General features: G+C 67.1%; 57 protein-coding genes (1 of these 57 cut by a window edge). 30 read left to right on the forward strand and 27 right to left on the reverse strand.

The features are described 5' to 3' along the window. A partial coding sequence (locus NV401_RS13375) for an FtsZ/tubulin family protein (RefSeq protein ID WP_261294940.1) occupies positions 1-1064 on the reverse strand: 1064 nt, incomplete at its 3' end. Positions 1065-1301: 237 nt separating this feature from the next. On the opposite strand from NV401_RS13375, the gene NV401_RS13380 reads away from it, so the two are divergent. The 3 genes from NV401_RS13380 (at position 1302) to NV401_RS13390 (ending at position 2888) form a co-directional block, all read left to right on the forward strand. Next, positions 1302-1934, forward strand: a complete 633-nt coding sequence (locus NV401_RS13380) for a division/cell wall cluster transcriptional repressor MraZ (RefSeq protein ID WP_261294941.1) — start codon at positions 1302-1304, stop codon at positions 1932-1934. After that, positions 1924-2097, forward strand: coding sequence for a hypothetical protein (locus NV401_RS13385; protein WP_261294942.1), 174 nt, complete (start codon positions 1924-1926; stop codon positions 2095-2097). Before NV401_RS13380 ends, NV401_RS13385 begins: the two co-directional genes overlap by 11 nt. 113 nt (positions 2098-2210) lie before the next feature. Beyond that, positions 2211-2888 (forward strand): response regulator transcription factor, encoded by a 678-nt coding sequence (locus tag NV401_RS13390; RefSeq protein ID WP_261294943.1) that lies wholly within the window; start codon positions 2211-2213, stop codon positions 2886-2888. Position 2889: 1 nt separating this feature from the next. Here NV401_RS13390 and NV401_RS13395 read toward each other — a convergent pair whose 3' ends face one another. The 3 genes from NV401_RS13395 to NV401_RS13405 are packed head-to-tail and all read right to left on the reverse strand — an operon-like array spanning position 2890 to position 5181. Next, a complete protein-coding gene (locus NV401_RS13395) occupies positions 2890-4449 on the reverse strand; it encodes a tryptophan halogenase family protein (RefSeq protein ID WP_261294944.1) in 1560 nt (519 codons plus the stop codon). Between the two features lie 19 nt (positions 4450-4468). After that, a complete protein-coding gene (locus NV401_RS13400) occupies positions 4469-4948 on the reverse strand; it encodes a PIN domain-containing protein (protein WP_261294945.1) in 480 nt (159 codons plus the stop codon). Further along, positions 4948-5181 (reverse strand): type II toxin-antitoxin system Phd/YefM family antitoxin, encoded by a 234-nt coding sequence (locus NV401_RS13405; protein WP_261295048.1) that lies wholly within the window; start codon positions 5179-5181, stop codon positions 4948-4950. Before NV401_RS13405 ends, NV401_RS13400 begins: the two co-directional genes overlap by 1 nt. A 240-nt stretch (positions 5182-5421) precedes the next feature. On the opposite strand from NV401_RS13405, the gene NV401_RS13410 reads away from it, so the two are divergent. After that, entirely contained in the window at positions 5422-6777 is a 1356-nt protein-coding gene (locus tag NV401_RS13410) for a cation:proton antiporter (RefSeq protein WP_380816774.1), read from the forward strand. 57 nt (positions 6778-6834) lie between these two features. Here the strand turns inward: NV401_RS13410 and NV401_RS13415 are convergent, their stop codons facing one another. From NV401_RS13415 to NV401_RS13460, 10 genes are all read right to left on the reverse strand, one after another. Then, on the reverse strand, positions 6835-7257 hold the full coding sequence (locus NV401_RS13415; RefSeq protein WP_261294947.1) for a nuclear transport factor 2 family protein: 423 nt from the start codon (positions 7255-7257) through the stop codon (positions 6835-6837). Beyond that, the gene (locus NV401_RS13420; RefSeq protein ID WP_261294948.1) at positions 7254-8957 is read right to left on the reverse strand and encodes a class I adenylate-forming enzyme family protein; all 1704 of its coding nucleotides are present in this window, start codon (positions 8955-8957) and stop codon (positions 7254-7256) included. Before NV401_RS13420 ends, NV401_RS13415 begins: the two co-directional genes overlap by 4 nt. A 5-nt stretch (positions 8958-8962) precedes the next feature. After that, complete coding sequence (locus NV401_RS13425; protein WP_261294949.1) at positions 8963-9766, reverse strand: DUF1295 domain-containing protein; 804 nt, start codon at positions 9764-9766, stop codon at positions 8963-8965. 110 nt (positions 9767-9876) lie between these two features. Continuing rightward, positions 9877-10641: an SDR family oxidoreductase gene (locus tag NV401_RS13430; protein WP_261294950.1), complete on the reverse strand. Its 765-nt coding sequence runs from the start codon at positions 10639-10641 to the stop codon at positions 9877-9879. Next, a complete protein-coding gene (locus tag NV401_RS13435; RefSeq protein WP_261294951.1) occupies positions 10641-11180 on the reverse strand; it encodes a nuclear transport factor 2 family protein in 540 nt (179 codons plus the stop codon). The genes NV401_RS13430 and NV401_RS13435 overlap by 1 nt, the downstream gene beginning before the upstream one ends. Beyond that, positions 11177-12991 (reverse strand): AMP-binding protein, encoded by a 1815-nt coding sequence (locus NV401_RS13440; RefSeq protein ID WP_261294952.1) that lies wholly within the window; start codon positions 12989-12991, stop codon positions 11177-11179. Before NV401_RS13440 ends, NV401_RS13435 begins: the two co-directional genes overlap by 4 nt. Continuing rightward, positions 12991-13431, reverse strand: coding sequence for a nuclear transport factor 2 family protein (locus tag NV401_RS13445; protein WP_261294953.1), 441 nt, complete (start codon positions 13429-13431; stop codon positions 12991-12993). The genes NV401_RS13440 and NV401_RS13445 overlap by 1 nt, the downstream gene beginning before the upstream one ends. A gap of 74 nt (positions 13432-13505) precedes the next feature. Beyond that, positions 13506-14723 carry an acetyl-CoA acetyltransferase gene (locus tag NV401_RS13450; protein WP_261294954.1) on the reverse strand — a complete coding sequence of 406 codons (1218 nt, stop codon included), beginning with the start codon at positions 14721-14723 and terminating at the stop codon, positions 13506-13508. A gap of 55 nt (positions 14724-14778) precedes the next feature. Continuing rightward, positions 14779-16116: an MFS transporter gene (locus NV401_RS13455; RefSeq protein WP_261294955.1), complete on the reverse strand. Its 1338-nt coding sequence runs from the start codon at positions 16114-16116 to the stop codon at positions 14779-14781. Between the two features lies 1 nt (position 16117). Continuing rightward, on the reverse strand, positions 16118-16555 hold the full coding sequence (locus NV401_RS13460) for a nuclear transport factor 2 family protein (protein ID WP_261294956.1): 438 nt from the start codon (positions 16553-16555) through the stop codon (positions 16118-16120). A 176-nt stretch (positions 16556-16731) separates the two neighbouring features. On the opposite strand from NV401_RS13460, the gene NV401_RS13465 reads away from it, so the two are divergent. The 13 genes from NV401_RS13465 to NV401_RS13525 all read left to right on the forward strand — a co-directional run bounded on the left by NV401_RS13465 (position 16732) and on the right by NV401_RS13525 (position 33380). Continuing rightward, positions 16732-18993, forward strand: coding sequence for a TonB-dependent receptor (locus tag NV401_RS13465; protein WP_261294957.1), 2262 nt, complete (start codon positions 16732-16734; stop codon positions 18991-18993). A gap of 125 nt (positions 18994-19118) precedes the next feature. Further along, positions 19119-20597, forward strand: a complete 1479-nt coding sequence (locus tag NV401_RS13470) for a carotenoid oxygenase family protein (RefSeq protein ID WP_261294958.1) — start codon at positions 19119-19121, stop codon at positions 20595-20597. A gap of 4 nt (positions 20598-20601) precedes the next feature. Next, a complete protein-coding gene (locus tag NV401_RS13475; protein WP_261294959.1) occupies positions 20602-21660 on the forward strand; it encodes an NAD(P)H-dependent amine dehydrogenase family protein in 1059 nt (352 codons plus the stop codon). Positions 21661-21862: 202 nt separating this feature from the next. Then, positions 21863-23011, forward strand: coding sequence for a thiolase family protein (locus NV401_RS13480; protein WP_261294960.1), 1149 nt, complete (start codon positions 21863-21865; stop codon positions 23009-23011). Continuing rightward, positions 23008-23925 (forward strand): NAD(P)H-dependent flavin oxidoreductase, encoded by a 918-nt coding sequence (locus tag NV401_RS13485; protein ID WP_261294961.1) that lies wholly within the window; start codon positions 23008-23010, stop codon positions 23923-23925. The genes NV401_RS13480 and NV401_RS13485 overlap by 4 nt, the downstream gene beginning before the upstream one ends. 67 nt (positions 23926-23992) lie before the next feature. Then, complete coding sequence (locus NV401_RS13490) at positions 23993-24946, forward strand: winged helix-turn-helix transcriptional regulator (protein WP_261294962.1); 954 nt, start codon at positions 23993-23995, stop codon at positions 24944-24946. 643 nt (positions 24947-25589) lie between these two features. Next, positions 25590-27248 carry a ShlB/FhaC/HecB family hemolysin secretion/activation protein gene (locus NV401_RS13495; RefSeq protein ID WP_261294963.1) on the forward strand — a complete coding sequence of 553 codons (1659 nt, stop codon included), beginning with the start codon at positions 25590-25592 and terminating at the stop codon, positions 27246-27248. Between the two features lie 44 nt (positions 27249-27292). Beyond that, positions 27293-29788, forward strand: coding sequence for a two-partner secretion domain-containing protein (locus tag NV401_RS13500; RefSeq protein WP_261294964.1), 2496 nt, complete (start codon positions 27293-27295; stop codon positions 29786-29788). 1 nt (position 29789) lies between these two features. Continuing rightward, a complete protein-coding gene (locus NV401_RS13505; RefSeq protein WP_261294965.1) occupies positions 29790-30428 on the forward strand; it encodes a L,D-transpeptidase in 639 nt (212 codons plus the stop codon). 69 nt (positions 30429-30497) lie between these two features. Continuing rightward, the gene (locus tag NV401_RS13510) at positions 30498-30944 is read left to right on the forward strand and encodes a hypothetical protein (RefSeq protein ID WP_261294966.1); all 447 of its coding nucleotides are present in this window, start codon (positions 30498-30500) and stop codon (positions 30942-30944) included. Between the two features lie 83 nt (positions 30945-31027). After that, positions 31028-31570, forward strand: coding sequence for a (2Fe-2S)-binding protein (locus NV401_RS13515; protein WP_261294967.1), 543 nt, complete (start codon positions 31028-31030; stop codon positions 31568-31570). Positions 31571-31680: 110 nt separating this feature from the next. Continuing rightward, positions 31681-32622 (forward strand): RcnB family protein, encoded by a 942-nt coding sequence (locus NV401_RS13520; RefSeq protein WP_261294968.1) that lies wholly within the window; start codon positions 31681-31683, stop codon positions 32620-32622. A gap of 80 nt (positions 32623-32702) precedes the next feature. After that, entirely contained in the window at positions 32703-33380 is a 678-nt protein-coding gene (locus NV401_RS13525; protein ID WP_261294969.1) for a prolyl hydroxylase family protein, read from the forward strand. Here the strand turns inward: NV401_RS13525 and NV401_RS13530 are convergent. Genes NV401_RS13530 through NV401_RS13540 form a run of 3 tightly spaced genes read right to left on the reverse strand, consistent with a single transcriptional unit; the run spans position 33377 to position 35662 of the window. Beyond that, positions 33377-34243 (reverse strand): 5'-methylthioadenosine/S-adenosylhomocysteine nucleosidase, encoded by an 867-nt coding sequence (locus NV401_RS13530; RefSeq protein ID WP_261294970.1) that lies wholly within the window; start codon positions 34241-34243, stop codon positions 33377-33379. The two genes, NV401_RS13525 and NV401_RS13530, sit on opposite strands and share 4 nt — an antisense overlap. Before the next feature lie 51 nt (positions 34244-34294). Next, entirely contained in the window at positions 34295-34762 is a 468-nt protein-coding gene (locus NV401_RS13535; RefSeq protein WP_261294971.1) for a group I truncated hemoglobin, read from the reverse strand. Between the two features lie 18 nt (positions 34763-34780). Next, positions 34781-35662, reverse strand: a complete 882-nt coding sequence (locus tag NV401_RS13540) for a DUF3034 family protein (RefSeq protein ID WP_261294972.1) — start codon at positions 35660-35662, stop codon at positions 34781-34783. 146 nt (positions 35663-35808) lie between these two features. Between NV401_RS13540 and NV401_RS13545 the strand changes: the two genes are divergently transcribed. The 4 genes from NV401_RS13545 to NV401_RS13560 all read left to right on the forward strand — a co-directional run bounded on the left by NV401_RS13545 (position 35809) and on the right by NV401_RS13560 (position 40398). Then, the gene (locus NV401_RS13545) at positions 35809-36360 is read left to right on the forward strand and encodes a cupredoxin domain-containing protein (protein WP_261294973.1); all 552 of its coding nucleotides are present in this window, start codon (positions 35809-35811) and stop codon (positions 36358-36360) included. Then, the gene (locus NV401_RS13550; protein WP_261294974.1) at positions 36361-38745 is read left to right on the forward strand and encodes a bifunctional diguanylate cyclase/phosphodiesterase; all 2385 of its coding nucleotides are present in this window, start codon (positions 36361-36363) and stop codon (positions 38743-38745) included. 133 nt (positions 38746-38878) lie between these two features. Next, positions 38879-39403 (forward strand): gamma carbonic anhydrase family protein, encoded by a 525-nt coding sequence (locus NV401_RS13555; RefSeq protein ID WP_261294975.1) that lies wholly within the window; start codon positions 38879-38881, stop codon positions 39401-39403. Between the two features lie 35 nt (positions 39404-39438). Then, on the forward strand, positions 39439-40398 hold the full coding sequence (locus NV401_RS13560; protein ID WP_261294976.1) for an NAD(P)H-dependent flavin oxidoreductase: 960 nt from the start codon (positions 39439-39441) through the stop codon (positions 40396-40398). Here NV401_RS13560 and NV401_RS13565 read toward each other — a convergent pair. Continuing rightward, entirely contained in the window at positions 40395-40829 is a 435-nt protein-coding gene (locus NV401_RS13565) for a DUF1465 family protein (protein WP_261294977.1), read from the reverse strand. The genes NV401_RS13560 and NV401_RS13565 overlap by 4 nt on opposite strands. A gap of 109 nt (positions 40830-40938) precedes the next feature. After that, positions 40939-41136 carry a YdcH family protein gene (locus tag NV401_RS13570; protein ID WP_261294978.1) on the reverse strand — a complete coding sequence of 66 codons (198 nt, stop codon included), beginning with the start codon at positions 41134-41136 and terminating at the stop codon, positions 40939-40941. Between the two features lie 175 nt (positions 41137-41311). On the opposite strand from NV401_RS13570, the gene NV401_RS13575 reads away from it, so the two are divergent. Continuing rightward, a complete protein-coding gene (locus NV401_RS13575) occupies positions 41312-41467 on the forward strand; it encodes a YdcH family protein (protein WP_261294979.1) in 156 nt (51 codons plus the stop codon). 46 nt (positions 41468-41513) lie between these two features. Here the strand turns inward: NV401_RS13575 and NV401_RS13580 are convergent, their stop codons facing one another. The 3 genes from NV401_RS13580 to NV401_RS13590 form a co-directional block, all read right to left on the reverse strand. Then, positions 41514-41909, reverse strand: coding sequence for a PilZ domain-containing protein (locus tag NV401_RS13580; RefSeq protein WP_261294980.1), 396 nt, complete (start codon positions 41907-41909; stop codon positions 41514-41516). Between the two features lie 93 nt (positions 41910-42002). After that, positions 42003-42464, reverse strand: a complete 462-nt coding sequence (dksA, locus tag NV401_RS13585) for an RNA polymerase-binding protein DksA (RefSeq protein WP_261294981.1) — start codon at positions 42462-42464, stop codon at positions 42003-42005. Between the two features lie 263 nt (positions 42465-42727). Further along, a complete protein-coding gene (locus NV401_RS13590) occupies positions 42728-42949 on the reverse strand; it encodes a hypothetical protein (protein ID WP_261294982.1) in 222 nt (73 codons plus the stop codon). A gap of 151 nt (positions 42950-43100) precedes the next feature. Between NV401_RS13590 and NV401_RS13595 the strand changes: the two genes are divergently transcribed. Beyond that, positions 43101-43784, forward strand: a complete 684-nt coding sequence (locus tag NV401_RS13595) for a hypothetical protein (RefSeq protein WP_261294983.1) — start codon at positions 43101-43103, stop codon at positions 43782-43784. A gap of 103 nt (positions 43785-43887) precedes the next feature. Here the strand turns inward: NV401_RS13595 and NV401_RS13600 are convergent, their stop codons facing one another. Then, positions 43888-44328: a host attachment family protein gene (locus tag NV401_RS13600; RefSeq protein WP_261294984.1), complete on the reverse strand. Its 441-nt coding sequence runs from the start codon at positions 44326-44328 to the stop codon at positions 43888-43890. Between the two features lie 95 nt (positions 44329-44423). Here NV401_RS13600 and serS point away from each other — a divergent pair, with 95 nt between their 5' ends. The 5 genes from serS to NV401_RS13625 all read left to right on the forward strand — a co-directional run bounded on the left by serS (position 44424) and on the right by NV401_RS13625 (position 49318). Then, the gene (serS, locus tag NV401_RS13605; protein ID WP_261294985.1) at positions 44424-45701 is read left to right on the forward strand and encodes a serine--tRNA ligase; all 1278 of its coding nucleotides are present in this window, start codon (positions 44424-44426) and stop codon (positions 45699-45701) included. Beyond that, the gene (gene surE / locus NV401_RS13610) at positions 45701-46465 is read left to right on the forward strand and encodes a 5'/3'-nucleotidase SurE (RefSeq protein ID WP_261294986.1); all 765 of its coding nucleotides are present in this window, start codon (positions 45701-45703) and stop codon (positions 46463-46465) included. Before serS ends, surE begins: the two co-directional genes overlap by 1 nt. 10 nt (positions 46466-46475) lie before the next feature. Beyond that, positions 46476-47540 (forward strand): peptidoglycan DD-metalloendopeptidase family protein, encoded by a 1065-nt coding sequence (locus NV401_RS13615; RefSeq protein ID WP_380816620.1) that lies wholly within the window; start codon positions 46476-46478, stop codon positions 47538-47540. A gap of 93 nt (positions 47541-47633) precedes the next feature. Continuing rightward, a complete protein-coding gene (gene tyrS, locus NV401_RS13620; protein ID WP_261294987.1) occupies positions 47634-48860 on the forward strand; it encodes a tyrosine--tRNA ligase in 1227 nt (408 codons plus the stop codon). A 137-nt stretch (positions 48861-48997) separates the two neighbouring features. Then, positions 48998-49318, forward strand: coding sequence for a PilZ domain-containing protein (locus NV401_RS13625; RefSeq protein WP_261294988.1), 321 nt, complete (start codon positions 48998-49000; stop codon positions 49316-49318). 31 nt (positions 49319-49349) lie between these two features. Here NV401_RS13625 and recG read toward each other — a convergent pair whose 3' ends face one another. Further along, positions 49350-51410, reverse strand: coding sequence for an ATP-dependent DNA helicase RecG (gene recG / locus NV401_RS13630; protein WP_261294989.1), 2061 nt, complete (start codon positions 51408-51410; stop codon positions 49350-49352). 74 nt (positions 51411-51484) lie between these two features. Here recG and NV401_RS13635 point away from each other — a divergent pair, with 74 nt between their 5' ends. Further along, positions 51485-51751 (forward strand): FAD assembly factor SdhE, encoded by a 267-nt coding sequence (locus tag NV401_RS13635; RefSeq protein ID WP_261295050.1) that lies wholly within the window; start codon positions 51485-51487, stop codon positions 51749-51751. Between the two features lie 139 nt (positions 51752-51890). After that, complete coding sequence (mfd, locus tag NV401_RS13640) at positions 51891-55514, forward strand: transcription-repair coupling factor (protein ID WP_261294990.1); 3624 nt, start codon at positions 51891-51893, stop codon at positions 55512-55514. Between the two features lie 23 nt (positions 55515-55537). Here the strand turns inward: mfd and NV401_RS13645 are convergent, their stop codons facing one another. The 3 genes in view from NV401_RS13645 to NV401_RS13655 are tightly spaced (at most 31 nt apart) and all read right to left on the reverse strand, a layout consistent with a single transcriptional unit that may run on beyond the window. Next, positions 55538-55840, reverse strand: a complete 303-nt coding sequence (locus tag NV401_RS13645) for a type II toxin-antitoxin system RelE/ParE family toxin (protein WP_261294991.1) — start codon at positions 55838-55840, stop codon at positions 55538-55540. A 3-nt stretch (positions 55841-55843) separates the two neighbouring features. Continuing rightward, positions 55844-56086, reverse strand: coding sequence for a type II toxin-antitoxin system ParD family antitoxin (locus NV401_RS13650; RefSeq protein WP_261294992.1), 243 nt, complete (start codon positions 56084-56086; stop codon positions 55844-55846). 31 nt (positions 56087-56117) lie between these two features. Then, positions 56118-56215, reverse strand: partial view of a putative bifunctional diguanylate cyclase/phosphodiesterase gene (locus NV401_RS13655; RefSeq protein WP_261294993.1) — the 3' portion only. It continues 1879 nt past the right edge of the window; the window shows 98 of its 1977 coding nt (coding positions 1880-1977); the start codon falls outside the window, past its right edge; it ends in the stop codon at positions 56118-56120.

The following is a 56215-nucleotide window of genomic DNA, read 5'->3' on the forward strand; positions in this document are numbered from 1 at the left end:
GCATCGAAGTCGAATTGCGGCGCCGCGATCGGCACAGTGTCGGGGTCGGCCGCGCACTGTTGCGGCGCAGTGGCGACGGCGGCCGCCCCCACCGCCGCCGCCGCCGCGCCCGCGACCGCCGTCACGCCCCCGGCGACGACCCCCACCCGCACCCGCCCGCGCAGCGCCGGATCGATTACCGCGCCCCAGGTCAGTTCGGTCGCCGCGGGCACGCTGTCGCGCAGCCACGCCATCGCCTGCTCCATCTCGAACAGCCCGAGATCATCGCCCCCGGCGATCGTCACCAGCAGGTGCCGCGCGCTCGCCCCCTGCCCCTCGAGCAGCGGACAATCGAGCGCGGCACGCGCCGCCGCGCGCGCGCGATCCGCCCCGCGGCGGCACTCCCCGAACCCGATCATCGCATCCCCGCTCGATTCAAGCATCGCACGCAGGTCGGCCAAAGTGAGATTCTTGACCGAGGCCGCACCGAGCAGCAGCGCGAAATTGGTCGCGCTGTCACGGATGATCGAATCCGACAGCGCCAGCGCCGCAGCCAGCCTCGTATTCGCGCCGATCACCCGAAACAGGTTCTGGTTGCACACCGTGACGAGCGCATCCACCGCGCCGCGCAGCTCGATCAGCGCGGCCTCGGCCGTCGCCTGCCGCCGCCGCCCCTCGAACGCGAAGGGCTTGGTCGCCACGCCGACGGTCAGGATACCCATGTCGCGCGCCGCCTGCGCGATCACCGGCGCCGCGCCGCTGCCCGTCCCGCCGCCCAGCCCCGCGGCGATGAAGCATAACGACGTGCCGTCGAGCGCGCGGCGGATCGCCGGTAGCGATTCCGCCGCGGCCGCCCGCCCCACCGCGCGCCGCGCCCCTGCCCCCAGGCCGGCGGTGATTCGGCGGCCGAGTTGCAGGCGGGCGGCCGGGGGCACCGCGCGCAACGCCTGCATATCGGTATTCGCACACACCACCTTCACGCCGTCGAGCGCGTGTTCGACCAGCGGCGCCACCGCATTGCCCCCGGCGCCACCGACCCCGACTACCGTCACCAACGGTGCCTCTGCCGACCGAAACGTCACCATCTGCTTCGTCCCAAACAATCCAGGCCCGGCTATGTATCAAGCTAGAATGTGGTTAACGATATTGTAGAAACACGACGCTATTGTCGTTCTAAAGTTGCGCTCGCGGTTCAATCTACAACGGTTTTGATTTTTTGATTGAACTGATGTCTATCGGAAATAACCTTAGGTATTAAACCTGAGCTTTAATCGCCTTCAATGCTTGTTAACCATATCTCTTGTTGATAGATGGGACAGGTCATGGACGAACTATTCATTGGCAGCGCCTTGTGCGAGGTCACCGTCGCCGGAGAGATACTTCTCCCACGTTTTTTTCACGAAACGACTCAGCGTCGCTCACCAACCAAGACGCTGTTCATCGGTCTGCACGAGACAGCTCCCTGCCTCGTCGCCTACGATCGACACTATGCCCAGCAGCGCCATTTCGGCGCAGAGGCGCAGCGCTTGCACGACGATCCACAGCGCCTCCGCCGTACCTACGGCTTCGTCGCGCGGAGCGCGATCGCGCCAGACGGGATGATCGTGCTGCCCGCCTTGATGCGCGATCGCGGCCGGATCGGCGCCACCGCGCTGCTCGTCGCAACCGGCGAGCGGTTCGAAATCTGGGATCTCGAAGCCGTGCTGCATGGCGGTCCGTCCGATCTGATCCTGCTCGCCACGCATCACCGCCTGGCCCATATCGCAAACGAGGTTCTGCATGTCCCTGCGCTGTCGTCTCACCAGCCACGTTGCGGCGCCGACATGCCGCACCAACCAGGGCTTCGTGTTCAGCCAGTGTCGCAGATGCGGCCGCGACATGATCCGGTCGGCCGCGCGGATGACCAGCGGCCGGTGGCACAAGGTGCCCAGCGGATTTCGCGTGATGCGCCCTGACCACGGTGCCGCCCTGTCCGGCAGGCGCCGCGCCCGCCCCGGCTATTCGTTGGCTTGGGATTTGCCGCGGCTCGCCGGCACCGCCTTGTTCTGGTGCCTGATCGACGCCATGCGCGGGACGCCTGGGCCGCGTGCGCCGGTCCGCCGGCTGAGTGCCGCGTGATGGCGACGTTGGTGCCGTGGCAGCCCGGGCAGCGGTCGAGCGCGTCGGAAATCGCGCCCGCCGACCGCACAAAGCGATTGGCGACGTATCAGCATACGGCACGCCCGGCGCCGATGGCAGCCCCCGCAACCGGGACACGCCGCCCTGGTCAGCATCGCCCCGACAGCGTCATCCAGACGAAACACGTCTATATCGTCGATGACGACAATGACGCCCGCGCCGCGCTGGAGCTGCTGCTGTCGCGGCAGCCGGGCCTCGAGGTGCGCTGCTTCGACAGCGGCGATGCCTTCCTCGCCTGGTCCGCGGGACTGCCGCGGGGCGTGCTGTTGCTCGCGTCCAACCTGCCCGGCATGCACGCGCTCGATGTGTTGGCGCAGTTGCACGCGGCCGGGGAGCGGCGGTTCGTCCGCATCGTCGCCGGCAGAGGAACGATTGCCACCGCGGTGCAGGCGATGAAGGCCGGGGCGGACGATTTCATCGCCACGCCCTATGATGGCGAGACGTTGCTCAACATGTTCGACGAGGCATTCGACCGACAACAGCAGGACGACACGGCGGCGGTGCCTGCCCCGCGGGACTGCACGCGCGTCGCGGCACTCTCGCCGCGCGAGCGTGATGTGCTCGACGGCCTGATCGCCGGCTGCAGCAACAAGGTCATCGCCTACCGGCTGGCGCTCAGCCCGCGTACCATCGAAATCTATCGCGCCAATCTGATGACCAAGCTCGGCGTCCGCAATCTGCCCGAGTTGTTGCGCGTCGCCTTCGCCGCCGGGATCATGCCGATCGCCTGATCTACTCGGTAGCCGCCGTGCGGATGCCGGGATCCGCGCGCAGCCGCTCCACCAGATCGCGATGCGGCGGCAGATCCTGCATGGCGCGTTCGCCGAACGATCGGATCCGCGCAAACTGTCGCTCGGCGCCGGCCACACCGGGCATGGCGTTGCGCCCGGCCGCGACCACGGTACCGAAATCCATCCCGTACAGCACATATTGATAGTTGAAGAAGGCGAACGTCTCGGTGTCGAGCGTGAAGTCGAACCGGCCGGGCGGGCGGTAGCGCCACTGGTCGAGCAGCTCGGCCAGGCCCGCCGGCCACGTCGCCGGATCGGCATTGTCGCGCCAGAACGGCTCGCGCCGGCGGCTCAGCGCATAGTGCAGCTTGAGAAAGGTGACGATCGTGTCGTAGCGCGCCGCCATCAGCGCATTGAAGCGGCGCGCCGGCGCCGCCACCGGGCCGGCCGGCGGCAGCAGCTCAGCGATCATCGCCGCCGCCGCCTCGATCATCACGATCCCGGTCGCCTCGAGCGGCTCGAGAAAGCCGCCGGCCAGCCCCACCGCCACGCAATTGCCGATCCATTGCCGCGCGCGATAGCCAGGCTCGAACGCCAGGCTGCGCGTGTCGATCGCGCCCGGCTCCACGCCCAGATAGTCGTGCAGGATCGCGGCCGCGCGTTCATCGTCGAGATGCGCGCTGGAATAGACACAGCCCACGCCATGCGTGTCGGCCAGACCGATGTCCCAGATCCAGCCGCCCTCATGCGCCGTCGCCAGCGTATAGCTGGCAAGCGGCGCCGTGGCGCGCGGATAGGGGAGCTTGGCGGTGATCGCGCGATCGGTGAACAGCTGGTCGCGCACCGACCGGATCGGCTCGCCCAGCGCGCGGCCGATCAGTTCGGCGCGAAACCCGGTACAATCGATATAGAGATCGGCCTCCAGCCGGCCGTGATCGCGCGTCTGGACCCCGGCGATCGCCCCGTCGGGCGCGACCTCGACCCGCGTGACGACATCGGCGACATGCGCCACGCCACCGGCGATTGCGTGACGCGACAGCAGACCGGCGAGCTTCACCGCATCGCAGTGAAAGGCATAGGCCAGCGGCCCGTCGAAATTGCCGTCGCCCGCCGTCTTCGGCGCGCGCCCAGCATCGGCGACCCGGGCCTGGATCGTCACCGCCTCGGCAAACGCCGCGCGCGTGCCCGGCGCCTGTGCCAGCCAATAGGGCACCAGACTGCCGAACTCGGTCTGGAACGGCGCTTCGAACGGGTGCACGTAGCTATGCCGCCGGTCGCCGTCCGGCGCATGCAGCCAGTCGGCGAAGCGGATGCCCTGCTTGAACGTCGCAGAGGTTTCGCGCAGGAACGCCGCTTCGTCGATGCCGAGGAATTTGAGCGTCGCGCGGATCGTCGGGAACGTCCCCTCGCCCACGCCGATGACGCCGATCTCGGGCGATTCGAGCAGCGTGATGTCCGCGCCGGGCCCGAGCGCCTTGCCGAGATACGCCGCCGTGAGCCAGCCCGCCGTCCCGCCGCCGACGATCAGGATCCTGCGCCCGCCGCTGCCCGTGAAGCTCATGCCATCCAACCTAGCCGCATCAGGCGCGCACGAACAGCGTCTTGAGCCAATGCGGCTCGCCACGATCGGCGTGGCGCCAGTCGCTATCCTCGGCCTCCTGCTGCCAGGGATCGAGCAGCTTGACTTTGGCCGGCTTGAACGCCGCGCCGCGCCGGCTGGCGAGCACCAATCCCTGTTCCAGCGCGGTGGCGGCGACCAGCGCATCGCGCGGATCGGGCAGCGTCAGCGCACGGCGACGCCGCACCACCGCCGCATCGACCGGCAGGATCCGCCCGTCGAACGCCGGCAGCACCTGCTCGTCGATCCAACGCTGCAGCCGCTGGGCCTGCGCCTTCTCCCGCACCGCCAGCCGCAAGGCGGCGTTTTCCAGATCGAGCAGCGACACCGTCGACAGGAACAAGCGCTCGCGCGGCACCGCGCCGGCCCAGCCGGCCAGCGCCGGATCGGCATGCGCGCCACGCCGCAGTTCGGCGATCACCTCGGTATCGAGCAGGAACATCAGCGCGGATTGCCCCACGCACCGTCGGCGGGTGCGATCGTCAGCGGCGCGGCATCGTCGTCGCGCGCCGCGAGCAGGTCGACGATCGTGTCGCGCGCGCCGGACAATCGCTGATACGCCTCGATGCTGAGCAGCACGTGCGTCGGCGTGCCGCGATCGGTCACCACCACCGGGGCGAGTCGCGCGGCGCGCTTCGCCTGGCTGATATCCTGGTTGAACGCGCGGCTCGTCATCACCTTCACGTGAACGCTCCCAAGATACTACTATGCTACAAATATACCGGGATGGCGTAGGCACGTTACTACACCGTGTCGTCGCCGCAACACAATCCGCGGCAGCTGCCGGAATCGCGCTGCTTTGGATAACTCTCCCCGCCTTTCAGCTTGCGCGCCCCAGCGCGTTTGCGGTTCCTCGCGGCCAGTCAGCTGCGATGCCGCCAAGCGGTGCGCCGGTCCGGGGAGGAAGACGTCATGATGGACAGTGTGTGGGCGACGCTCGGCGACGTGCTGTCGCCGCATGGCCCGGCGACGCTGGCCGCGGCGAAAAGCTATGCCCCGGGCGATTTCTCGATCCACTTCTTCCTGCAGCTCGCGATCATCCTGCTGACCTGCCGCGCGGTCGGCTGGCTGGGCCGGAAACTGCTCGCCCAGCCGCAGGTCGTGGGGGAGATGATCGCCGGCGTGGTGCTCGGGCCGTCGCTGCTCGGCCTGTTCTGGCCCGATCTGCAGGGCGCGATCTTTCCCAAGGAAACCCGGAACATCCTCTATGCCGGTGCCCAGCTCGGCGTCGGCCTCTACATGTTCCTGGTCGGCACGACGCTGCGCATCGATCATTTCAAGGCCAAGGCGAAAAGCGCCGCCGGCGTATCGCTGGCGGGCATCGCCGCGCCGTTCGCGATCGCGATCCTGATCACGCCCTACCTTATCGACGTACCCGGCCTGTTCGCGCCCGGCATCTCGACGATGAACGCCACGCTGTTCCTCGGCGCGTGCATCGCGCTTACCGCCTTTCCGATGCTGGCGCGGATCATCAACGAACGCGGGCTGGCCAATTCCTCGCTCGGAACCTTGTCGCTGACCGCCGGCGCGTTCGATGACGCCTGTTCGTGGTGCGTGCTGGCGATCGTGCTGGCAACGTTCGGCGGTGGCCCCGGCGTGGCGATCGTGGCGATCGGTGGCGGACTGATCTGGGCGGCGATCGTCATCGTCTTCGGTCCGCGCGTGTTCGCGCCGCTCGCCGCGCGGGTCGAGCGCGACGGGGCGATGAGCGACGCGGTGCTGGCGATCGTGCTGATCGCCTTTTGCACGTCGGCCTTTCTGATGGACATGGTCGGCATCCACGCGATCTTCGGCGGCTTCATCCTTGGCGCCGTGCTGCCGCGCGGGCTGTTCGCCGCCGAGATCAAGCGCAAGATTGAGCCGCTCGCCGTCGTCCTGCTGCTGCCGATGTTCTTCACCTATTCCGGCCTCAACACGCGGATGGACATGGTCAATTCGGGTTCGCTGCTGTTGATCGCGCTGGCCATCCTGGTCGCCTCGATCATCGCCAAGGGGGGCGCCTGCTATCTCGCCGCGCGGCTGGCGGGCGAGGATAACCGCACCGCGCTCGGCATCGGCGCGCTGATGAATTCGCGCGGGCTGATGGAATTGATCATCATCAATATCGGGCTGCAAAAGGGCATTATCGGCCCGACCCTGTTCTCGATGCTGGTGCTGATGGCGATCGTCACGACGATGATGGCCGGGCCGCTGTTCGAGGCCGTGTACGGCAAGAAGGCGCGCGAGAGCGGCGAGCTCGACGCGCTGGGCACCACCTCGCCGGCGGCGTGAGGCAAGGGCCCGCGGCGCGCTGGCCGGTGCGCAGCTTGCGGCAACGGCGCCGGGCGATCAGGTCCCGATCATGGTCAGCGCCTGCACGTGATCGGGCGCGACCGCGCCCTCGCGCAGCCGCTCCATGCGCCGCGTATCGATATAATCGCGCCACGCCGTGATCCGGCCGTCGGCGAACTCGATCACCGCGGCATAAGGCATCGCCACGGCGATCCCGTTGCGGCGGGTATAGGCATCGATCCCTTCGACGAACAGGCGATCCTGCTGCTCGGCATGATGCCGGATGCTCCAGCGCGTCTCGGCGAGATCGCCCGCCAGCATCTCCAGGAAGCCGCGCACCGCCGCCTTGCCTTCCAGCGGCGCCAGCGCGCCGGCGGCGACATGCCACACCACGCGCTCGTCCATCCCGGCCAGCGCGGCATCGATATCGCCGGCGTTCCACGCGGCGATCACCTGGGCGAAGCGGTCGTACAGCGTCATGCCAGCATCTGCAGCACGGTCTCGCGCAGGTCGCGACGCGAAACCTTGTTCATCGCATTGCGCGGCAGCGCCGGCACCTCGACCATCAGTTCCGGCAGCTTGAACACCGCCAGCCCCTGATCCTTCAGCCAGCCGGCAATCTCCGCCAGCGTCGGCGCCTGCCCCGCTTCGGGCACCGCGGCGACGCACATCCGCTCGCCGAGCCGCTCGTCGGGCACGCCGACCACCGCCGCTTCCCTGAGCGCGGGATGGCCGGCGAGCAGATCGTCGATCTCGGCCGGCGAGATGTTCACCCCGCCGCGCACGATGATGTCCTTGCAGCGCCCGACGAAGCGATAGAATCGCGGCGGGCTCTCGTCGCCGGCAAGCTCGAACAGGTCGCCGGTCCGGTAGAAGCCTTGCGCGTCGAACGCCTGCTCGGTGATCGCCGGGATTTCCCAATAGCCGCCGAACGTCGCCGCGCCCTGAAAGCGCAATTCGCCCGGCTGCCCGGGCTCGGTAATGTCCTGCTCGGTTTCGAGATCGACCAGCCGCGTCTGGATCATGCCATTGGCGCGGCTGCCCGGCCAGTCGATCCCGGCCACGCCCATGCGCGGGAAATAGCGTGCACGATCGTGATGGTCCGGCACCGAGCGCGCATCGGAGAAGAGCGACGCGCCCTCGTTCGAACCGAACATGTTGCACACTTCGATATCGTGATCGCGCGCGAAGCCCTCGATCATCCACGGGCTGAGCGGCGCGGACCCCGAGCCGATCGCGCGCAGCGAGGACAGGTCCACGCTGTCCAGCAAGCCCGGCGTCTTGAGCAGCGCGTTGAGGATGGCGGGCGCGGCGATCGTGTAATTGACCCGCTCGGCGGCGATCTGCTGCAGGAACACGCCGAGATCGAACGGATGATGCAGCACCAGCGTGCCGCGATGCATCAGCCACGGCGTGACCATCCCGAACGAACCGATATTGACCAATGGGAACGGGTTGAGCAGCACTTCGCCCTCGCGGATATCGGCCGCTTCCGCGACGATCTCGCCATTGACGATCCAGTGGTTCATGTCGCGCGGCACGCCCTTGGGCCGCGCCTCGGTGCCCGAGGTCCAGAAGATCGTGAACACCTCGCCCGGCTGGATCGGCTGCGCGTCGTGATAGGCCGCGGCCTTGGCCGGATCGGCGGCGGCGATCGCCGCATCGAGATCGATCGTGCCGCGCGGTGCGTCGCCGCCCGTTACCAAGACCTTGCAGTTGCGCCCGCCGGTCAGCGCCACCGCCATCGCGGCATGGTCGTAGCCGGCGAAACTGGCGACGGTGACCACCGCTGCCGGCCGCACCGTATCGATCACATAGGCCAGTTCGTGCGCGCGGTACGGCATCACCACCGGCGAGATGATCAGCCCGATGCGCGAACAGGCCAGCGCCAGAATCACCGTCTCGGTGATGTTGGGCAACTGGTAGGTGAGCACGTCGTCCTTCTCGAGCCCGATCGCCAGCAACGCCGCGGCGACGCGGTCGACCTCGCTGCCGAATTCTGCCCAGGTGAACCGCCGCGGCGCATGGCCATCGAGCGTCTCGCGGTTGAGCGGATCGACCAGCGCGAGCCGGTCCGGCACGTCGCGGCGGTTGCGCTGCAGCCACTGGTCGAGCGTCAGATCGCCCCACCAGCCCTTGGCGGTATAGTCGTCGATGCGGGACTGCGGGGTCAGTTGCATGGCTTTCAGCCCTTCACGCGTTTCGGCGGCCACGGCACGAAGCCCGAGGTCGTCGCGATATACTCGGCATAATGCGGCTTGGTCTTGCGCATGCGGAATTCGAGCGTCGGCGCGCCCGACCATTTCATCAGCGTCCAGGTCAGCAGGATCGGCCCGGGGATCGCCAAGATCCCCAGCGTCGTCTCCGCGCCGATCAGGTACAGCCCCCACCACACACAAGCATCGCCGAAATAGTTGGGGTGCCGCGTGTAGCGCCATAGCCCGGTGTTCAGCACCTTGCCGACATTGGCGGGGTTCTTGCGGAACAGCGTCAGCTGCAGATCGCCGATGCTCTCGAACACGATGCCGAACAGCGCCAGCGCCGCGCCAATACAGGCCAAGGTCCCCAGCGCCACCGGCTCGGCCTGGATCTGCCCGAGCATCACCGGCAGTGCGACGATGAACTGCAACGGCGCCTGTGTCACGAACACCAGCCAGAAGCTTGCCCGGGCATAGCCCCAGCCGCGCTTCTCCTGGGCCTTTTCCATCATCCGCACATAGCGCCGGTCCGGCCCGTGATCGCGCCACCGCCAGAACAGATAGCCGCCCAGCCGCACCGCCCACAGGCCGCACAGCCCGAGCAGCAACACGCGCCGGTCGGTCGCGACATCCATCTGCGCGAACGTCGCCAGCGCGAGCAATGCCATGCCCAGCGCCCACCACGCATCGACCATCGTCACGTCGCGGATCGACGAACAGATCGCCCATAAGGTGGTGAAGGCGATCACCACCGTCACCGCGTCGATCGCGAGTATCCTCAGAACGTCCATTGCTTGTTCCCTAGCGCATGATGGGTTTTCCCCAGACCCGTCACCCCGGCTCAAGGCCGGGGTGACGATGCTGATTGATCACACCATCTTTTCCCTGCTCCCGTTGGCGGTCACCGCCCCGTGCTGATCGTGTCCATGTCGAGCATCCGCGCCAGCGCGCGCTCCTGTGCCTTGGGATCGCGTGCCTTGTGTGCGCGCACCTCCACCGCCATCCGGTCGGTATCGACCTCGTCGGTGCCGCGCTTGATCGCCGACAGGCCGACCTTGGCAATATCCTCGGGCCGTTCCTTCGCGCCCCCGACATGCGCCGCCATCCGCGTATCGACCGATCCGACGATCAGCGCCGAGACGGTCGTGCCCTGCTTGGCAAGCTCGGCGCGGATCGAGGTGGTCGCGGCGCGCGCGGCGAATTTGGACGGGCTGTACCCGCCCATCGCCGGCACCGCGACGACACCGCCGGAGGACAGGATGTTGACCACCGCGCCCCCGCCATTGGCCTTCAGGATCGGCGCGAAGGCGCGGCACATGCCGAGCAGGCCAAAATAATTGACCTCCATCTCCTCGCGCGCCGCAGCCATCGTCTCGGCGCCGATCAGCCGCTGGTTGAGGAAGGCGCCGGCATTGTTGACCAGGATCGACACGTCGCCGCACGCGGCCGCCGCCGCAGCGATCTGCTCGGGCTGTGCGACGTCGAGCGCCAGCGCGACCACCCTGCCCTGCCCTTCGTCGACCAGATGTTGTGCATTGGCCACGTCGCGCGTGCCGACATAGACCTTGGCCGCCCCCGCACCGATCAGTGCGCGGACGAACGCCTCGCCGATACCGCGATTGCCCCCGGTGACGATCGCCACCGCGCCTGCAACGTCCATCGCCATCAGCCGGCCGCCATCTGATAAAGGATGTCGTGCGGATGCTTGGCGCCGCGCACCAGTTCGGTGCCTTCGGGGAACATCATTCCCCGGCCCCAGCTTTCGGCCAGCGGCATTTCGTGGTTCCATTCCCACGCCAGCCGGCGCAGCGCGATCTTCCACTGCCCGTCGCGCTTCTCGAACCGATCGACCGCGCGGGCGAGGCTCAGCGTGTCGAACTTGTCGCCGCCCTTCTCCTTCATCCGCGCGAACGCCAGGATGTAATGCTCGGCGATCGCGACATCGCCGTCCACCTCGATCACCACATTGGTCGCAAGGTGGTTCATGATCCCGCCCTTCGGCAGCACCTTGGCCATCAGCGCGACATAGTCGCTGGCCGGGCCGTGATAGACGCCGCCATGATCCTCGATCGCATCGTCATGATAGGCGGCGGCGATCAGCGGAATGTCCGCGCGGTCGGCGCCGCGCAGGTACAGGTTGATCACGTCGGTGATCTCGGCCTTGTCGAGCAACAGCTGCAGGCGGGGGTCGAGCGGGTCGCTCATTGCGGATTTCCTTCGATGATGAGGATCTGGGGATCGGGATGCGCGGCATAGAGGCGATCGACCTCGGCCTTGCGGCGGTCGATCACCGCGCGGCGGTTGATCGTGCCCTTATCGGACATTTCGTGCGCGTTGGGATCGGGCGCCTTGTCGAGCAGCAAGGCGCGGCGGATCCGCGACGAGCCGCCATGCTGCGCGGCGTTGAACCGCTTCAGTGCCGCGGCGATGCGCGCGGCATCGCCCTCCGGCGTCGGCCACAGCAACAAGGTGAGATATTCCCGATTCTCGTCGCACAGCACGAGATCGCGCACCATCGGCGTTAGCGCCTTGAGCAGCCCGTCCCGCAAACTCCCGCCATAGACCCAGGCGCCGCTCGACAGTTTGAACTCTTCCGCCGCGCGCCCCGCAAAGGCGAGGCCTTTCTCCGGATCCGCCGGATCGTTGAAGACGCCCATGTCGCCGGTGCGATAAAAGCCTTCCTCGTCGAATGCCTCGGCCGTCTTGGCCGGCTCGTCGAGATAGCCGATCGTCACGTTCGGCCCCTTGGCGCGCACTTCGTAGCGGTCGCCCGACGGCACCAGTTTGACGATCGCGCCCGGCGCCGGCAGGCCGATGCCGACGCGGTCGGTTTCGAAATGGATCGCCATGAACGCCGATACCGTCTCGGTCGAGCCATAGCCCGAGGTGAGCATGATGCGGTGCCCGGTCTCCGCCACCGCCGCTGCCTGCAGGCGATCATACACCGGCTGGCTCAGCCCCGCGCCGCCATACAGCATCACTTTCAGCTGCGAGAAGAAAGTGCGGCGCAGCACCGGATCGCGTTCCAGCGCCTCGACCAGCATGCCGTAGCCGAGCGGTACGTTGTTGAAGAACCGCACCGGGATCTCGCGCAGGTTGCGGATCGATTCCTCGAACAGCCCGGGCAGCGGCTTGCCGTCGTCGATATACAGCGTGCCGCCCTCGGTCAGCGTCGTGCGCAGCACGAACGCGCCGGCGGCATGATGCCAGGGCAGCCAATCGAGCATCACGTCGTGCCAGCCCGCCGCCTCGCCGATCATCTGCCGGCATTGCACGCTGTTGGCGGCGAGATTGTCGAACGTGATCGTCACCATCTTGGGCAGGCCGGTCGAGCCCGAGGTCAGCATATAGGCGGCAAGATCGGTGCTACGGATCGCCTCGATCGCGATACGCACCGCGTCGGTCGGCTTGGTCGCAAGCACGGTCTCGATCGACACCGCCGGCTTGACGATCGCCGCCGGATCGCCGGTAATCACGATCGCGTCGCCAAGATCGAGCGTGGCGAGCGCCGGCGCGAGCTTGGCCGAATTCTCCGCAAACACCATGCCCGGCTTCACCTTGGCCACGACATGCGCGAGCCGTCCGAAATCACCGCCCAGCGCGCCATAAGCGGTACTGACCGGGCATACCGGCAGGCCTGCCGCCCAGGCGGCGAAGGTCGCGATCGCGAAGGCCGGCGTATTGTCGGCGATCAGCAGCATCGGCCGGCCGTCGGGCGCATGGTCGATCAGCCACTGCGCGGTCGCATCGATCCGCGCCTGCAGTTCGGCATAGGTCAGCGTCGCCCAGCCGTCCGTGCCCGCTTCGCGCCATGCCAACGCCGGCTTGTCCGGCTGGCGCGCGGCCGAGCGCAGCAGATCGGCGGGGATGTTCGCGTCATAGTCGGCAATGGCGATCCTCGATTGCAGCAGGATCGTGCCGTCCTCACGCCGTTCGACCGCGATATCGATCGGCATCAATTTGGCTTCGCGGAACGGCGGTGGCGGCGCGTCCAGCGGGCGTGCGGCGCTGGCCATCAGACTGCCGGCCGCGCGAGCATCGCATCGACCGTGTCGCGCACGCCCTTGCCCGCGACCTGCTCCTCCTGCAGCCGCCCGTCGAAATATTCGCGCCAGTGGCGGATCACGCCGCCTTCGTAATCGAGGATGCCGCAATAGGGGATGGCGATGCGCGTGCCGTCCATCGTGTCGAACTCGTCGACCCCTTCCATCCACACCGTCTCGCCGACCGCGGCGACATCGAACAGCCGCCAGCGATTGTTCTTCAGCCGGCCCTTCATCGCCTCCAGCGTCTTGCGCATCTGCGCCTTGCCCTGGATCGGCGGCTTCATCCCGCCCGAATTGTTCCAGGTGATATCCTCGTGCAGGCAGGCCAGCACACCTTCCACATCGGCCTCGTGCCAGCTGCTGATGACCTTGCGGAGCGTGGCAACGTTATCGGTCTTCGGGTCGGGCATGGGTCTCTCCTTGCTGCGTGCCGGGAATGTCACGGCCAGCGCCGCGCCCCCGATCACGATGGTTCTGCGCGTGATCACGCCTGGACGACGAGGCTCACGGTGGTGGTGGTCGAGCCGCCGATATTCAGCGTCTGCACGGTCCTGGCGCCTTCGACCTGATAGTCGCCGGCGGTGCCGGTGACCTGTTTGAATGCGTCCAGCGTCATGCGCACGCCGGTCGCGCCGACCGGATGGCCACACCCGATCAGCCCGCCGGACGGGTTCACCGGAATGCGCCCGCCCGGCTCGATGCTGCCATCCTCGATCGCCTTCCACGCCTCGCCCGGCGCGGCGATGCCGAGATGTTCGATCGCCATATATTCGGTCGTGGTGAAACAGTCGTGCAGCTCGACCAGGTCGACCTGGTCCAGCGTCACTCCGGCGCGCGCGCGCGCCTCGTCGGCGGCGCGCTTTACCTGCGGAAAGACATAGGCGTCATCCGCGCTCGCCTCGACCTTGCGGCGGTAGGAGATTGGCGCCGAGCGATGCCCCCAGCCGGTGATGCGCGGGAGGCTGTCGAGCGCGATGCCACGCTCCTTCGCATATTGGGCCGCCCGTTCGGGCGAAGCGAGGAAGATCACGCTCGCGCCGTCCGTCACCTGCCCGCAATCCATCTTGCGCATCCGGCCCTCGACCACCGGGTTGGCGACGTCGTCGTCGGTGAAGCTTTCCGGCGTGAATGCCCAGCCGCGCGATTGCGCGTTCGGGTTGCGCTTGCCGTTGGCGAAATTGATCTCGGCGATACGCCGCAAATGCCGCGCGTCGATTCCGTAGCGCCGGTCATATTCCTCCGTCAGGTCGGAAAAGGCGCGCGGCCAGACATAGTCGGCATCGGCGAACTCATGCCCGGCCCAGGCCGCCGCGCCGAGATTTTCCGCCGCCTGCCTGCCTGGCACATTCCGCATCTGCTCGACCCCGAGCACGCAGGCGAGATCGTAGCGCCCCGCCTCGAGCTCCGCCGTGGCGGCGAGGATCGCCACCGAACCCGAGGCACAGGCAGCCTCGTGACGCGCCGTGGGCAATCCATCGAAATCAGGATGGACCAGCCCGAAAAAGCCGCCGAGCAAGCCCTGCCCCGCAAACAGTTCGCCGACGAAATTGCCGACATGGCCGGTATCCACGTCCTTCGGCTCGAGCTTGGTCGCGTCGAGCCCGGCCTCGATCGTCTCGGAAAAGACGTGCGCCATATCCACGCCACGCCGCGCCCAATTATCGGAAAAATCGCTCTGCCAGCCGCCCAGGATATAGGTCATGTCCGCTCCGATTCGCCGACGCTTAGGTCAGTCTCTTTAAACAAGTCTATGTCGGTCAGATCGGCTTGGCAAGCACGTCCACCGCACGTCCGAACGGTTTGATCGCACTCAGCACGAGCAATCCGGCGATCGGGCCGAGTATGCCGGTGGCCAGCGCGATCGCCGGGCCGAGCGCGGCGGGATCGTGGAACACATGCTCGGTGATCAGCGCGACGCTGACCGGCCCGACCGTCAGCCCGACGATGCCGAGCACGAAATAATAGAGCGCTGCCGTCCGCCCCCGCAGATTGCCCGGTGCCGCCTCGCACAGTGCCGACACGGCCAGCCCGCCCGAGGCGGTGAAGAACAGCATCGCCGGCGCCAGGATGAACACGGCGCTCCAGCCATCGTTCGCCAGGCATGCCGCGATCAGCAGCGGGGTGACGATCAGGATCGACCAGCCGGTGATCTTGAGGCTCGCCGCGCGCACGCCGCGCACCGCCAGCCGCGACGACAGCCAGCCCGCGCCCGCAAGCCCGATACCGCCGAACACCGTGACCACGAAGCCGTAGCGCAAGCCGACCTGCCCCGGCGTCCAGCCGAACGTGCGGATGAAATAGGCCGGCATCCAGGACAGGACGCCGTAGATCAGCACGCAATACAGCGCCATGCCGCCCAGATGACGCAGGTGGAACGCGCGGTTGCGCCGCAGATGCGGGATCAGCCCGGCGCCCGCTTCCTCGCGCACCAGCACTTCGCGCCGCACCGGTTCTGTCACGAACGCGAGCAGCAGCACGACGACCAGTCCGGCCAGCCCGACGATGATGAACGTCGCCTGCCACGGCGCGACCTCGCCGATCAGCGGCAGCGCGAAACGCGGCTGCGCGGTGATCGCCTGTACCACCGTGCCGCCGACCATCAGCGCCAGCCCGGCGCCGACCGAGGAAGCCATCGAATAGACGCTGATCGGGAAGGCGCGGCGCTCGGCCGGGAAACTGTCCCCGATCATCGAGATCGCCGCGGGGGACAGGCTCGCCTCGCCCGCGCCGACGCCCATCCGCGCCAGGAACAGGTGCCAGAAATTGCCCGCCAGGCCGCACGCCGCAGTCGCCAGGCACCAGGTGGTGACGCCGATCGCCACCACGCGTTTGCGCGACGTGCGATCGACCAGCCAGCCGAGCGGCATGCCCATCACCGTGTAGAACAGCCCGAACGCCAGCCCCTGCAGCAGTGCGATCTGCGTATCGCTGAGCGCGAGATCGGCCTTGATCGGGTCGATCAGCAGGCTGAGGATCGTGCGGTCGATGAACGACACGGTGTAGCCCAAGGTCAGCACCGCCACCGCGAACCAGCTGCGCGCCGGCCTGGGCCAATCGGATGCGGGGCCGGCCACGGGCGCGGCAGCGCTGGCCATGTCAGCGGGTCTCGTGATCGAAGTCCGTCGCCACGCCCATTTCGCCGAGCAGCTGGTTGCGATCGTAATATTCGCGCCAAACCTTGATCCGGTCGCCCTCGAACTCGAACACGCCGGTCACCGGCACCGCGCCCGTCTTGCCGTTATAGACGAAGCGATCGACCCGCTCCATGTACACGATGCCGTTGATCACGCCCATATTGCTGACGTCGAGCACGATCTCGGTGGCCAGTTCGCCAAGCCCGGAAATGCGCTTGTGGATCGCGTCGCGCCCCTCGATCGGGTCGACCATCATCGAATGCAGCACCCCGTCTTCGGTAAACAGCGCGGCCGCTGCGTCCCAATCCATCGCCTTCCAGGCGGCGATCATCTGCGTCGCGATGTCGATCTTGCGCGCGTCCGAAACGGGCGCGGCTGCGCTCAGGGCGGTGTCAGTCATGCTGCTCTCCTATGTCAGTCGCTTTATGCAAGTAAGGTGACGCACCCCCACGCCGCTGTCAACCGAGTAGGTCTTGACAAGCAAGTTACTTTCCGGAAAACAGGCTAGGCTTGCTTAAAGAGACTAAGTGAGCGGACACGGTCTGAAGACCGGCCGACATTTTTGGGAGAGACTGAATGGCCGCTATCACCTGCGCGCACGTTTTGCGTCTGGCATTGGCATCCGCGAGCATCGCCGCGCTGAGCACTGCACTGCCCGCCGCCGCGCAATCGACCGCTGGTACCGACACGCCGGTCGACGCGCCCGCCGCGCAGCTCGACGGTCCGCAGCTCGAGGAGATCATCGTCACCGCGCGCAAGCGTGAGGAAAGCCTGCAGAACGTGCCGATCGCGGTTACCGCATTCGGCGGCACGGCGCTGCGTGAGGCACAGATCACCGATCTCTCCGCACTCGCCGGCCGCACGCCGAGCTTCACCTTCCAGGCGCAGGGGTCGCTCGAACAGGAGGCGTTCATCCGCGGCGTCGGCACGGTGCGGCTGACCAGCGCCAGCGCCGATCCCTCGATCGGCCTGTTCATCAACGAGGTCTATATCGGCCGCCGCGGCTCGGCCACGCCGCCGATCTTCGATGTCGAGCGCGTCGAGGTGCTGCGCGGGCCGCAGGGCACGATCTTCGGCAAGAACGTGGTCGGCGGCGCGATCAGCATCATCACCGCGACGCCCAAATTCGATTTCGGCGCCGGTGGCTATGTCTCGGTCGGCAATTACGGCACGGTCCAGTCCGAAGCCAACATCACCGGCCCGCTGTCCGAGACAGTCGCCGCGCGGCTCTCGTTCCAGCAGGCCCGCCACGACGGCTACAGCCGCAACATCGTCAACGGCCAGGAGCTCGACGACGCCGAGGGCTATGCCGGCCGCGCCTCGATCCTGGTCCGCGCGAGCGAGGATCTGACGCTCAGCTTCGTGGCCGATGCCAGCCACGACGAAGGCGGCGGCCAGGCGCGGCACGCGGTCGACGACCCCACCCGCGTCGGCGTCGGGCCGATCACCACGGGCCAGATCTCCAAGGATCCGCGCACGACCGAGACGCCCTACCTGCAATATAACCGCCGCAGCACCTATGGCTTCACCGGCCGCGCCGACTATGATTTCGGCGGCGCCGCGCTGACCTATCTCGCCGCGATCCGCATCGGCGATTCGGGGCAAAGGTTCAGCCAGGCCGGCGCCGGCGCGCCGCCGTCCTTCACCGATTCCGTCCTCACTCAGTCGGAAAAATATACCGGCATCACGCAGGAACTGCGTCTCGCCTCGGACAAGAGCGGCCCGTTCAGCTGGCTGGTCGGCCTCTATTATCTGCGCGAGGATACGCGCCGCAACTCGATCAACACGGCGCGCTCGGCGCTGCCCGGTGGCCCCGGCGGCACGCGTGACAGCCTGGACGGCGAAAACGTCTTCGCCAATAGCGGCATCACCTCGAACTACGCCGCGTTCGGCGAGGTCGAATATGAGATCGTCAACGGCCTGACCGCGTCGGTCGGCGCGCGCTACACGATCGATCACAAGGAGATGAACGCCAACGCGCGGATCAACAGCCTCGGCCCGGCCGGCGACATCCTCTCCCCCGCCCCGCTCAGGACGCCGTACAACATCAATGTCGAGAAGACCTGGAAGGAAGCCACGCCGCGCTTCGCGCTCGAATATAAGGCGACCCCGGCGATCCTGCTCTACGCCTCGGCCGCCAAGGGCTTCAAGGGCGGCGGCTGGCAGGCGGCAACGCCCGACGGCGCCACCGCGTCGCGCGCGTTCAACCCCGAAACCGCGTGGAATTACGAAGTCGGCTTCAAGAGCGACCTGTTCGATCGCCGCGTGCGCCTGAACCTGGCCGCATTCCGGCTCGATTTCAGCAATCTGCAGGTCGAGCAGCTCGACGACGTGCTGCTCACTACCGTGGTCACCAACGCCGCCAGCGCCAAGATCCAGGGCATCGAAGGCGAACTGTCGATCGCCGTCACCGATCAGTTCAGCGTTTCGGGCTCGGGCTCGATCCTCGATGCGAAGTACAAGGATTATGTCGATCCGCGGCGCAACTTGGATTATTCCGGCAACAAGCTCGCGCGCACCGCGGATTACCAATATTCTATCGCCGCGGATTACAAGCTGCCTGTCGGTGAGGATTACGTGATCAAGGCCCATGCCGATTTCACCTATCAGGACGGGTTCTTCTACGGCCCGGAAAACCTCAATTCGGAGCCCGGCTATGGCCTGCTCGATGCACGGATCGGCTTCGGCAAGGCGAGCGATCGCTGGGCGGTGACCTTGTGGGCAAAGAACCTGACGGACAAATTGTACCGCACCAGCGTGATCCCGTTCCTCGGTGACGAGGCATCGTTGTACGGGAATCCGCGCACCTACGGCGTCCGCCTGTCGGGCAAATTCTGACCGACGGCGGAACATGACTGGCGGCGGGACAAGCCCGCCGCCAGTCACTTGCATTAAAAGACCCGCAATGATAGCGGGTTCCGTTAGCGTAAAGCCGGCGTTCCGGCGTAGATGAGGATCCAGTCATGAAGCTCGAGCGACACCCCCCCGTCGTCACCAGCCTCAAGCCCAGCAACCACCCGTATCTCAACGGTGCCTGGACCCCGCTGCACGAGGAAGTCGATGCCGAGGATCTCGATGTCATCGAAGGCACGATCCCGCACGACATTGACGGCATCTATTTCCGCAACACCGAGAACCAGGTGCATCAGCCGCTTGGCCGGCATCACCCGTTCGATGCCGATGCCATGATCCATCAGATCTCGTTCCAGGCCGGCCGCGCCTCGTATCGCAATCGCTTCGTGCGCACGCGCTGCTTCCAGGCCGAGCAGGAAGCCGGCGCGTCGCTGTGGGGCGGGCTCGCCGATCCCGCCGGCACCTCGCAGCGCCCCGGTTACGGCGCGCATGGCGGGCTCAAGGACAATGCCAGCACCGACGTCGTCGTCCATGCCGGCAAACTGCTCTCGACCTTCTACCAGTGCGGCGAGGCCTATGCGATAGATCCGCAGACGCTCGAGGATCTCGGCATCGCACCATGGGGCCCGATCGACGGCGTCTCGGCGCATTGTAAGGTCGACGAGGCGACCGGCGAGCTGCTGTTCTTCAACTATTCGAAGCACCCGCCCTACATGCATTACGGCGTGGTCGGCGTGGACGGGAAGCTCAAAAGCTATATTCCCATCCCCCTGCCCGGCCCCCGTCTGCCGCACGACATGGCGTTCAGCGACCGCTATTCGATCCTCAACGATCTGCCCGTATTCTGGGACCCCAAGTTGCTCGAACGCGGCGTGCACGCGGTGCGCTTCTTCAAGGACATGCCGTCGCGTTTCGGCGTGGTGCCGCGCCACGGCGGACCGGACGACATCCAATGGTTCGAAGCCGCGCCGTGCTACATCCTGCACTTCCTCAATGCCTATGAGGAAGGCGACGAGCTGATCCTCGACGGCTACTTCCAGGAAGACCCGACCCCGCCGCCGCTCACCGGGTCGGTCGAGGGCCATGAGCATATGATGGCCTATCTCGACATGCACAGCTTCCGCAGCCGACTGCACCGCTGGCGCTTCAATCTCAAGACCGGAGAGACGATCGAGCAGCGCTTGGGCGAGGACACGGTCGAGTTCGGCATGATGAACGCGCGCTATGCCGGCAAGCCGTATCGCTACGCCTATTCGGTCAGCGCCAAGCCGGGCTGGTTCCTGTTCGACACGTTCGTCAAGCACGACCTGCAGGCCGGCACCAGCGAGACGGTCAAGCTGCCCGACGGCGTCTATGCCAGCGAGGCGCCGTTCGCGCCGCGCATCGGGGCGGTGGACGAGGATGACGGCTATATCGTCAGCTTCCTGATCGACGAAAATCGCGGCACCTCGGAATGCGTGCTGATCGATGCGAAGAACTTTGCCGCCGGCCCGGTCTGCCGCATCGCGCTGCCGCACAAATTGAGCAGCGGCACGCACGCCGTGTGGGCCGATCGCGCCTTTATCGAGACCGGCCGCGTCGCGGCCTGATCGGGTGGCAAGCCAGCGTCCCGTCCGCGTCATCCAATGGGCCACCGGCGCGATGGGGCGCACGGCGCTGCGTCGGATCATCGATCATCCCGATCTCGAACTGATCGGCTGCTATGTCTATTCGGATGCCAAGGCCGGGCGCGATGCTGGCGATATCGCCCGCCGACCGGCCACCGGCGTGATCGCGACGAACGATATCGCGCAGATCCTCGCGCTCGATGCCGATGTGGTGATCCACACGCCGCGCATCACCCTGCCCTATGAGGCGATGAACGCCGATGTCGCGCGGCTGCTCGCCAGCGGCAAGAACGTGCTGTCCACCGCCGGCTTCCATTATCCAGAAGCGCACGGGCCTGAGTATGCCGGGCCGCTGCTGGCCGCCTGCCAGGCGGGCCGGTCGAGCCTTGCCGGGCTCGGCGTCAATCCGGGCTTCGTCGTCGAACGGCTGACGCTCGCCGCCACCGGACTGTGCCACGAGCTTGAGCGCATCACGATCGAGGAAACGGTCGATGCCTCCGCCATGGCCTCGCCCGATTTCGTCTTCGGCCTGATGGGCTTCGGCGCCGATCCCGCTAATACCGATATCACCACCGGTCCGCTCGCCGCGCTCTACACGTCGCTCTTCTCGGAAGTGCTTCACCTGGCGGCACTGGCCCTCGCCGATCCGGTCGTGCGGATTGCACCTGCACATGAGACCACGCTGGCACCGCGCGACATCCTCCTTCCCGCCGGCACGATCCCGCGCGGCACCGTCGCCGCCACGCGCTGGCGCTGGACGGCAACGCTGCAGAGCGGTGTCGAGCTGACGCTGTCGATCCTGTGGACCGCCGATCCCGCGCTCCATCCAGAACAAGGGCTCGGCCATTGGAACGTGCACATTGAAGGCCGTCCCAATGTCCGCCTGACGCTCGCGATCGACGAAGGCGACCCGGCGCTCCCCCCGGCACGCGCGCTGACCGACGCGACGATCGCCGTGGCCATCGCCGCTATCCCGGCGCTGCTCGCCGCGCCTGCCGGCTTCTACGCCCTCCCCGCCCCCCCCGCCTTCCGCGCGCGCCTGTGAACGCCGGGCCGATCTCACGCCCCGCGCGCCACTATCGCGGCGGCGATCATACCGTTGCAGCACCAACCCTGCTGTTCTCCCGCGAAAGCGGGAGCCCAGGGTTACAAACGCCACCGTCCGCGGCTCTGGACCCCCGCTTTCGCGGGGGAACGGCAGATGCATGTCGCCGGATAACGTCCTCACGCAGCACGGGACCATCGCAATGACCGTCTACATCCGCGACGCCGTCCGCACCCCGCGCGGCAAGGCCCGGCCCGACGGCGGTCTCGCGCAGCAGAGCCCGCAATCGCTGATCGCCGCGCTGGTCGACGCGCTCGACCAACGCGCCCCCGGCAGCCGGCAGACCGACACGCTGATGCTCGGCTGCGTCGGCCAGATCGGCGCGCAGGGCGGCAATATCGCGATGGTCGCCAAGCTCGCCGCCGGCCTGCCCGATCGCGCCGCGGCACAGACGATCAACGCTTACTGTGCTTCCGGCCTCGTCGCGATCGGCCAAGCCGCCGCGCTGATCGAGACCGGCGCGATCGACACCGCGCTCGCCGGCGGCGCCGAGATGATGTCCGCGGTCGGCTTCATGGCCGACAAGGCCGATTTCTATACCGATCGTGCGCTGCCCCGCGCGGCGCAATATCTCCCCGTTGCGGTTGCCGCCGATCGCCTGTCGACGCGCGAGGCGATCACGCGCGACGCGATGGACGCGGTGACCGCTACGTCGCAGGCGCGCGCCGGCGCGGCGGAGCGCGATCCCGCGCTCACCGCCTCGCGCATCGCCGTCGCCGGTCTTGCCAGCGACGAATGCGTGCGGGCCAGCCTGACCCGGGACAAGCTCGACGCGCTCCCCGCCGCCTTTGCCGCGCTCGGCAGCGGCTATACCGATGTGCTCGGCGACGAGCCGGTGGCCTATACGCACACGATCGCGCATGCCCCGCCGGTGTGCGACGGCGCCGGCCTCGCCGCGCTGACCGGCCTCGCCGACGGCGCCCGCGCGAAGATTCTCGGTTATGCCGAGGTCGGCGGCGATCCCGCCGCCTCGCTCACCGCCGGCTTTGCCGCGATGGAAAAGGTGCTGGCGCGCACCGGGCTGACGCTGGGCGAGATCGACCGGATCGAATTCATGGAGGCGTTCGCGGTCGTCATCGCCAAGTTCCTGCGCGATTACGATGTCGATCCGGCCTGCGTGAACGTCGCCGGCGGGCATCTAGCCAAGGGCCATCCGATGGGCGCGACCGGCGCGGTCCTGCTCTCCACGTTGCTCGACACGCTCGATGCCTGCGACGGCACATACGGGCTGGTCGTCGTCACCGGCGCCTCGGGCGTCGGCGCGGCAATGATCGTCGAGCGGATCGCATGACACTGCCGTTCGCGCTCCGCCTGCCGGTCGTCGCGGCGCCGATGTTCCTGGTCTCCGGGCCAGCCTTGGTCATCGCCGCGTGTCGCGCCGGGATCGTCGGCTCCTTCCCCACCACCAATTGCCGCACTGCCGCCGAGGTGGATGCCTGGATGAGCGAGATCACCGCGTCGATCGACGGCGCGCCCTGGGCCGCCAACCTGATCACGCATTCGACCAACGAGCGCCTCGCCGACGATCTCGCGCTGGTCGCCAAGCACAAGCCGCCGCTGGTCATCACCGCGCTCGGCAGCCCCGCGCCGGTGATCGACACGGTCCATGCCTATGGCGGCACCGTGCTGGCCGACGTGATCGACGTGCGGCTCGCGCAAAAGGCGCTCGGCGCCGGTGCCGATGGGCTCGCCTGCGTCGCCGCCGGCGCCGGCGGCCATACCGGCACGCTCTCCCCGCTCGCCTTCGTCTCGGCGATCCGCGGCTTTTTCGAGGGTCCCGTGGCGCTGGGTGGCGGGATCGCCGATGGCGCCGGCATCGCCGCCGCGATCGCCGCCGGCGCCGACCTCATCTACATGGGCACGCGCTTCGTCGCCGCCAGCGAAAGCCTGGCCGCCCCCGGCTACAAGGCGATGCTGGCCGAGTCCGGGATCGCCGATCTGGTCGTCAGCACCGCGGTTACCGGTACCGCCGCGTCCTGGCTGCGCGCCAGCTTCGACGCCGCCGGCTATACCGTCGATGGCGGTGCGCCGACCCGTGCGTATAATTCGGCCGGCGATGGCGCCGCACGCTGGCGCGACATCTGGTCTGCCGGCCAGGGCGTGCATGCAATCACCGGCGAGACGCCGACCGCCGCGATCGTCGACGATCTCGAGCGCGGTTTTCGCGCCGCTGCCGCGCGCCTCGCCGACTGGCCAGCGCGCTGATCCGACCGGCTTTTCCTTGTCGCCGCAGCAATTACGATGGCATGGCGTTACGGGGAAGAGGTGCTGGGTGGACGTAGCGGACGATATGACCGGGGCGACGAGCGGGACGGGGCACCGTCTGGCGTCCAGTTCGGCGCGGCGGGCGCTCGACATCCTGGGTGACCGCTGGACGCTGATGATCCTGCACTTGGCGTTCAAGCGCGTGCGGCGGTTCGACGATTTCCGTGCGCAGACCGGGATGGCGCGCAGCCTGCTCACCGATCGCCTGCGGCGCATGGAGCTGGCCGGCATCATCCGCCGCGAACGCTATCAGGAGCGTCCGCCGCGCGACGAATATCGCCTTACGCCAATGGGGCTCGATCTGTTCGGCGCGTCGCTGATGATCATCCGCTGGGAAAAGCGCTGGTTTTTCGATCCGCGCGTGGATGTGCATGCGCTGCGTCATTCCTGCGGCAATGTCTTCCTGCCGGAACTGCGCTGCACGACCTGCGGCGAGGAGGTCGTCGCGCGCGACGTGATCGTCGAGGACGGCCCGGGCGCCGGCATGGAACCGCCGCAAAAGGCCCGCGCCCAGCGTCGCTCGATCATCGACCGGGGCGATCTTGCGCCGCACGAACGGATGCTCGAACGCGCGATCGAAGTGATCGGCGATCGCTGGACCGCCCAGACCATCGCCTCCGCCTTCAGCGGAGTCCGCCGCTTCGGCGCGTTCGAGGCGGATCTTGGCGTAGCGCCCAACATCCTGACCGATCGCCTGACCCGCCTCGTCGATCTCGGAATCCTGAAAAAAGAGCCGTACCAGCAAAAACCCGCGCGGTTCGATTACCGGCTCACCCCGGAAGGGCTCGATCTGTTTCCGCTGATCGTCGAACTGATCCGCTGGGGCGATCGCTGGCTGTCGGGCACGGCCGGACCACCACAATTGTTGCGCCACCGCCCCTGTGGGACCCCGCTTGTCGCCGAGATACGATGCGATCACTGCCACCGTCCCGTTGACGCTCAGTCGACCGCGATCGGTTGAACACGCCCAACCGGCGGCGATCCCCCACCCCGACCACGGCTAATGAATGCCCATGGGCAGCAGCGCCCGCTGCCTCGAATGGCAAGTATCCGAGACCCGATCTAGCGCATGATCGAGGCCAGCTCCCGGAATCGATGCGGGCCACCGCAGCCTGTGTCAGCCGTCGATTTCCGGCAGCGAGCTGCCGGCAGAAACGCCATCGCGCTTCGACGAAGCCGTTTTGCTGACGCTTTAACTGCCCCGAACTTCCGCTTTGCCACGCTTGCTCCAACGCGATCGGGATCATGGCATGAACGGCCACTTCATCGGAATCCGTTAACAACAACCTAAGGATGCCTAAAATCCAGGAGGAATATTGTAAGGAATTAACCCGCCAAGTATCGATAGTTACCAAATGAAAATACGAGTAGTTCCTAACATATATCAATGTCCAAGATTATCTATGTCTTTTTGTTTCTAGGACGGAACAATAGATACACTTAAGCGCTTCCCGATTGAACGTACGAATATGCGCTCTTTGCATCCGACAGCGTTTGTTTTTCGTACCTCTCAAAAACGTCCGAAATCCGGAAATGATCGAGCTCGACGGCGCGTTGGCGTCTGGTCGGGCGTCGCACCTTTGCGACCGAACGGGGGCCTACCGATGAAAACTGGTTTCGTGACCATCGCGCTGCTGGCGACCGGCCAGGTGGCGACCGCGCAGCAAGTGCCCACCGCGGGCGCGCAGCTGCAGCAGATCCCGCCGGCGCTGGTGCTGCCGAAGACGGAACCGGAACTGACCGTCCAGACGCCGCCCGCCCCCGTCACCGATCCGGACGGCGCACGGATCCAGGTGTCGACGCTACGCGTCTCGGGCCAGACGCTGTTCGACGAGCCTACGCTAATCGCCGCCAGCGGCTTCGTCCCCGGCCGGGAAATGAACCTGGCCGAGCTGCGCACCGCCGCGGCCAACATCGCCGGCTATTACAAGGCCCGCGGTTACTTTCTCGCCCAGGCCTATCTGCCGTCGCAGGACGTCAAGGCCGGCGTGGTGACGATCGCCGTGATCGAGGGCCGCTACGGTGCGATCGCGATCGACGATGGCCCGCTGCACCCGGGCATCGCCGCGGCGGTGCTCAGCGGGTTGGACAGCGGCGACGTCATTGCCAACGCCCCGCTCGAGCGCCGCCTGCTGCTCCTGTCCGACATTCCCGGCGTGGTCGCGCGCGGCACGCTGTCGCCCGGCGCGGCAGTCGGCACCTCCGATCTGTCGGTCGAGCTCGCCCCCGGCCGCCGCATCGACGGCAGCATCGAGGCCGACAATGCCGGCAACCGCTATACCGGCGCGTATCGCGGCGGCGGCACGATCAATCTCAACAATGCCACCGGGCGCGGCGACATGCTCAGCCTGCGCGTGCTCGCCTCGACCAGCGGCCTGGCGTACGGCCGGGTCAGCTATCAGGCGCCGGTCGGCAATCTGACGCTGGGCGCGGCCTTTGCCTATTTCCGCTACGATCTCGGTCGCGAATTCAAGCGGCTGGATGCCAGCGGCGATGCGCAGATCGCCAGCCTGTACGCCAGCTATCCGCTGATCCGCTCGCGTCGCGCCAATCTCTACGCGGTCGGCAATCTCGACGCCAAATGGTTCGACGATCGCATCGATCTGGTGTCGACCCGCTCGCGCAAGGCGAGCCAGGTGGCGACGCTCGGCCTCAACGGCAACGAGCGCGATACGTTCGGCGGCGGCGGGGCGAGCAACTTCTCGCTCGGCGTCTCGCTCGGCAATCTTACCCTGCGCAGCCCGCTCGAGCGGGCGGCGGATGCGCTCACCGCGCGCAGCGACGGGCGTTTCGCCAAGCTGCAGGGCGGCTTTGCGCGCATCCAGTCGCTGGCCGGGCCGCTGTCGCTGTACGGCACGGTGCGCGGTCAGCTCGCGTTCGACAATCTCGATACGTCGGAAAAGATGGAATTGGGCGGCGCGTACGGCGTGCGCGCCTATCCCGAGGGCGAAGCCTATGGTGATACGGGATATATCGCCACGGGCGAGGTCCGGCTGATGGTCACCGATTGGGCGCGCAGCTTCCCCGGCCAGGTCCAGCTGTTCGGCTTCGTCGATGCCGGGCAGGTCGATTACGCGCATCGCCCGTGGTTTGCTGGCGCCAACACCGCCACGCGCAGCGGCTTCGGTGGCGGCGTGGCGTGGATGACGCCGGGCAATTTCACGCTGAAGGGCAGCTACGCCCGCAAGATCGGCGACACCGCCGCCACCTCGGCGCCGGATCGCGACGGTCGCTTCTGGTTCCAGGTCTCCAAGCTCTTCTGATCGCCTCCGCGCATCACCGGCACTCCCTTTTCAAGGATTTCGACATGAACGTCCTCCGCACCCGCCCTGCCCGCCTTTCTCCTGCCCGCCGCCTGCTGCTCGCCACGAGCGGTCTGGCCGGCGCCCTGTTGCTCGCCATCCCGGCCCAGGCGCAATCGCTGCCGACCAACGGCACCGTTGTGCAGGGTGCAGCCACGATGACCGGCTCGCCGACCAGCATGACGATCAACCAGTCGAGCCAGGCTGCCGTGATCAACTGGGACAGCTTCAACATCGCGCAGGGCAACAGCGTGACGTTCGTGCAGCCCAATAGCACGTCAGTCGCGCTCAACCGGGTGACCGGGCCCGATGCCTCGCAGATCTTCGGCAATCTCAACGCCAACGGCCAGGTATTCCTGGTCAACCCGAACGGCGTGCTGTTCGGTGCCACATCGCAGGTCAATGTCGGCGGGCTCGTCGCCTCGACGCGCGACATCGCCGATGCGGATTTCATGGCCGGCAAATATCGCTTCGCCGGCACCGGCAACGGCGCGGTGCTCAACCAGGGCACGATCAGCGCGGCAGATGGCGGCTATGTCGCCTTGCTCGGCGCCAAGGTCGGCAATGACGGCACGATCCAGGCGCGCTTCGGCACGGTGGCGCTGGCCGCCGGCAACGCGATGACCATGGATATTGCCGGTGACGGGCTGCTCAACGTCGTCGTCAACACCGGTGCGGTCGGCGCGCTGGCGCGCAACGGCGGGCTGATCCGCGCCGATGGCGGACACGTGCTGATGACCACCCAGGCCGCCGGCCAGTTGCTCGCCACCGTGGTCAACAATACCGGGGTGATCGAAGCGCGCACGATCGACACGCGCGGCGGCGATATCCGCCTGCTCGGCGACATGCAGAGCGGCACGCTGAACCTCAGCGGGACGCTCGATGCCAGCGCGCCCAATGGCGGCAGCGGCGGTTTCATCGAAACCTCCGCCGCGCACGTCAATATCTCCGACACGGCCCATGTCTCGACTCTGTCCCCCACTGGTCTCACCGGCACCTGGCTGATCGATCCGCAGGATTTCATCATCGGCGCGGGCGGCAATATCTCGGGCGCCACGCTGTCGGCGCTGCTGGTCACCAACAGCGTGACGATCAGTACGCTGCCGACCGGTGACGTGACCACGCCGGGTACGCCGCCGACCACCGAACTGGGCACCACGCTCTCCGGCAATGGCGACATCATCGTCAACGATGCAATCGCCTGGACCGCCAGCCCCAGCACCACGACGCTGCGCCTCAATGCGGTGCGCGACGTGATCATCAACAACTCGATCACCGCGACCAACGGCAATATCGTCGCCTGTTGCGGTCGCGACGTCACCGTAAATGCCGCGCTGACCACCACCAACGGCAGCATCCTGCTCAACGCCGGCCGCAACGTGAACGTGTTCCACGCCATGACCACGACCGACGGCAACATCGCGCTCTGTGCCGGTCATGACGTCAACATTGCCGCCGCCGTGACGCTGACCCGCGGCACCACGATCCCGTCGCAGAGCCTGGGCCTGCAATCCGGCCTGCTGATCATCGCCGGTGCCGATGGCACCGGTCCCGGTGTCGGCGGCGGCACATTGGTCGTCGCGCCGCTCACGCCGCCGATCACGGTGACCGGCCCGAATGCCGCGGTGGTGATCAACTACAACCCGGTCTCCTATGCCGCGCCGACCGACTTTGCCGGCTTCTTCACGCTGAGCCTCGGTGCTTCGGTGGTGCAGCGCATGCTGGTCTTCCCCGGCGGCACCAAGACTGCCGACGGATCGACCGCCGTGACGCTGAACGGGTTCAATTCGACCGCCACGTCCGGCCTGCCGGTCGGCGTCACGCTGGTCGCCGGGCCGAATGCCAGCGCGACGTTCGACAATGCCGATGCCAATGCCAATGTCGGCATTACTTTCAGCGGCTACAGTTTGGCGGGCGACAATGCCGGCCAATATGCGCTGGCCGGATCGTGCTGCGTCTCCACCTTCCGCACTACCGGGTCGATCATTGCCGCGGTCGTCGTGCCGCCGGTGGTGACACTCCCGGTGGTCACCCCGCCGGTCGTGGTCACGCCGCCCGTGGTGGTCACGCCGCCGGTCGTGACCCCGCCGGTGGTCACGCAACCCGAAGGCCCCAGCACCGGCACGCCCGGCGGGCCGACCGCCGGCTCGCCGTTGGGCAGCCCGATCATCGTTCCGCCAGGCACGACGCCGGGCGACCAGCCGGTGCCGCAACCTGGCACGCCGGTGTCGCCGGTGACGAGCGTCGTCCCGGGTGTCGGCGTCGTCGGGACGGGCGTGCTGGTGCCGACCGATCAGCTCGAGACGCTGACGCCGGGCGCGCCCTTCACGCCGAACCAGCCATTCGCCCCGAATGGTCCCAATGGGCCGAATGGTCCCAACGGGCCGAACACGGTAACGCCGAACGGCGAAGTCGTTCAGCCGACCGATACGGTCCCGGCGCCGGTCGTGCCGGCCCGGCCGATCGTGCCGAGCCGTCCGGCCAAGCAGGATCGCAACTGATATGATCCGCTCCGGGCTCATGCTGGGCATCCTGCTGAGCCTGGTCGTGACCGGTCCGGCGATCGCCGGGCCGGTCGCGGCGGACTTCGGTCGCGCCGCGCCGTCCGGCGACACGCGCCGGCTGGCCGATTGGGTGGTGCGCTCGCAGGACGCGCAGGGCCGCCCCTTCATCATTGTCGACAAGATCGGCGCGCGCGTCTTCGCCTTTGCGACCGACGGCACGCTGCGCGGCGACACGCCGGCGCTGCTCGGCCTGGCCGAGGGCGACGTATCGCCGCCCGGGATCGGTGATCGCAAGCTCGCCGATATCGGCCCGGCCGATCGGATCACCCCCGCCGGCCGCTTCGAGGCGTCGATGGGGCGGAACCTGGCGCACGACATCCTGTGGGTCGATTACGATGCGGCGATCTCGCTGCACCGCGTCGCCACCGGCAATGCCGCCGAACATCGCCTGACCCGCCTCGCCACGGCCTCGACCCGCGACAACCGCGTCTCCTACGGCTGCATCAACGTGCCGGTGGCGTTTTACGAAACGATCGTCGCGCCCCTGTTCCGGCCGGCCAACGGCGTGGTCTATGTGCTGCCGGAACGCCGCCCCTTTGCCGACCTGTTCGCCGCGGCGATCGCCCCGCCCCCCTGACGCCCCCCGTCATCCCAGAATTGCGCGCTGCGGCACGATGCCGACCCCCAAGCTATTGGAGCCGGGCGCATGCCCCCCATCCTGTCCACCCTCACCGCCCTCGCGATCGCCCTGGCGATCGCCGCGCCCGTCGCCGCGCAACAGCAACGCGTCGCCGCGGGCGAACTGCGCCTCGCCGGCTATGCCGCGTCGTGCGGACCGATCGAGACCAGCGTGATGCATTTCGACGATATCGCCGCCTCGGCCGGCAGCCTGATCTATCTCAACCCGCGCCTGTTCGCGATGCCGCGCGCGCAGCAGATGTTCTGGTACATGCACGAATGCGGCCACCAGATGTTCGGCCCGAGCGAACGGGCGGCGGATTGCTGGTCGGTGCGCCAGGGGCGGCAGCAGGGCTGGCTGACCTTCCGCGAATTCGAACGCCTGGAGAGCATCATTGGCAGCCTGCCCGGCGACGCCACCCATGCCAGCGGCCCGGTGCGCGCCGCCTTCATGCGGCAATGCTATGCCGGCTAGCGCCGCCCGACCCGAACGCTAACCGCTGGCCCGGCCGAAACGAACCGGTGGCCCGTGCCGCCGACCCGCGCTAGACCCGCGGCATGACCCGCTTCACCGTCAACAACAATCCGGTCGAATACCGCATGGACCCGCAGACGCCGCTGCTCTGGGCGTTGCGCGACGCGTCCAATCTCACCGGCGCCAAATATGGCTGCGGCAACGGCCAGTGCGGCGCCTGCACCGTCGATATCGACGGCCAGGCGGTGATGGCGTGCCAGACCGCGATCGGCGCGATCGAAGGCAGCTTCGTCACCACGATCGAAGGGCTGTCGCGGGAGCGCGATCATCCCGTGCAGCTCGCCTTCATCGCCGGCAACGTCCCGCAATGCGGCTTCTGCATCCCGGGCATGATCATGGCCGCGGCGGTGCTGCTCAAGCGTAACCGCAATCCGAGCGAGGACGACATCCGCGCCGGGATCACCAATCTGTGTCGCTGCGGCGTCTATCCGCGGATCATCGATGCCGTGCTGGATGCCGCCCGCGTGCAGCGCGGCGATGGCGAGATCGCGGTCGGTGCCCCGCCCGGCACCAGCCCGGCGGACGCCGCGCGCCGCGTGCCCGCTTTGGTGCCGCCGGCGGACTGATTCCTGTCGGATTGCTGACACATCAATTCAGCATCGCCTCATCCGCGAACGCGCACACCGCGTCTATCGACCGGGCGATCATTGCGCCGGCGTTTTCAAGGAAAACGTGCATGCGTACTTCTCTTCTCGCGGCGCTGATGGCCGCAACCGCATTGATCCCCGGCGCTGCGATGGCGCAGCGGGGCGATCGTGGCGACAATCCCGGCTGGCAGCGTGGCGCACGCCAGGTGCAGGACGGCGATCGCGCGCCCCGCGCCCGGCCGCAGAACGAAGCGCGCCCCGAGCGGCCCCAGGCTCAGCCGCAGGCTCAGCCGCAGGAGGTGCGCACCCCGCCCCCGTCCCAGCCTGACGCCCGCCCGCAGCCCGCCGATGGCGGCGGGCGCGGCGCGTGGCGCGGCAATGACGGCGGCCGCCCCCGTGATCGCGGCCAGGGTGGCTTCCAGCCGCGGCCCGTGATTCAGCCGGGCGTCGCGCCGCAACCCAACCGCGACCGCAACGGCGGCGTCGATCGCGGTGGCCCGCGCGGCCCCGATCGCACCGTAATTCGCGGCGATGACAATCGCGGCCAATGGCGCGGCAATGACGGGCGCGGCAACGCCGATCGCGGCCAGTGGCGCGGTAACGACAATCGCGGCGGCCAATGGCGTGGCAACGACAATCGCGGCAACGTCGATCGCGGCCAATGGCGGGGCAACGACAATCGCGGCGGGCAGTGGCGCGGCAATGACGGGCGTGGCGGCAACTGGAACCGCAACTGGCGCCAGGACAATCGCTACGACTGGAATCGCCGTCGCCAGTATAACCGCAACGCCTATCATCTGCCGCGCTATTACGCGCCGAGCGGCTGGCGCTACGGCTATCGCCGCTTCGATATCGGCTTCACGCTGAGCTCGCTGCTGTTCAACCAGAATTACTGGATCGGCGACGCGTCCTATTACGGCCTGCCGGAGGCCTATGGCGAGTATCGCTGGGTGCGCTATTACAACGATGCGCTGCTCGTCGATATCTATTCCGGCGAGGTGGTCGATACGGTGTACGATATCTTCTGGTAACGCAGACCGCATTTCCAGGGCCCGCCGGTGATCCGGCGGGCCTTGTTTTTTATGCCCGATGCAGCGATCTAGCCGTCGTCATGACAGCAACCCGCAAAGCCGGATCGCCCTCGCCGGTCCGCCAGCGCGCCGGCGAAGATGTCGCCCGCCGCCTCGCCGCCCATCCCGCGGTCAAGCGCGCCAATATCGATACCGCGCAGATCTATTCCTACCGCGATTTCTTGAGCGCCGCGCAATGTGCCGCGCTGGTGCGGCTGATCGATGCCAATCGCCGTCCCTCGACCCTGCTCAGCGAAAATCCCGATACGCAGTTCCGCACCAGCGAGAGTTGCGACATGGATCGCTGGTCGCCCGACGTCCGCCCGACCGACGAGGCGATCGCCGAGCTGCTCGGCATCGATCCGAGCAATGGCGAGACGATGCAGGGCCAGCGTTACGCGCCCGGCCAGCAATTCCGCGCGCATCACGATTATTTCCACGAAGGCGAAAGCTATTACGAAAAGGTCATTGAGGCCGGCGGGCAGCGCACCTGGACGGCGATGATCTATCTCAACGAGGTCGAGGAAGGCGGCGCGACCTGGTTTCCCCAGGCCGGCATCCGCATGGCGCCGCGGCGCGGCATGCTGCTCGCCTGGAACAACATGAACCCCGATGGCAGCCCGAACCTGGCCACGCTGCACGAAGGCATGCCGGTGGTGCGCGGCACCAAATATATCATCACCAAATGGTTTCGCGAACGCAGCTGGCTGCGCGCCTAGGCCGGCATCGCCGCCACGAAGGCGCGCACCAGATGCGCCGAGTTGGTCGCCGCGAGCGTCATGAAGGTCAGCATCTGATTGTCGCCGCTGTCCGCGCCGGCGAGATCGGAGACGCTGCGGAAGATCACGAAGCCGACGCTATTGGCATAGGCGACATGCGCCACGGCGGCGCTTTCCATATCCACCACGCGGGCTGAATAGACCGCGGCAAGATACTCGCGATAGGCGATATTGTCGACGAAGGCGGGGCCGCTGACGGCATTGCCGCCGGTCACGATGCGCGGCTGGTGCGGGAGATGGAAGCCACTGTCGCCGGGCAGATGCCGGTCGAGCATGAGCGTCGCGCCGACCGTGGCGGCGAGTGCGACGAGATCGGGATCTGCCATTAACCAGCGCCGCTCGGCGACCGGATCGTCGGCATTGCCGACCAGCACGTCGCGCGGAAACAGCGCGCCATGGCCCGGCAGATCGGTCCCGCCCGGCAGCCCGGTGGGCGGCGCAAAGCCGCTCGCAACTTGGCGCGCGATGGCCACTTCGCCATTCTGCCCCCATCGCGCCGGCACGCAGACATCGCCAACCGACAGTCCGGGATCGACCCCGCCGGCAATGCCGGAAAAGACGATCGCGCTCACCGCGAAGCGATCGATCAGCAATTGCGTGTTCATCGCCGCATTGACCATCGAGATGCCGCTCTGCATCAGCACCACCGCCTTGCCCGCCAGCGTGCCGGTCAGGATCGTCAGGCCATTAACACGGTGCTCGGCAGCATCCTCGACACTGTCGACCAGCGCCGCCCATTCCGGCGGAAAGGCGGTCATCACCGCGATGCGCGGCACGGAATCGAGCTTGTGGGCGATCGTCATGGGCCAGGCGATGCCGCGGAACGCCCGCCACGGCAACCGCGGCGGCGCGCGCTAGCGCACGACGGTGGTGCGTTTCATCGGCGCGAGCTTGGCGAGCAGCCGGTTCTGCGCCCAATAGGAGACTTTCTCGGCGTTCATCGCCTTCTGTAGATTATCCACCAACGCGTTGAAATCGGCGACCTGCAGGCCGAGATCCTTGTGCGACGACGCCATGTCGCGCCCGGTATAGGCGCAGCCGCCGCCGAGGATGTAGCAGAACTGCTCCTTCAGCGTGCGGCGCAGCCGGACCAGATCCTGCGCCTTGAAGATGTCCGAGATCCGCGGATCGGCGACATTGCGCGCGACGAGATCGTCGACCACGCGGTCGATCCCGGCGCGGCCGTGAAAGGCATCGAGCATGGCGTGGCCGGCAAACGGCTTGGCCCCGGCATTCGCGTCGCGCTGCACATAGGGCTCGACCGGATCCTCCTGCAGCGTCGCTTGCGGCGCCAGCAGGGCAGCGAGAAAGAGAGATATCACAGGGTGTTGGCTCCGAGTTTACAGGCTGCCTTGCAGCGACAGAAACAGCCCGCGCTGGTCCTGGACGGTCGCGATATCGCCGAGATCGGCATAGGCGGCGGTCACCGCGACGTTCTTCGATAGCGACCAGGCGGCGAACAGATCGGCGCCGTGCTGCTCGCGGGCGAACCCGAGATTGCTCGGCCGGGTGCGGAATTCCGCGCCGACCAGCAGGTTGCGCGCCAGCAGCACGCCGGCCGATCCCTCGAACTGCGGGCGATAGGCATCGCGGCGGTCGCCGCCGAAGCCGAGCAGGCCGAGCTGGTTGGCCTTGGTGACGCGCAGCGTCGCATCGAGCACTAGGCTGCGCGACAGGAGCACCTTGGTCGCCGCGACGTAGAAATCGGTGCCGGCAGTATGCCGTCCGCCGATCGCGCGGATCACCGCGCCGCGATTGGCCCGCTTGTGCTGCACGCCGATCGAAATCTGCGGCAGCAGCTTGTCCTGATCGTACACCGCATCGCCGATCACGCGCAGCTTGAGCCCGTAAATATCCTGCGCGAACGTGAAGCCCCGGCCGAGCCCGAGCGCTGCGCCGGCGGCGCGCGTGTCGAAGCGCTGCCGCGCATAGGACAGCTCGACCCGGTCCTTGATCCCGATCGCCACGCCCCCCGTGGTCAGATCGAAATCGGGCAAGGCGAGATAGGTGACATGCGCCTTGGCGCCGATCCCGTCCTTGGTCTCGTTGCCCGCGATCAACGACCAGGTCGCCAGCCCGCCGCCCGCCGCGCCTTCGACGCTGCTCACCCCGCCGGTGAGCAGCATCTTGCCGCCCGCGCGCATGTCGCGCGCCAGTGCCGGGCTGCTGGCGGCGAGGCTCAGCAGCGCCAGCGCACAGCGCAACAATAGGGAAGATGGCATGGCGTACTCCGGACGGCGTCGCGATCCATTTGACCGGGGTTGGTTACCGAGCCGTAAAAAGCCGATTCATCACTCGGCAACCGTACTCGGCTACGCGCCAACCTATGTTGTGCCGCTTGACCATCACTTTAGTAGCGTTTGTGCCGATGGCCGCGGGAGCCGCCCCCGCCAATATCGATGTCCGCGGTGCCGATGGACGGCCGCTGGCAGGCGCGATCGTGATGATCGATACGCCGCGGAAGCCGGCCGCGCCGATCAGGTTCACCTGGGGCACGACGATGGGCCAGCGCAACATCCAGTTCGATCCGCGCATCCTGATCGTGCCGGTCGGCTCGACCGTGACCTTCCCGAATTACGACAAGGTCCGCCACCAGGTCTATTCCTTCTCCAAGCCCAAGAAGTTCGATCTCAAGCTGTACGGCAAGGATCAATCGCGCAGCATCCTGTTCGACAGGCCGGGCGCGGTGACGGTGGGCTGCAACATCCACGATGCGATGAGCGGCGTGATCATGGTCGTCGACACGCCCTATGCGGCACAGACCGATGCGGCCGGCCATGCCGCGCTGTCCGGCGTGCCGGCCGGCGGCGCCACGGTCCGCGTCTGGCACCCCTCGATCCGCAGCAACGGCAACGTGCTGGCCCAGGCCGCGACGATCCCCGCCACCGGCTTCACCGCCAGCTATACCATCCGCCGCTAGATGCAGGCCGCCCCCGCTCTGGCGAACTGGCACGGCCTGTTCGATTTTCGCCATCTGCGCACGCGCATGACGGTGCTCTATGCGGCCCTGTTCGCGCTCGCGCTGCTGGTCGTGGCGGTCGTCGCGCAGGTCATGATTCGCGCCCATGCCGAACGCTCGGTCCGCGCGGAACTGGCCACCAGCGGCAGCGTGTACGATCGTATCTGGGCGCTGCGCGCGGCCTCGCTGTTCACCTCGGCCGACGTGCTGGCGCGCGATTTCGGTTTCCGCGCCGCCGTCGCCAGCGGCGACCGGCCGACGATCGTCTCGGCGGTGTCGAACCTGCGCGCGCGCGCCGGCGTCGCCAATGCCTTCGTCATCGACGGCACCGGCGCGGTGATGGGCGATGGCCCGGCGGATCTGCGCGCGACGCTCAGGACGCTGCCCGCCACGTTCGGCAACGGCCGCCACGATGCGGTGATCGCCACCGGCAGCGGCACCTATCGGCTGGTCGTCGCCCCGATCATGGCGCCGGTCGAGATCGGCCGCGTCGTCTTCGCCATTCCGCTCGACGCCGCCGAGATGCGCGCGCTGGAGCGCCTGTCGGCGATCCCGCTCAGCGCCACGATGCTGCACCGGCGCGCGGACGGCCATTGGGCGTCGCGCAGCGGCGCGAGCGTCGCCGATTCCTGGCCCAATTCCGGCATCGACCGCTTCGTCGACGGGACGATCGCGCGCGACGCGGCGACGCCCAAGACGCTCGATCTGGCCGGCGACCGTGCTTTTGCGCTGGCCATACCGCTGGCCGGCCGCGGCACCGCGCCCGAGGCGGCCTTGCTGCTCAGCTACCCGCTCGACACCGCCCTGGCCTCCTATCACTCGCTGCAGATCGGCATCGCGCTGGCCGGCGTGATGGGGCTGATCCTGATGCTGCTCGGCAGCCGGCGCCTGGCCAGCGGCATCGCCCGGCCGATCGCGGCGCTGGATGCCGCCGCCAAGGCGCTGGAGGAAGGATCGCGTGCCGAGCTCAAGGTCGAGGGATCGGACGAGATCGCCCGGCTGGCGGAAAGCTTCAACACCATGTCGGCCGGGATCCTCGAACGCGAGCATCGCATCACCCATCTCGCCTTCCACGATTCGCTGACCGGTCTGCCCAACCGCACCTTCTTCCGCCAGCAATTGGAAACGGCGATCACGCGCACGGCCAAGCTGAACGAGCGCGCCGCGGTGCTGTGCCTCGATCTCGACGGGTTCAAGGGCGTCAACGATACGCTCGGCCATCCGATCGGCGATGCGCTGCTGCGCCAGGTCGGGCTGATCCTCGACGATCTGGCCAGCGACGGCACCGTGTCGCGGCTCGGCGGCGACGAATTCGCCATCATCCTCGCCGGGCGCTGGGAGGATGATCGCCCGCGCGCGCTCGCGCAGACGATTCTCGATCGTTTTCGGCATCCGATTGCGGTCGATGAGCTGCACATCGCGAGTGCAGTCAGCATCGGCATAGCCGTAGCCCCCCACGACGGCCCCGATGGCGACGCGCTGCTGAAGAGCGCCGATCTGGCGCTGTACCGCGCCAAGCAGGACGGGCGCGGCGTATTCCGCTTCTTCGAGCCGGCGCTCGATGCCGCGGCGCGGCGGCGGCGGCAGTTGGAGCTCGATCTGCGCGAGGCGCTGTTCACCGGCCAGTTCCGGCTCAACTACCAGCCGATCTTCGATCTCGCGCGCGATCGCATCGGCTGTTTCGAAGCGCTGCTGCGCTGGCAGCACCCGAGCCGCGGCAATATCCCGCCGGCCGAATTCATCCCGGTTGCCGAGGAAACCGGGTTGATCGTCGCGATCGGCGAGTGGGTGATGCACGAGGCCTGCCGCCAGGCCGCGGCATGGCCGGCGCACGTGCGCGTGGCGGTCAACGTCTCGCCACTGCAGTTCCGCAACTCGGGCTTTTCCAATATCATCGTCCAGGCACTGACGCGCGGCGGCCTGTCCGCCGACCGGCTCGAAGTCGAGATCACCGAATCGGTGTTCCTCGATGGCGAGAACGGCGTGCTGCAGGTGCTGCATCAGCTGCGCGCGATGGGCGTCCGCATCGCGCTCGACGATTTCGGCACCGGCTATTCCTCGCTCAGCTATCTGCGCAGCTTCCCGTTCGACAAGATCAAGATCGACAAGTCGTTCGTCGATCTGGTCGCGCAGGACCCGAGTTCGGCAGCGATCGTCCACGCGATCGTCGATCTCGCCCGCGCGTTGAAGATGGAGACGACGGCGGAAGGCGTCGAGGATCGCGACCAGCTCAACGAACTGCGCGATCAGGGCTGTTCGAGCATTCAGGGCTTCTGGTTCAGTCGCCCGATCGAGGGCGACGCGGTGCTGGCGATGATCGCCGGGCCGATGTCGGCGGCGGCCTGACTCGGCCCTCCATCATCCTGCGCTTGTGTCGGCGTTCACCTGCCGTCATCTATCCCCCGGACGACGCCAGCGGGGCGGGTGATCGGGCCCGATCCTGAAGGGGTTCTGGAGCACGGGCCCTCGGGAGAATGTGATGCCGCAATATGAAATCGACGGTAAGCGTCCAACACTCGCCGCCGGCGCGTGGATCGCACCGAGCGCGGATCTGATCGGCGACGTGCAATTGGGCGAAGATGCCAATGTCTGGTTCGGCGCCGTGTTGCGCGGCGACAATACGCCGATCCTGGTCGGCGCGCGAAGCAATATCCAGGAAGGCGCGATGGGCCATTCCGATCCCGGCGCGCCCCTGACGATCGGGGCGGACTGCACGATCGGGCATCACGCGATCCTGCATGGCTGCCGGATCGAGGATCGCGTGCTGATCGGCATGGGCGCGATCGTGCTCAACCGCGCGGTGATTGCGGAAGGATCGATCGTCGGCGCCGGCGCGCTGGTGACCGAGGGCAAGACCTTTCCCCCGGGCAGCCTGATCGTCGGCAGCCCGGCGCGGGCGGTACGGCAGCTCGACGCGGCGGCGCAGGCGATGCTGACGGTCTCCGCGGCACATTATGTCGAAAAGGCCCATGCCGCGGCGGCCGGGCTGAAGCGGATCGACTGACTGGACAGCGGATTGGGTTGCGCTATGAAACGTACATGACCTTACCCGCGATCCTGCAAAACCTGCGGCTGCCGATCATCGGTTCGCCGCTGTTCATCATCTCCGGCCCGGAGCTGGTCATCGCCCAGTGCAAGGCGGGGATCGTCGGCTCGTTCCCGGCGCTCAACGCGCGGCCGCAGGCCGAGCTCGACGAGTGGCTGCATCGCATCACCGAGGAGCTCAGCGCCTGGAACCGCGCAAATCCGGATCGTCCGGCTGCGCCGTTCGCGGTCAATCAGATCGTGCACCGTTCGAACGAGCGGCTGGAGGCCGATTTGGCGACCTGCGCCAAATGGCAGGTACCGATCGTGATCACCTCATTGGGCGCGCGCGAGGACCTCAACACCGCGGTCCATGGCTGGGGCGGCATCACGCTGCACGACGTGATCGATGATCGCTTCGCGCGCAAGGCAGTCGAAAAGGGTGCCGACGGGCTGATCGCGGTCGCGGCGGGCGCCGGCGGCCATGCCGGGCGGCTGTCGCCGTTCGCGCTGATCCAGGAAATCCGCCAGTGGTTCGCCGGGCCGCTGGCGCTGTCGGGGTCGATCGCGACCGGCGATGCGGTACTGGCGGCGCTCGCGATGGGCGCCGACCTGGCCTATATCGGCTCGCCGTTCATCGCCACGACCGAGGCCAATGCCGATGGCGCGTACAAGGATTCGATCGTCGCCTCGAAGGCGGCGGACATCGTCTATTCCAACCTGTTCACTGGCGTGCACGGCAATTACCTGCGCAGCTCGATCGTAGCGTCGGGGATGGATCCGGACAATCTGCCCGAGGGCGATCTGAAGACGATGGATTTCGGCACCGGCAACGGCAGCAAGCCGAAGGCGTGGAAGGATATCTGGGGATCGGGCCAGGGGATCGGCGCGGTTACCGAGATCGAAAGCGTCGCCTCGCGGGTCGATCGGATGGAGCGCGAATATCGCGCGGCGCGGGCGCGGCTCGCCGTCTAGAAGGCCAGCGCCAGTCGGTCGAGCATCGAGCGCGCCGGGCTGGTCACGGCGCTCGCCTGCGCCTGCGACTGATCAAGCCGCTCGACGCGGCGATACAGGTCGACGCTGGAATCGATGAGCTGCCTCGCATGGCGCGGCATCGCAGCGATCGACTCGGGCTCGCTGACCGGCGCGGGGCCTAGCCGCCGCGACGGATCGAGCGCATCGCGCAGCGGCAGCTCGCCGCTTTCCACCGCGCGCTGCGTGAGCAACCAGGCGATGACGTGCATCAGCCGTGTCGTCACTTTGAGCGACTCGCACGAAAAGGACACGCGCGCCATCGGGCCGAGCAGTTCGCGCTCGAGCCGGCCGGTCTCGTCGAAATAGCCGCGCGCTTCATCCGCCAGAAGCATGGCATCGACGTACAGCATGTCGATCAACCTGCGTTGCATTCGTAATCCCGTGTCGAGCCCCCGCATGGGAGCAACGCATGACATAGCGTCGGACTCGGCAACAGTCCCGCGATCAGAACAATTTTACCAGAATATGTCCCAATTCGGATCAGGCGATGATGTCCGGGACAAGCTGGTCCTCGAGCATGCTGATCTCGTCGCGCAGCCGCAGCTTGCGCTTCTTGAGGCGCGCGAGCTGCAACTGATCGGTCGATCCCGACTCGACCAGCGCGGCGATCGCGGAGTCGAGATCGCGATGCTCCGTGCGCACGATGTCGAGCCGTTTGGCAATCTGCGTATCGTCCATCGGTCCCCCGTCTCGCGCGCATCGTAGCGCATCGCGGGGCGGTGGCGAGCCCGCAAAACGGTCTGGCGCGAAAAACCGCTCGTACCGTCGATTGAGCCCCAATCGGAGGGAGACAATTAACTTATGCTATGTTTCATTCAGTCCCCCGCACAGACACTGAAGGAGGATTGCTTCGATGCAGACCGCACATTTGTCAGCCCTTGAAGCCAAGCATGCCGGCCTCGACCGCAAGATCGCCGCCGAAGCCCAGCGCCCCCTGCCCGATACCGCGGCGCTCGCCGCACTGAAGAAACAGAAGCTCCGCCTGAAAGAGGAAATGACCGCGCAATAGCCCGGCTCGGCGCCTCGCACGGGACGTCCCGTGCGAGGCCAGCGCCCTAGCGCTTGGGCAGACGCGGCTTGACCAGTACCGGGGCCGGCCGAAACCCTGCCGCCTTGGCGCCGCCACTGACCGGCTTGCGCGCCAGCATCGGATCGATTGGACTGACGAACGCCACGCCGATTCGCCCGGCTGCGGACCAGGCGACGTGACCGGATACCCAGCCAACCCCGCGGACATCGACCTCGACGGTCAGCCCCTGCTCCAGCCCTGCCGGATATTCCGCCATCAGCCCGCCGGCGGAAAGGTTACGGACGCGGACGGGCTGCACCTTGTCGCTGTCGCCGACGCGGAAATCGGCCATCAGGAACAGGCTGTCGCGTGCCTCGTGCCGGTTGCGCGCAGTGTCGTCGGCCGCCTGGCCAGCGAAAGGATCGTGGGTAAACTGGTCCATTTGAATGCTCGAGCCGACCTCCGTTCGGCATGCGATACACCCGAAATGCTACCCAATGGTTTACCGCACCCGCGCCGCGCGGGCGCGATGCGATCAATCCTCGCGCGAGACCTTCTCGTTCCGCTCGTGTCGCTCCTGCGCCTCGACCGTCATCGTCGCGATTGGTCGCGCCTCGAGCCGTGCCAGGCTGATCGGCTCGCCGGTCACCTCGCAATAGCCGTATTCGCCCTCTTCGAGCCGGCGGATCGCCGCGTCGATTTTCGAGATCAGCTTGCGTTGCCGATCGCGCGTGCGCAGTTCGATCGACCAGTCGGTTTCGCTCGACGCGCGGTCGGTGAGATCCGCCTCGCGCAGGGAATCGACCTGCAGTTGCGACAGCGTGCCCGCCGCCTCGCGCAGGATCGCATCCTTCCAGGCCAGCAGCTTTTCGCGGAAATATTGCTGCTGCCGCAGATTCATGAATTCTTCGTTGGCGCTGGGACGATAGCCGCCCGCATCATGGGCCGGAGCCACCGCCTTTTCGGATTCGTCCAATCGATTCAAGACCGTCGCCATCCCACTCTCCCCGACAGTGAAGCGGGCGCTTGTGCGCCTCTCGTCCACCGTGTCTGCCCAACCCCTTGATGTAGGCGCCTATAACGGCGCACCACGCACTCCACAAGCAGGACACGCACGCTGACGATCACCGCTGTCGTGACGCTCTGAGCACGGCGTGGTTGCGGTTTCGTGACGGCCTGGCGATAGTGCGGATCAGTCCGGCCTAACGCTGGGACGACGTGGTTAACGCCCAGGCCTGTACGGCCGCGATCGGCGTCCCATCACGGCACGTTAACCAAAACAATGCCGTTGCGGCACAGGGTTTTGTTGATATTGCCCGGGAATCCTTGGTTAACGCGCTTGAACTTAATGGTTTGTTCGGCACTATCGGGGAATAGCGGCAGCATAGCCGTTATTGAACAGGCGCGGTATTTCTGCAGCCAGTAGCGAGAGAGTGACGACATGTCCGTGCGGATGGCCTTGGCAAAATTATGCGCCTGCACATGCGGCGGCGCCCTGATCGGTGGTGGTGCGGTGCACGTTGCGGAGGGTGCGAGGACGCGGCAGGTTTATGCCACCAAGCAAACCAAACAGACCAAGCGGGTCGTGCGCAAGGTGGCGGCGAAGCGGCCGGTGAGCCGGGTGCGCCGAGTCGTGACGCAGACGCGCGTCGCCTGCCCACCAGCAACCGTAACCGTGACGAGCCAGGGCGCGCCGATCCCCCTGCCCCCGGTATCCTATGCCGGCCTGGGCTCCAGCGGCGAGATGCCGATCGTCTCGGGCGGCAGCGGCGGCGGCCTGGCGGTGATCGGCGGCAGCGGCGGTTTCAGCGGCGGCGGCGGGTTCTTCGGCGGCGGCTTCGGGGGTAGCGGCGGCGGTTCGGGCGGCGGCGCGATCGCCATCTCCTCGACCGGTGGCACCACGATCGACATCGACAACAAGAACGAACAAAGCCAGAATCAAAATCAGAACCAAGAACAGACGAACAACAATACGAATAATAACACCAACAACAACAGCAACAATAACAACAACCAGAACAACAACACTAACAATAACGAGAATCACAACAGCACGTCTTCCGCCAGCTCGACGAGTTCGGCAAGCTCGACGAGCTCGAGCAGCTATGGCGGCAGCAGCAAGGGCTGGGGTGATCACGGCGGCTGGAACAGCAATGGCGGCCATGGCGGCTGGCATGGCGATCATGGCGGCGGTAATGGCGGCTCCGGTGGTCCGTCGCCGGTCCCCGCCCCGCCGATGGTGCTGTTGTTCGGTGCGGCCGCAGCGGCGCTGGTGGCGCGCAAGCGTTTCACCAAGAAGACCGCGCTGGCGGTCTGAGCTCAGCCGACGCTTGAACGCAAAAAGGGCTCCCGCTGCAAGGCGGGAGCCCTTTTCGTTTACATCACCGACCGCGCGTTAAAGGGGTCGGGGACGCCGCGGCTTACGCCGCGAGCAGCAATTTCTCGATCTGATCGATCGGATGGCCGGTCAGGTCCTTGTCGAGCTCGCCGGTCAGGCGCTGACTGACTTCCTTGTGATAATGTTTGCGCAATTCGCCCAGCGTGCGCGGCGGCGCGACGATGATCAGCGATTCGAAATCGTTCTTCAGCGCGCGGCGCTTGAGCAGGTCGGCCGTCTCGGCGGCGAACCGGTCCTCCTCGAGCTGGTGGAAATCCACCTCTTGCATCGAGTTCTGCCCGCCGCCCACGCTCGACGATGAGCGCCCGGCATGATCGGACTTCTGATCGCCATCGCTCGGATTGTCCTGTTCGACCGCGCGTTCGACGACCAGGTTGAGATGCTCGGCATCGCCCTCGTTGCGCAGGAACAGCATCTTGCGGCCATCGGCGACGACGACCACGGATTTGTGCGCTACCTGCATGGGAATATCCTTTTTTTGTTGATCTGCATGGAGCGTAACGCGTCGCAAGCGGCTTGGGTTGCGCGGGCGCGGCGGCGGCGGCATAGCCTGCGGCCATGCATGACATCCGCCTGATCCGCGAAAACCCCAACGCTTTCGACGCCGCCTTGGCCAAGCGCGGGCTCGCGCCATCGGCCGCCGCACTGGTCTCGCTCGACGAACGCCGCCGTGCGTTGATCACCGAAGCGCAGATCGGCCAGGCCCGTCGCAACGAGGCGTCCAAGGCGATCGGTGCCGCCAAGGCGCAGAAGGACGAAGCCACAGCAGCCACGCTGATGGCCGAGGTCGCGGCGCTGAAGGAGCGGATGCCGGCGGTCGAGGCGGAGGAGAAGACGCTCGGCGAGCAACTGACTGCCTTACTGGCGGCGATCCCAAACCTGCCGCTTGCCGACGTGCCCGAAGGCGCCGACGAGGACGACAACCAGCTCGTCGCCGAACACGGCACCCCGCGCACCTTCGGCTTCGCGCCGAAGCTGCACGACGATATCGGCCCGCCGCTGGGCCTCGATTTCGAGACCGGCGCGGCGATGTCCGGCGCGCGCTTCACGCTGGTGCGCGGCCGTGCGGCCAAGCTGCACCGCGCGCTCGGCCAGTTCATGCTCGATACGCTGAGCGAGCAGCACGGCTATGAGGAATGCGTGCCGCCGCTGCTGGTGAAATACGATGCGCTGTTCGGCACCGGGCAGATGCCGAAGTTCGCTGAGGATCTGTTCAAGGCGGGCGACGATCACTGGCTGATCCCCACCGCCGAGGTCAGCCTGACCAATATCGTGCGCGAAAAGATCCTCAGCGAGCAGGAACTGCCGCTGCGCTTCACCGCGCTCACCCCCTGCTTCCGCTCCGAAGCCGGCGCGGCGGGGCGCGATACGCGCGGCTTCATCCGCCAGCATCAGTTCGAAAAGGTCGAGATGGTCTCGATCGTCACCCCCGACGCGTCCGAAGACGAGCACGAGCGCATGACGGCGTGCGCGGAGGGGGTGCTCGACGCGCTCGGCCTGCCGTTCCGTCGCATGAAACTGTGCACCGGCGACATGGGCTTCACCGCGGCGCGGACCTACGATCTCGAAGTGTGGCTGCCCGGCCAGGCGCGCTACCGCGAGATTTCCAGCTGCTCGACCTGCACCGATTTCCAGGCGCGGCGCATGAACGCGCGCTATCGCCCCGATGGCGAGAAGGCGACGCGCTTCGTGCACACGCTCAATGGCTCGGGCCTCGCGGTCGGCCGCACGCTCGTCGCGGTGCTGGAGAATTACCAGCAGGAGGACGGATCGGTGGCCATTCCGGACGTGCTGCAGCCATATCTCAAGGGGCTGAACCGGCTGGAGCCGGCGTGATGCGCATCCTGATCACCAATGACGACGGCTATCACGCCCCCGGCCTCGCGATCCTCGAAACCATCGCCGCCGCTTTCTCCGACGACGTCTGGGTCGTTGCCCCGGCCGAAGAGCAATCCGGTGCCGGCCATTCGCTGACACTGAGCCGCCCGATCCGCGTCCGCCGGCATGCCGACAAGCGCTACGCCGTCGCCGGCACGCCGACCGATGCGGTGATGATGGCGCTGGCCCGGATCATGAAGGACAGCCCGCCGGACCTGATCCTGTCCGGCGTCAATCGCGGCGCCAATCTGGCCGAGGACGTGACCTATTCGGGCACCGTCTCCGCGGCGATGGAAGGCGCGCTGGCCGGCGTGCGCTCGATCGCACTGAGCCAGGTCTATGCCCGCGAAGGCATGGGCGACGCCGTACCGTTCGAGGCCGCCGCGGCCTGGGGAGAGCGCGTGCTGCGCCCGCTGATCGATGCGCCGCTTGCGCCCCGCACGCTGGTCAACATCAACTTCCCCGCCGGCCCGGCCGCCGCGGTGAAGGGCATCCGCATCGCGCATCAGGGCTTTCGCGATTACGGGCGGCTGGCCGTCGATACGCGGCGCGACCCGCGTGGCTACGAATATCACTGGTTCTCGCTTGGGCCGGTGATCTCGACTCCGGCGCATGATACCGATCTCGAAGCGGTCGCCGACGGCTATGTCGTGGTGACGCCGTTGCATCTCGATCTGACGCATTACGACTCGTTCGATATGCTGCGATCGGCATACGAATAGGATCGCGCGCATGGGGGCAGGCAGGAGGAGCGTGATATTGGCGGCGGCGCTGCCGCTGTGCGGCTGCATCCCGGACGGCGCGCGCCCGTTGCCGCCGCCCAGCTACCCCCCCTATCAGCAACCGCAGCAGCACCGCCCCGCCACTGACGAGGTCGTCACCCTGCCCAGCGCGCCGCCCGCCTGGCAGGCGCGGCCGGTCACCGCCGATGCGCGCGAGATCGACGCCAGCAGCTATATCGTGCGCCCCGGCGACACATTGCGCGCGGTCGCCGATCGCACCGGCGCGGGGTCGGAGGCGATCGCCCGGGCGAACGGCATTCCTCCGCCTTATACGATCCGCATCGGCCAGCGGCTCACCATTCCCGGCGGCCGCTATCATCTCGTGCGCTCGGGCGAGACCGGCATCGCCATCGCGCGCGCTTACGGGATCGACTGGTCGCGCATCGTCACTGCCAACGAACTGACCGAGCCCTATGTGCTGCGCGTCGGCATGCGCGTGCTCATCCCGGGCACCGCACCGGGGCGGACGAGCATGGAGGAGCGCGCCACCGCGTTCCGGCTCGATGTCGACGATCTCGTCACCGGCAGCAGCCCGGCGATCGCGTCCACCCAGCGCCCCGCCCGCGCCACCGCCTCGGCCTCGGCCGCACGGGTGCTTCCCGCGACCACGCCGGTCGCTGAGCCCTCGCGCTTCAGCGGCGCCTTCGTCTGGCCGGTGCGCGGCGAACTGGTCGGGCGGTTCGGCCCGGGCGCGAGCGGCGAGAAGAATAACGGCATCAAGATCGCCGTGCCGCTCGATACGCCGATCAAGGCCGCGGCGGATGGCGTGGTGGCCTATGCCGGCGAGGAGATTGCCGCGCTCGGCGGGCTGGTGATCGTCAAGCATGGCGATGGCTGGACGACGGTGTACGGCCATGCAAGCAAGCTGCTGGTGCGCCGCGGACAGGCGGTGAAGCGCGGGCAGACGATCGCGGAATCGGGCGATTCCGGGTTCGCCGATCGCCCCGAGCTGCATTTCGAGATGCGCAAGGGCCGCACGCCGGTCAATCCGCTGCCGCAGCTACCGGGTCTCTAGCCTTCATCGTCATCCCGGACTCGTTCCGGGGTGACGGCTGGGATGCGAGGCGGGGTAGTGCAATTTGCACTGCCCATGCTAACCGCTGGCACCATGACCGAGCACACCTCCCCTCTCCTGCGCACGCTCGCCGAGCGCGGCTATATCCACCAGACGACGGACGCCGCGGCGCTCGACGCGCTCGCCAACAAGCAGATCGTGCCCGGCTATATCGGTTTCGATCCGACCGCGCCGTCGCTGCATGTCGGCAGTCTGGTACAGATCATGCTGCTGCGCCGGCTGCAGCAGAGCGGGCACAAGCCGATCGTGCTGATGGGCGGCGGCACCGGCAAGATCGGCGATCCCAGCTTCAAGGACGAAGCCCGCAAGCTGCTCGGCGAAGAGGGCATCCAGGCCAATGTCGCGTCGATCAAGCGCATCTTCGAGCGCTTTCTCGTGTTCGGCGACGGTCCCACCGATGCGGTGATGCTCGACAATGCCGACTGGCTCGACAAACTCGAATATATCCCGTTCCTGCGCGACGTCGGTCAGCATTTCTCGGTCAACCGCATGCTGAGCTTCGACTCGGTCAAGCTCCGGCTCGATCGCGAACAGTCGCTGTCGTTCCTCGAATTCAACTACATGATCCTGCAGGCGTACGATTTTCTCGAACTGTCGCGCCGCGCCGGGTGCCGGCTGCAGATGGGCGGCAGCGACCAATGGGGCAATATCGTCAACGGCATCGAACTCGCCCGCCGCATGGACAGCACCGAGGTGTACGGCATCACCACGCCGCTGATCACCACGGCGGACGGCGGCAAGATGGGCAAGACGATGTCGGGCGCGGTTTGGCTGCACGAGGATCAGCTGCCGCATTTCGATTATTGGCAATTCTGGCGCAACACCGACGACCGCGATGTCGGCCGCTTCCTGCGCCTGTTCACCGATCTGCCGCTCGATGAGATCGCCCGACTCGAAGCCCTGCCCGGCGCCGAGATCAACGAGGCGAAGAAGGTCCTCGCCAACGCCGCGACCGCGATGTGCCGCGGCCCGGTGGCGGCGGACGAGGCGGCGGAAACCGCGCGACGCACGTTCGAGGAGGGCAGCGCCGGCGGCACATTGCCGACCCTAGCGGTGTCGGGTGAGATCGGCGTGATCGACGCGTTGATCGGGATCGGCTTTGCCAAGTCGAAGGGCGAGGCACGGCGGCTGATCCAGGGCGGCGGCGCGCGCGTCGGCGGCGAAAAGGTCGAGGACGAGACAAAAATGATCGCGGTCGGCGCCGAACCGGTCGCGATCGCGGCGGGCAAGAAGAATCACGGCCTGCTCATCGCCGGATGATCGGCTATTGACCCCGATTTGGTTGGATATGGCTTTTTTTAAATAACAATTCTTGGGTAGCACGGCGTTAAGCAGGTTCTTTCCCACCTGCTTCACTTCCGGCCCCCTAGGCCGGTGCTGCGCTTATCGCAGGAACCATGGTTATGCCTTTGGACAATATAGCTTGGGCCGACCACCGCGCCAGCGCGCGCGACGAGGTGCATTACCGCGCCCGGGCGGTGGGGCCGGACGCACGGCAGATGTGGTTGCTGATCGTCAACATCTCCGCGCAGGGGCTGATGGCGCGTTATGACGGCGACATGCCGGTGGGGACGCAATTGCGCATCACGCTGCCGGTGGTCGGGACGGTGCTCGCCGAGGTGCGCTGGTCGCTGGGCGGGCGGATCGGCTGCGCGCTGGAGGCGGTCGTGCCGCTCAGCCACTATTACGCCTTGCTGACCGCGCTGGGCGGACGCTGAGCGGCCCCCGCCCGGCGACGGGCGGCAGCATTTACCCCGAGCGGAGCAACGCGACGCCGGCATCGCGCTCGAACAGGTAGAGCGCCGTTCTGGCCGCCTGGCCCCGCGCTCCCTCCAGCCCGCCATCGCGATCGATCAGCAATCGCGCGTCGTCGGTCGCGATCGGCAGCAGTTCGCCCAGCATTTCCGGCGTGGCGATGCGGAACGCGGCCTCGCCGGACTGTTTGGTGCCGAGCAGTTCCCCTGCCCCACGCAGCCGCAGATCCTCCTCGGCAATCCTGAACCCGTCATTCGTCTCGCGCATCAGCGCCAGCCTGGCGCGCGAGGTTTCGCTCAGCGCATTGCCGCGGATCAGCAGACAGTTCGATTTGCCACTGCCCCGCCCGACGCGGCCGCGCAGCTGGTGCAGCTGCGCCAGGCCGAAGCGATCCGCCGCCTCGATCACGATCAGCGTGGCATTGGGCACGTCCACGCCGACCTCAATCACCGTGGTAGCGACGAGCACGCCGATCCGGCCGGCGGCGAATTCGGCCATCACCGCATCCTTTTCCGCGCCCTTCATCCGCCCGTGGACCAGCCCGACACGATCGCCGAAGCGCGCGCGCAGCGTTTCCGCACGCGCTTCGGCGGCGGCGAGGTCGCTTTTGACGCTTTCCTCGACCAGTGGGCACACCCAATAAGCCTGGCCGCCATCGGACAGATGCCGCGCCAGCGCCTCGACCATATCGGGCAGCCGATCCTCGGAGATGACGCGCGTCTCGATCGGCTGGCGCCCGGGCGGCATCTCATCGAGCATGCTCACGTCCATCTCGCCGTAATTGGCCAGCGTCAGCGTGCGCGGGATCGGCGTTGCAGTCATCGCCAGCAGATGCGGCGCGGCGCGTGCCTTGGCCTGCAGCATCATGCGCTGCGCCACGCCGAACCGGTGCTGCTCGTCGACCACGACCAGGCCGAGATCCTTGTACGTCACCGTATCCTGGAAGATTGCGTGCGTGCCGATCAGGATATGGATCGCGCCCGACGCTAGCCCCATCAGCGTCGCCTCGCGGACCTTGCCCTTGTCGCGCCCGGTCAGGATCGCGATCTCGACCGGCAGGCCGGCGAGCTGGCGGCGCAGCGTCTCGTAATGCTGCCGCGCAAGGATCTCGGTCGGGGCGAGCAATGCGCCCTGCGCGCCGGCCTCGACCGCCATGAGCAGCGCCATCGCCGCGACCAGGGTCTTGCCCGATCCGACATCGCCCTGCAGCAGCCGCAGCATCGGCTGCTCCTGCGCAAGATCGCCCTCGACTTCGCGCACCGTGCGCGCCTGCGCGCCGGTCAGCTGATAGGGCAGTTTCAGCGCCGCCCGCAGCCGCCCGTCGCCGGCCAGTGATCTGCCCCGCCGCGCGCGCGACGATTGACGCACCAGGGTCAGCGCGAGCTGGTTGGCGAACACCTCGTCATAGGCGAGTCGCTCCCTCGCGATCGCGTCGGACGAGTCCGCGTGGATGCGGGCAAGCGCCTCGCGCCAGCTGGGCCAGCCGCGCTTGGCGAGCAGGCCGGGCTCGATCCATTCCGGCAGGTCCGGCGTACGCTCGATCACCTGTGCGACGAGCTGCCCCATGCGCCGCGAGGTGATGCCTTCCGACAGCGGATAGATCGATTCGCGCTCGGCGACGTCCGGCGCTTCGTCGAGCGGCAGGCAGTAATCCGGGTGCACGATTTGCAGTTCCTGCCCGTACAGCTCCAGCCGGCCCGACACGCGGCGTTGTTCGCCGAGCGGCGCGAGCTTCTTCGCCCAGCCGGGATGCCCCCCGAAATAGACCAGGCTGACATAGTTGCCGAGCGCGTCGCTCGCCTGAACCCGCGTTGGCCCCCGGCCATTGCCCGAGCGATAGCTTTGAGGCGTGAGCGTGATGGCAATGGTCCGCCCGGCATCGGCCATGTCGAGCTCCTCGCGCGGCACGCGATCGATCCAACCGGTCGGCAAATGGAAGGCGAGATCGACGATCCGCGCCAGCCCCAGCCGGTCGAGCGGCTTGGCCAGGCCCGGGCCGATGCCCTTCAGCGCCGTGACTTCGGCGAACAATGGATTGAGGATATCGGGTCGCATGACTATCTGTGTCCTCTAGCCTCACCCGACGTGCGCCGCCAGACGCCCGCCGGGCAATTGCGCATGGGATGAAGATGGATCGCGAGACACGTTTGAAACGCCTGCATTTCCGCGCGCACCACCGCGGGGTCAAGGAAGCCGATCTGCTGATCGGCGGGTTCTTCGATGCACACGGGCGCAGCTGGGACGAGGCTGAGATGGTGCTGTTCGAAGAGCTACTGGAGGAACAGGACGTCGATATCATGGCTTGGGCGATCGGCACCGAGCTGGCGCCGGAACGCTACCAGGGCTCGATCATCGCCGCGCTGAAGACGCTGAACTACGTCCCAATTGCGGAATAACTCCCCTCCCTGAAAGGGAGGGGTCGGGGGTGGGTCGAGGCCTGATGTACTGCCGGCCTTACTTCCTGCCCTGACCGTATCGCGTGCATCCACCCACCCCCAGCCCCTCCCTTTCAGGGAGGGGAGCCCAAGTTGAAATATGCCCGATCTGAAGAAAATCCTCGCCGCCAAGACCCCGCTCACGCTTTCCGGCGTGCCCACCGGGTTCGAGCCATGGCTGCTCGCCGATCTCGCCCGCGCGGCGCCGGCCCGCGCGGTGTTCATCGCGCCGGACGAGGTGGCGATGCGCGCGATTTCCGCCACCGCAGCGGTGTTCGCGCCCGAGCTCGAGGTGCTGACCTTCCCGGCCTGGGATTGCCTGCCTTACGATCGCGCCAGCCCGACGCTCAACGTCATGGCCGAGCGCATGGCGACGCTGCACCGGCTGCAGCAGATCACGAAAAAGCCGCAGCTGCTCGTCACCACTGCCAACGCCGCCGCACAGCGCACGCTGACGCCGTTCCGCATCCGCCAGCTCGTCACCACGCTGGCCCCCAAGGCGCGGATCGATCGCGACAAGCTCGCCATGATGCTGCAGGCCAACGGCTATGTCCGCGTCGAGACGGTGGCGGATTCGGGCGAGTTCGCGGTGCGCGGTGGCCTGGTCGATCTGTTCCCGAGCGGCGAGGAGCAGGCGCTCCGGCTCGATTTCTTCGGCGACGAAATCGAAAGCGTGCGCACCTTCGATCCGCAGGACCAGCGCACCACCGGCCGTGTCGAGGGCTTCACCTTGCTCCCGGCGTCGGAAACGCTGCTCGACGAGGACAGCATCAAGCGCTTCCGCAGCCGCTACCGCGAGCGTTTCGGCGCCACCGCGACCGGCGATCCGCTGTATCAGGCGATCAGCGAAGGCCGGCGGCTGGCGGGGATGGAGCATTGGCTGCCGCTGTTCGAGGACAAGATGGCGACCGTGTTCGACCATCTCGGCGACGGCGCGGTCGTGCTGCGCGACAGCGGCGTGCTCGCCGCGGCGGAGCAGCGCTTCGAGGCGATCACCGATTATCACGGCAACCGCGTCAAGGCGCAGGTCAGCGATCCGGGCAGCTATCGCCCGCTGCCGGCGGATGCGCTGTATCTCACCGCGAAGGAATTCGCCGAGCGCGCGGACGCGATTCCGACGCATCAGACCGCGCAGTTCCACGAGCCGGAATCGGCGACGGTGCTCGATTTCAACGTCGATGGCCCGCGCGACTTCGGCGCCGAGCGCTCCGCCGGCGCGAACGTCTACGAAGCCGTGGTGCATCACCTGCGCACCGTGCAACGCGACGGCAAGAAGCCGATCCTGGCGAGCTATTCGATCGGCGCGCGCGAGCGGCTCGCGTCGCTGCTGGCCGATCACGGCCTGACCGGCGCGGTCAAGGTCGATACGTGGCAGGAGGCGCTGGGGGTGGCGTCTTCTCCCCCCCTCCCGCTCGCGGGAGGGGCTGGGGGAGGGCATGTTGCCAAGCGCAAGGCGGGTGAGGAGACAGGCCCTCCCCTGGCCCAGCACCGGGTGAACGATGCCCCGCATCGTTCAGTCCATGCCGGGGGCATGGACGACCCGGTGCTCGCAAGCGGGAGGGGGACAGGCAGCGTCGCGCTGCTCGTCCTGCAGCTCGATCACGGCTTCTCGACCCCCGACGTTGCCCTGCTCACCGAACAGGACATGCTCGGCGACCGCCTCGTCCGGCGCAAGAAGCGCAAGAAATCGGCCGACGCCTTCCTTGCCGAACTGGCGATGCTCACGCCCGGCGATCTCGTCGTCCACGCCGATCACGGCATCGGGCGCTACGAAGGGCTGACCTCGATCCCGGTCGGCCAGAGCCCGCACGATTGCGTCGCGCTGACCTATGCCGGCGGCGACAAATTGTTCGTGCCGGTCGAGAATCTCGAAGTCCTGTCGCGCTACGGCTCGGACAGCGACGGCGCGAGCCTCGACCGCCTCGGCGGCGAGGCATGGCAGCGCCGCAAGTCGAAGATGAAGGAGCGGATCCGCGAGATTGCCGGCGAGCTGATCGCGACGGCGGCGGAACGCGCCACGCGCCCGGCCGACGTGATCGAAGCGGACAGCAGCTATACGCAGTTCGTCGATCGCTTCCCCTATGAGGAAACCGAGGACCAGGACCGCGCGATCAACGATGTGCTCGGCGATCTGACCAAGGGCACGCCGATGGACCGGCTGGTGGTCGGCGATGTCGGCTTCGGCAAGACCGAGGTCGCGCTGCGCGCCGCGTTCGCCGCGGCGATGGGGGGCTTGCAGGTCGCGATCGTCTGCCCGACGACATTGCTCGCGCGCCAGCATTTCAACAATTTCACCGCGCGGTTCGAAGGCTTTCCGATCAATGTCGGCCGCCTGTCGCGCCTCGTCCCCGCCGCCGAGGCCAAGGCGACCAAGGAGAAGCTCGCCGACGGGCAGATGGACGTCGTCGTCGGCACGCACGCGATCCTTGCCAAATCGATCGACTTCAAGCGGCTCGGCCTCGTCGTGGTAGACGAGGAGCAGCGCTTCGGCGTGACGCACAAGGAGCGGCTGAAATCGCTCAAGACCGACGTCCACGTCCTCACGCTGACCGCCACGCCGATCCCGCGCACGCTGCAGATGGCGATGTCGGGCCTGCGTGAACTCTCCGTCATCCAGACCCCGCCGGTCGATCGCCTGGCGGTGCGCACCTATATCATGCCGTGGGATCCGGTGGTGCTGCGCGAGGCATTGCTGCGCGAACATTATCGCGGCGGGCAGAGCTTCTTCGTCACGCCGCGCGTCGCCGACGTGCAGGAGATCGAGGATTTCATGCGCGACCATGTGCCCGAGGTGCGCGCGGTCGTCGCGCACGGCCAGATGTCGGCGACCGAGGTCGAGGAGCGCATGTCGGCCTTCTACGACAAGAAGTTCGAGGTGCTGATTTCCACCACGATCGTCGAGAGCGGGCTGGATATCCCGAGCGCCAACACGATGATCATCCACCGCGCCGATCGCTTCGGCCTCGCCCAGCTCTATCAGCTGCGCGGCCGCGTCGGGCGGGCGAAAACGCGCGCGTACGCCTATCTCACCACCCCGCCCAACCGCATCGTCACCGAGACGGCGGAAAAGCGCCTAAAAGTGCTGTCCGATCTCGACAGCCTCGGTGCCGGCTTCCAGCTCGCCAGCCACGATCTCGATATCCGCGGCGCGGGCAATCTGCTCGGCGACGAGCAATCGGGGCACATCAAGGAGGTCGGCTACGAACTCTACCAGTCGATGCTGGAAGAGGCGATCATGGAGGCCAAGGCCGGCGGGCAGCGGCTGCGCCCGAAGGACTTCTCGCCGCAGATCACGATCGACGCGCCGATCCTCATCCCGGAGGATTATGTGCCCGATCTCGATCTGCGCATGGGCCTGTATCGTCGCCTGAACGATGTCGAGGACCAGGACGGCGTGGAGGCGTTCGCCGCCGAGCTGATCGATCGTTTCGGCCCCCTGCCCAGCGCGACGGAGAATCTGATCCGCATCATCGAGATCAAGATGCACGCGAAGAAGGCGTGCGTGTCGAAGATCGATGTCGGGCCGAAGGGCGCGCTGGTGACGTTCCAGAACGATACGCCGCCCAATATCGAAGGCCTGCTCGCCTGGGTGCAGAAGCTCGACGGTGTCGCGCGGCTGCGGCCGGACAGCAAGCTGGTGGTCAACCGCGTGTGGGGCGATCCCAAGGCGCGGCTGCACGGCGCGCTGCAACTGTCGAAGGGGCTGGCACGGGCGGCGGGATAAGGCGCCGCCCCCCTTGCTGGCGGCTATGGCTCATCCGCCAAATGCTGCCAGTCTTCCCGCGCATGCCGGACGCGCAGAATCAACACGCCATCATCCGCATCCAGCTCATAGACGATCAGGTGCGCCTTGTGCGGATAGGCACGTACGGGCGGTCTTATCTCAAGGCGCAAGCGCGCCGCGCGGGGATATTCCCCCAAAAATGCAAAAACCTTTTCAAGCCCTGCATGGTAACGGTCAGCCTGCGCCAAGCCGAATTCGGACACGCCTTCAAGGAAGATGGCAACCAGATCATCTGCAGCGGCGGTACTGAGGCGATAGCCCGCCACGGCTCAGTCGATACCAGCCCGTCGCAGCGCGCGATCGCGGATATCCGCCATCGTCTCGTCGGCGACACCGCCTGCGCGCGCATCATCGACCAGCGCCTGCATCGACTGAATCTTCTCGGCGCGATCCTGTTCGCGGCGGATCAGGTCTCGAACATAGTCGCTCGAATTGCTGTAGCGGCCCGTCCTGGCCTGCGCCTCGATCCAGGATTTCATCAGGTCGGGGAGAGAGATATTCATCGTCGCCATGCCAAATTATGGCAATCTTTGTCAGATCTTGTCAATTCGCTTTCATCAACGCTACCAGCGCGTCGCTCGAAATCGCCCCCGAGCACAGGAAGCCCTGATAATATTGGCACCCTTCCTTGGCGAGCAATT

Source organism: Sphingomonas hylomeconis, assembly GCF_025370105.1.
Taxonomy (GTDB): Bacteria; Pseudomonadota; Alphaproteobacteria; order Sphingomonadales; family Sphingomonadaceae; genus Sphingomonas; species Sphingomonas hylomeconis.

Bases quoted from the DNA above. Each gene is read 5' to 3' on its own strand.
- NV401_RS13380 (WP_261294941.1), top strand. From the start codon at position 1,302: ATGGACGAACTATTCATTGGCAGCGCCTTGTGCGAGGTCACCGTCGCC.
- NV401_RS13385 (WP_261294942.1), top strand. From the start codon at position 1,924: ATGCGCCCTGACCACGGTGCCGCCCTGTCCGGCAGGCGCCGCGCCCGC.
- NV401_RS13390 (WP_261294943.1), top strand. From the start codon at position 2,211: ATGGCAGCCCCCGCAACCGGGACACGCCGCCCTGGTCAGCATCGCCCC.
- NV401_RS13395 (WP_261294944.1), bottom strand. From the start codon at position 4,449: ATGAGCTTCACGGGCAGCGGCGGGCGCAGGATCCTGATCGTCGGCGGC.
- NV401_RS13400 (WP_261294945.1), bottom strand. From the start codon at position 4,948: ATGTTCCTGCTCGATACCGAGGTGATCGCCGAACTGCGGCGTGGCGCG.
- NV401_RS13405 (WP_261295048.1), bottom strand. From the start codon at position 5,181: ATGACGAGCCGCGCGTTCAACCAGGATATCAGCCAGGCGAAGCGCGCC.
- NV401_RS13410 (WP_380816774.1), top strand. From the start codon at position 5,422: ATGGACAGTGTGTGGGCGACGCTCGGCGACGTGCTGTCGCCGCATGGC.
- NV401_RS13415 (WP_261294947.1), bottom strand. From the start codon at position 7,257: ATGACGCTGTACGACCGCTTCGCCCAGGTGATCGCCGCGTGGAACGCC.
- NV401_RS13420 (WP_261294948.1), bottom strand. From the start codon at position 8,957: ATGCAACTGACCCCGCAGTCCCGCATCGACGACTATACCGCCAAGGGC.
- NV401_RS13425 (WP_261294949.1), bottom strand. From the start codon at position 9,766: ATGGACGTTCTGAGGATACTCGCGATCGACGCGGTGACGGTGGTGATC.
- NV401_RS13430 (WP_261294950.1), bottom strand. From the start codon at position 10,641: ATGGCGATGGACGTTGCAGGCGCGGTGGCGATCGTCACCGGGGGCAAT.
- NV401_RS13435 (WP_261294951.1), bottom strand. From the start codon at position 11,180: ATGAGCGACCCGCTCGACCCCCGCCTGCAGCTGTTGCTCGACAAGGCC.
- NV401_RS13440 (WP_261294952.1), bottom strand. From the start codon at position 12,991: ATGGCCAGCGCCGCACGCCCGCTGGACGCGCCGCCACCGCCGTTCCGC.
- NV401_RS13445 (WP_261294953.1), bottom strand. From the start codon at position 13,431: ATGCCCGACCCGAAGACCGATAACGTTGCCACGCTCCGCAAGGTCATC.
- NV401_RS13450 (WP_261294954.1), bottom strand. From the start codon at position 14,723: ATGACCTATATCCTGGGCGGCTGGCAGAGCGATTTTTCCGATAATTGG.
- NV401_RS13455 (WP_261294955.1), bottom strand. From the start codon at position 16,116: ATGGCCAGCGCTGCCGCGCCCGTGGCCGGCCCCGCATCCGATTGGCCC.
- NV401_RS13460 (WP_261294956.1), bottom strand. From the start codon at position 16,555: ATGACTGACACCGCCCTGAGCGCAGCCGCGCCCGTTTCGGACGCGCGC.
- NV401_RS13465 (WP_261294957.1), top strand. From the start codon at position 16,732: ATGGCCGCTATCACCTGCGCGCACGTTTTGCGTCTGGCATTGGCATCC.
- NV401_RS13470 (WP_261294958.1), top strand. From the start codon at position 19,119: ATGAAGCTCGAGCGACACCCCCCCGTCGTCACCAGCCTCAAGCCCAGC.
- NV401_RS13480 (WP_261294960.1), top strand. From the start codon at position 21,863: ATGACCGTCTACATCCGCGACGCCGTCCGCACCCCGCGCGGCAAGGCC.
- NV401_RS13485 (WP_261294961.1), top strand. From the start codon at position 23,008: ATGACACTGCCGTTCGCGCTCCGCCTGCCGGTCGTCGCGGCGCCGATG.
- NV401_RS13495 (WP_261294963.1), top strand. From the start codon at position 25,590: ATGAAAACTGGTTTCGTGACCATCGCGCTGCTGGCGACCGGCCAGGTG.
- NV401_RS13500 (WP_261294964.1), top strand. From the start codon at position 27,293: ATGAACGTCCTCCGCACCCGCCCTGCCCGCCTTTCTCCTGCCCGCCGC.
- NV401_RS13505 (WP_261294965.1), top strand. From the start codon at position 29,790: ATGATCCGCTCCGGGCTCATGCTGGGCATCCTGCTGAGCCTGGTCGTG.
- NV401_RS13510 (WP_261294966.1), top strand. From the start codon at position 30,498: ATGCCCCCCATCCTGTCCACCCTCACCGCCCTCGCGATCGCCCTGGCG.
- NV401_RS13515 (WP_261294967.1), top strand. From the start codon at position 31,028: ATGACCCGCTTCACCGTCAACAACAATCCGGTCGAATACCGCATGGAC.
- NV401_RS13520 (WP_261294968.1), top strand. From the start codon at position 31,681: ATGCGTACTTCTCTTCTCGCGGCGCTGATGGCCGCAACCGCATTGATC.
- NV401_RS13525 (WP_261294969.1), top strand. From the start codon at position 32,703: ATGACAGCAACCCGCAAAGCCGGATCGCCCTCGCCGGTCCGCCAGCGC.
- NV401_RS13530 (WP_261294970.1), bottom strand. From the start codon at position 34,243: ATGACGATCGCCCACAAGCTCGATTCCGTGCCGCGCATCGCGGTGATG.
- NV401_RS13540 (WP_261294972.1), bottom strand. From the start codon at position 35,662: ATGCCATCTTCCCTATTGTTGCGCTGTGCGCTGGCGCTGCTGAGCCTC.
- NV401_RS13545 (WP_261294973.1), top strand. From the start codon at position 35,809: ATGGCCGCGGGAGCCGCCCCCGCCAATATCGATGTCCGCGGTGCCGAT.
- NV401_RS13550 (WP_261294974.1), top strand. From the start codon at position 36,361: ATGCAGGCCGCCCCCGCTCTGGCGAACTGGCACGGCCTGTTCGATTTT.
- NV401_RS13555 (WP_261294975.1), top strand. From the start codon at position 38,879: ATGCCGCAATATGAAATCGACGGTAAGCGTCCAACACTCGCCGCCGGC.
- NV401_RS13560 (WP_261294976.1), top strand. From the start codon at position 39,439: ATGACCTTACCCGCGATCCTGCAAAACCTGCGGCTGCCGATCATCGGT.
- NV401_RS13565 (WP_261294977.1), bottom strand. From the start codon at position 40,829: ATGCAACGCAGGTTGATCGACATGCTGTACGTCGATGCCATGCTTCTG.
- NV401_RS13570 (WP_261294978.1), bottom strand. From the start codon at position 41,136: ATGGACGATACGCAGATTGCCAAACGGCTCGACATCGTGCGCACGGAG.
- NV401_RS13575 (WP_261294979.1), top strand. From the start codon at position 41,312: ATGCAGACCGCACATTTGTCAGCCCTTGAAGCCAAGCATGCCGGCCTC.
- NV401_RS13580 (WP_261294980.1), bottom strand. From the start codon at position 41,909: ATGGACCAGTTTACCCACGATCCTTTCGCTGGCCAGGCGGCCGACGAC.
- dksA (WP_261294981.1), bottom strand. From the start codon at position 42,464: ATGGCGACGGTCTTGAATCGATTGGACGAATCCGAAAAGGCGGTGGCT.
- NV401_RS13600 (WP_261294984.1), bottom strand. From the start codon at position 44,328: ATGCAGGTAGCGCACAAATCCGTGGTCGTCGTCGCCGATGGCCGCAAG.
- serS (WP_261294985.1), top strand. From the start codon at position 44,424: ATGCATGACATCCGCCTGATCCGCGAAAACCCCAACGCTTTCGACGCC.
- surE (WP_261294986.1), top strand. From the start codon at position 45,701: ATGCGCATCCTGATCACCAATGACGACGGCTATCACGCCCCCGGCCTC.
- NV401_RS13615 (WP_380816620.1), top strand. From the start codon at position 46,476: ATGGGGGCAGGCAGGAGGAGCGTGATATTGGCGGCGGCGCTGCCGCTG.
- tyrS (WP_261294987.1), top strand. From the start codon at position 47,634: ATGACCGAGCACACCTCCCCTCTCCTGCGCACGCTCGCCGAGCGCGGC.
- NV401_RS13625 (WP_261294988.1), top strand. From the start codon at position 48,998: ATGGTTATGCCTTTGGACAATATAGCTTGGGCCGACCACCGCGCCAGC.
- recG (WP_261294989.1), bottom strand. From the start codon at position 51,410: ATGCGACCCGATATCCTCAATCCATTGTTCGCCGAAGTCACGGCGCTG.
- NV401_RS13635 (WP_261295050.1), top strand. From the start codon at position 51,485: ATGGATCGCGAGACACGTTTGAAACGCCTGCATTTCCGCGCGCACCAC.
- mfd (WP_261294990.1), top strand. From the start codon at position 51,891: ATGCCCGATCTGAAGAAAATCCTCGCCGCCAAGACCCCGCTCACGCTT.
- NV401_RS13650 (WP_261294992.1), bottom strand. From the start codon at position 56,086: ATGGCGACGATGAATATCTCTCTCCCCGACCTGATGAAATCCTGGATC.